The organism is Massilia sp. Mn16-1_5, from assembly GCF_004798585.1.
Classification (GTDB): Bacteria; Pseudomonadota; Gammaproteobacteria; order Burkholderiales; family Burkholderiaceae_D; genus Telluria.
This window is the reverse complement of sequence record NZ_PPXQ01000012.1, coordinates 1-56,878: the sequence shown is the minus strand read 5'-3', so window position 1 is coordinate 56,878 and position 56,878 is coordinate 1. Positions and strand designations below refer to the sequence as shown.

The 56,878-nt window shown below is 67.8% G+C and carries 51 protein-coding genes and 1 tRNA gene (1 of these 52 cut by a window edge); 30 read left to right on the top strand and 22 right to left on the bottom strand.

Going from position 1 to position 56,878, the window contains the following annotated elements; genetic code table 11:
• The 6 genes from pepA (C2862_RS15650) to C2862_RS15625 all read right to left on the bottom strand — a co-directional run.
• On the bottom strand, positions 1-161 hold the 5' end (the start) of the coding sequence (gene pepA / locus C2862_RS15650) for a flocculation-associated PEP-CTERM protein PepA (protein WP_136221075.1). 688 nt of this gene lie to the left of the window's left edge; 161 of the gene's 849 nt are visible here — the first part of the coding sequence; it begins with the start codon at positions 159-161; its stop codon lies off the left edge, out of view.
• Between the two features lie 162 nt (positions 162-323).
• Positions 324-1,595 carry an MFS transporter gene (locus C2862_RS15645; RefSeq protein ID WP_136221074.1) on the bottom strand — a complete coding sequence of 424 codons (1,272 nt, stop codon included), beginning with the start codon at positions 1,593-1,595 and terminating at the stop codon, positions 324-326.
• Positions 1,592-2,251, bottom strand: coding sequence for an HD domain-containing protein (locus C2862_RS15640; RefSeq protein ID WP_136221073.1), 660 nt, complete (start codon positions 2,249-2,251; stop codon positions 1,592-1,594). Before C2862_RS15640 ends, C2862_RS15645 begins: the two co-directional genes overlap by 4 nt.
• On the bottom strand, positions 2,235-2,918 hold the full coding sequence (locus tag C2862_RS15635) for a ribonuclease HI family protein (protein WP_136221072.1): 684 nt from the start codon (positions 2,916-2,918) through the stop codon (positions 2,235-2,237). Before C2862_RS15635 ends, C2862_RS15640 begins: the two co-directional genes overlap by 17 nt.
• Before the next feature lie 75 nt (positions 2,919-2,993).
• Positions 2,994-3,608 (bottom strand): thrombospondin type 3 repeat-containing protein, encoded by a 615-nt coding sequence (locus C2862_RS15630; RefSeq protein WP_136221071.1) that lies wholly within the window; start codon positions 3,606-3,608, stop codon positions 2,994-2,996.
• A gap of 197 nt (positions 3,609-3,805) precedes the next feature.
• The gene (locus C2862_RS15625; protein WP_136221070.1) at positions 3,806-4,048 is read right to left on the bottom strand and encodes a hypothetical protein; all 243 of its coding nucleotides are present in this window, start codon (positions 4,046-4,048) and stop codon (positions 3,806-3,808) included.
• Between the two features lie 233 nt (positions 4,049-4,281).
• Between C2862_RS15625 and C2862_RS15620 the strand changes: the two genes are divergently transcribed.
• The 7 genes from C2862_RS15620 (at position 4,282) to C2862_RS15590 (ending at position 15,825) form a co-directional block, all read left to right on the top strand.
• Positions 4,282-7,419, top strand: coding sequence for a penicillin-binding transpeptidase domain-containing protein (locus C2862_RS15620; protein ID WP_136221069.1), 3,138 nt, complete (start codon positions 4,282-4,284; stop codon positions 7,417-7,419).
• A gap of 100 nt (positions 7,420-7,519) precedes the next feature.
• Positions 7,520-8,821, top strand: a complete 1,302-nt coding sequence (locus C2862_RS15615) for a hypothetical protein (protein ID WP_136221068.1) — start codon at positions 7,520-7,522, stop codon at positions 8,819-8,821.
• Complete coding sequence (locus C2862_RS15610; RefSeq protein WP_136221067.1) at positions 8,818-9,366, top strand: hypothetical protein; 549 nt, start codon at positions 8,818-8,820, stop codon at positions 9,364-9,366. The genes C2862_RS15615 and C2862_RS15610 overlap by 4 nt, the downstream gene beginning before the upstream one ends.
• On the top strand, positions 9,363-10,430 hold the full coding sequence (locus tag C2862_RS25920; protein WP_136221066.1) for a hypothetical protein: 1,068 nt from the start codon (positions 9,363-9,365) through the stop codon (positions 10,428-10,430). Before C2862_RS15610 ends, C2862_RS25920 begins: the two co-directional genes overlap by 4 nt.
• Positions 10,427-11,443 carry a hypothetical protein gene (locus tag C2862_RS15600; protein WP_136221065.1) on the top strand — a complete coding sequence of 339 codons (1,017 nt, stop codon included), beginning with the start codon at positions 10,427-10,429 and terminating at the stop codon, positions 11,441-11,443. Before C2862_RS25920 ends, C2862_RS15600 begins: the two co-directional genes overlap by 4 nt.
• A 28-nt stretch (positions 11,444-11,471) precedes the next feature.
• On the top strand, positions 11,472-13,562 hold the full coding sequence (locus C2862_RS15595; protein WP_136221064.1) for an SPFH domain-containing protein: 2,091 nt from the start codon (positions 11,472-11,474) through the stop codon (positions 13,560-13,562).
• Between the two features lie 4 nt (positions 13,563-13,566).
• On the top strand, positions 13,567-15,825 hold the full coding sequence (locus C2862_RS15590) for an SUMF1/EgtB/PvdO family nonheme iron enzyme (protein ID WP_136221063.1): 2,259 nt from the start codon (positions 13,567-13,569) through the stop codon (positions 15,823-15,825).
• Between the two features lie 216 nt (positions 15,826-16,041).
• Here the strand turns inward: C2862_RS15590 and C2862_RS15585 are convergent, their stop codons facing one another.
• Entirely contained in the window at positions 16,042-17,499 is a 1,458-nt protein-coding gene (locus C2862_RS15585; protein WP_136221062.1) for an FHA domain-containing protein, read from the bottom strand.
• A gap of 116 nt (positions 17,500-17,615) precedes the next feature.
• Positions 17,616-18,569, bottom strand: coding sequence for a PP2C family serine/threonine-protein phosphatase (locus tag C2862_RS15580; RefSeq protein WP_136221061.1), 954 nt, complete (start codon positions 18,567-18,569; stop codon positions 17,616-17,618).
• 68 nt (positions 18,570-18,637) lie between these two features.
• Here C2862_RS15580 and C2862_RS15575 point away from each other — a divergent pair, with 68 nt between their 5' ends.
• A complete protein-coding gene (locus C2862_RS15575) occupies positions 18,638-19,096 on the top strand; it encodes a GNAT family N-acetyltransferase (protein WP_136221060.1) in 459 nt (152 codons plus the stop codon).
• Between the two features lie 3 nt (positions 19,097-19,099).
• On the opposite strand, the gene C2862_RS15570 is transcribed toward C2862_RS15575, so the two are convergent.
• The 6 genes from C2862_RS15570 to C2862_RS15545 form a co-directional block, all read right to left on the bottom strand.
• Complete coding sequence (locus C2862_RS15570; protein ID WP_136221059.1) at positions 19,100-19,543, bottom strand: SH3 domain-containing protein; 444 nt, start codon at positions 19,541-19,543, stop codon at positions 19,100-19,102.
• Positions 19,544-21,091: a hypothetical protein gene (locus C2862_RS15565; RefSeq protein WP_136221058.1), complete on the bottom strand. Its 1,548-nt coding sequence runs from the start codon at positions 21,089-21,091 to the stop codon at positions 19,544-19,546.
• The gene (locus C2862_RS15560; protein WP_136221057.1) at positions 21,061-23,394 is read right to left on the bottom strand and encodes an FtsW/RodA/SpoVE family cell cycle protein; all 2,334 of its coding nucleotides are present in this window, start codon (positions 23,392-23,394) and stop codon (positions 21,061-21,063) included. Before C2862_RS15560 ends, C2862_RS15565 begins: the two co-directional genes overlap by 31 nt.
• Complete coding sequence (locus tag C2862_RS15555; protein ID WP_136221056.1) at positions 23,394-24,341, bottom strand: protein kinase; 948 nt, start codon at positions 24,339-24,341, stop codon at positions 23,394-23,396. Before C2862_RS15555 ends, C2862_RS15560 begins: the two co-directional genes overlap by 1 nt.
• Before the next feature lie 124 nt (positions 24,342-24,465).
• Positions 24,466-25,826 (bottom strand): IS3 family transposase gene (locus C2862_RS15550; protein ID WP_136221178.1). Its coding sequence is split into 2 segments (ribosomal slippage): positions 24,466-25,344 and positions 25,347-25,826, totalling 1,359 coding nucleotides; the frame shifts between segments, so codons are not numbered across the junction.
• A 78-nt stretch (positions 25,827-25,904) separates the two neighbouring features.
• Complete coding sequence (locus tag C2862_RS15545) at positions 25,905-26,381, bottom strand: PXPV repeat protein (RefSeq protein ID WP_136221055.1); 477 nt, start codon at positions 26,379-26,381, stop codon at positions 25,905-25,907.
• Between the two features lie 265 nt (positions 26,382-26,646).
• On the opposite strand from C2862_RS15545, the gene C2862_RS15540 reads away from it, so the two are divergent.
• The 4 genes from C2862_RS15540 to C2862_RS15525 all read left to right on the top strand — a co-directional run bounded on the left by C2862_RS15540 (position 26,647) and on the right by C2862_RS15525 (position 30,455).
• A complete protein-coding gene (locus tag C2862_RS15540) occupies positions 26,647-26,826 on the top strand; it encodes a hypothetical protein (RefSeq protein WP_136221054.1) in 180 nt (59 codons plus the stop codon).
• 107 nt (positions 26,827-26,933) lie between these two features.
• Complete coding sequence (locus C2862_RS15535; RefSeq protein WP_136221053.1) at positions 26,934-28,070, top strand: metallophosphoesterase; 1,137 nt, start codon at positions 26,934-26,936, stop codon at positions 28,068-28,070.
• Between the two features lie 74 nt (positions 28,071-28,144).
• On the top strand, positions 28,145-29,575 hold the full coding sequence (locus C2862_RS15530; protein WP_136221052.1) for a M20/M25/M40 family metallo-hydrolase: 1,431 nt from the start codon (positions 28,145-28,147) through the stop codon (positions 29,573-29,575).
• Between the two features lie 121 nt (positions 29,576-29,696).
• Positions 29,697-30,455 (top strand): type 1 glutamine amidotransferase domain-containing protein, encoded by a 759-nt coding sequence (locus tag C2862_RS15525; protein ID WP_136221051.1) that lies wholly within the window; start codon positions 29,697-29,699, stop codon positions 30,453-30,455.
• An 80-nt stretch (positions 30,456-30,535) separates the two neighbouring features.
• Here C2862_RS15525 and C2862_RS15520 read toward each other — a convergent pair whose 3' ends face one another.
• Positions 30,536-30,895 carry a DUF1566 domain-containing protein gene (locus C2862_RS15520; protein ID WP_229467461.1) on the bottom strand — a complete coding sequence of 120 codons (360 nt, stop codon included), beginning with the start codon at positions 30,893-30,895 and terminating at the stop codon, positions 30,536-30,538.
• Positions 30,896-31,215: 320 nt separating this feature from the next.
• Here C2862_RS15520 and C2862_RS25280 point away from each other — a divergent pair, with 320 nt between their 5' ends.
• Complete coding sequence (locus C2862_RS25280) at positions 31,216-31,383, top strand: hypothetical protein (protein WP_168710080.1); 168 nt, start codon at positions 31,216-31,218, stop codon at positions 31,381-31,383.
• Between the two features lie 12 nt (positions 31,384-31,395).
• Here the strand turns inward: C2862_RS25280 and C2862_RS15515 are convergent, their stop codons facing one another.
• Positions 31,396-32,067: an SOS response-associated peptidase gene (locus C2862_RS15515; protein ID WP_136221049.1), complete on the bottom strand. Its 672-nt coding sequence runs from the start codon at positions 32,065-32,067 to the stop codon at positions 31,396-31,398.
• 130 nt (positions 32,068-32,197) lie between these two features.
• On the opposite strand from C2862_RS15515, the gene C2862_RS15510 reads away from it, so the two are divergent.
• From C2862_RS15510 to C2862_RS15495, 4 genes are all read left to right on the top strand, one after another.
• On the top strand, positions 32,198-32,602 hold the full coding sequence (locus C2862_RS15510; protein WP_136221048.1) for a hypothetical protein: 405 nt from the start codon (positions 32,198-32,200) through the stop codon (positions 32,600-32,602).
• 10 nt (positions 32,603-32,612) lie between these two features.
• Positions 32,613-32,810, top strand: a complete 198-nt coding sequence (locus tag C2862_RS15505; protein WP_136221047.1) for a hypothetical protein — start codon at positions 32,613-32,615, stop codon at positions 32,808-32,810.
• Positions 32,811-33,042: 232 nt separating this feature from the next.
• Positions 33,043-33,840 carry a TorF family putative porin gene (locus C2862_RS15500; protein WP_136221046.1) on the top strand — a complete coding sequence of 266 codons (798 nt, stop codon included), beginning with the start codon at positions 33,043-33,045 and terminating at the stop codon, positions 33,838-33,840.
• 28 nt (positions 33,841-33,868) lie between these two features.
• The gene (locus C2862_RS15495; RefSeq protein ID WP_136221045.1) at positions 33,869-35,887 is read left to right on the top strand and encodes a methyl-accepting chemotaxis protein; all 2,019 of its coding nucleotides are present in this window, start codon (positions 33,869-33,871) and stop codon (positions 35,885-35,887) included.
• A 67-nt stretch (positions 35,888-35,954) separates the two neighbouring features.
• Here C2862_RS15495 and C2862_RS15490 read toward each other — a convergent pair whose 3' ends face one another.
• From C2862_RS15490 to C2862_RS15480, 3 genes are all read right to left on the bottom strand, one after another.
• Entirely contained in the window at positions 35,955-37,286 is a 1,332-nt protein-coding gene (locus C2862_RS15490) for a PepSY domain-containing protein (RefSeq protein ID WP_136221044.1), read from the bottom strand.
• A 127-nt stretch (positions 37,287-37,413) separates the two neighbouring features.
• Complete coding sequence (locus tag C2862_RS15485; RefSeq protein ID WP_136221043.1) at positions 37,414-37,653, bottom strand: hypothetical protein; 240 nt, start codon at positions 37,651-37,653, stop codon at positions 37,414-37,416.
• Between the two features lie 121 nt (positions 37,654-37,774).
• A tRNA-Leu gene (locus C2862_RS15480) sits at positions 37,775-37,861 on the bottom strand.
• 170 nt (positions 37,862-38,031) lie between these two features.
• Between C2862_RS15480 and C2862_RS15475 the strand changes: the two genes are divergently transcribed.
• The 11 genes from C2862_RS15475 to pepA (C2862_RS15425) all read left to right on the top strand — a co-directional run bounded on the left by C2862_RS15475 (position 38,032) and on the right by pepA (C2862_RS15425) (position 51,168).
• Positions 38,032-38,817, top strand: coding sequence for a hypothetical protein (locus tag C2862_RS15475; protein WP_136221042.1), 786 nt, complete (start codon positions 38,032-38,034; stop codon positions 38,815-38,817).
• A 46-nt stretch (positions 38,818-38,863) separates the two neighbouring features.
• Positions 38,864-41,104, top strand: a complete 2,241-nt coding sequence (locus tag C2862_RS15470) for a penicillin acylase family protein (RefSeq protein ID WP_136221041.1) — start codon at positions 38,864-38,866, stop codon at positions 41,102-41,104.
• The gene (locus C2862_RS15465; RefSeq protein WP_136221040.1) at positions 41,104-41,658 is read left to right on the top strand and encodes a sugar O-acetyltransferase; all 555 of its coding nucleotides are present in this window, start codon (positions 41,104-41,106) and stop codon (positions 41,656-41,658) included. The genes C2862_RS15470 and C2862_RS15465 overlap by 1 nt, the downstream gene beginning before the upstream one ends.
• A gap of 64 nt (positions 41,659-41,722) precedes the next feature.
• Positions 41,723-42,274, top strand: coding sequence for a thymidine kinase (locus C2862_RS15460; protein WP_136221039.1), 552 nt, complete (start codon positions 41,723-41,725; stop codon positions 42,272-42,274).
• 33 nt (positions 42,275-42,307) lie between these two features.
• Positions 42,308-42,835 carry a hypothetical protein gene (locus C2862_RS15455; RefSeq protein WP_136221038.1) on the top strand — a complete coding sequence of 176 codons (528 nt, stop codon included), beginning with the start codon at positions 42,308-42,310 and terminating at the stop codon, positions 42,833-42,835.
• A gap of 152 nt (positions 42,836-42,987) precedes the next feature.
• Positions 42,988-45,237, top strand: a complete 2,250-nt coding sequence (locus tag C2862_RS15450; RefSeq protein WP_136221037.1) for a carboxy terminal-processing peptidase — start codon at positions 42,988-42,990, stop codon at positions 45,235-45,237.
• 282 nt (positions 45,238-45,519) lie between these two features.
• Entirely contained in the window at positions 45,520-46,710 is a 1,191-nt protein-coding gene (locus tag C2862_RS15445; protein WP_136221036.1) for an acyl-CoA dehydrogenase family protein, read from the top strand.
• 9 nt (positions 46,711-46,719) lie between these two features.
• Positions 46,720-47,865, top strand: coding sequence for an acyl-CoA dehydrogenase family protein (locus C2862_RS15440; protein WP_136221035.1), 1,146 nt, complete (start codon positions 46,720-46,722; stop codon positions 47,863-47,865).
• Complete coding sequence (locus tag C2862_RS15435) at positions 47,862-48,323, top strand: MaoC family dehydratase (RefSeq protein WP_136221034.1); 462 nt, start codon at positions 47,862-47,864, stop codon at positions 48,321-48,323. The genes C2862_RS15440 and C2862_RS15435 overlap by 4 nt, the downstream gene beginning before the upstream one ends.
• A 78-nt stretch (positions 48,324-48,401) precedes the next feature.
• Positions 48,402-50,060, top strand: a complete 1,659-nt coding sequence (locus C2862_RS15430) for a long-chain fatty acid--CoA ligase (protein ID WP_136221033.1) — start codon at positions 48,402-48,404, stop codon at positions 50,058-50,060.
• Positions 50,061-50,289: 229 nt separating this feature from the next.
• Positions 50,290-51,168 carry a flocculation-associated PEP-CTERM protein PepA gene (gene pepA / locus C2862_RS15425; protein WP_136221032.1) on the top strand — a complete coding sequence of 293 codons (879 nt, stop codon included), beginning with the start codon at positions 50,290-50,292 and terminating at the stop codon, positions 51,166-51,168.
• A 187-nt stretch (positions 51,169-51,355) separates the two neighbouring features.
• On the opposite strand, the gene C2862_RS15420 is transcribed toward pepA (C2862_RS15425), so the two are convergent.
• On the bottom strand, positions 51,356-52,201 hold the full coding sequence (locus C2862_RS15420) for a tetratricopeptide repeat protein (RefSeq protein WP_168710079.1): 846 nt from the start codon (positions 52,199-52,201) through the stop codon (positions 51,356-51,358).
• A 278-nt stretch (positions 52,202-52,479) separates the two neighbouring features.
• A complete protein-coding gene (locus C2862_RS15415; protein WP_229467460.1) occupies positions 52,480-53,859 on the bottom strand; it encodes an MFS transporter in 1,380 nt (459 codons plus the stop codon).
• Positions 53,860-54,006: 147 nt separating this feature from the next.
• On the opposite strand from C2862_RS15415, the gene C2862_RS15410 reads away from it, so the two are divergent.
• Together C2862_RS15410 and C2862_RS15405 are read left to right on the top strand one after the other, a co-directional pair.
• Positions 54,007-54,471: a hypothetical protein gene (locus C2862_RS15410; RefSeq protein WP_136221030.1), complete on the top strand. Its 465-nt coding sequence runs from the start codon at positions 54,007-54,009 to the stop codon at positions 54,469-54,471.
• A gap of 80 nt (positions 54,472-54,551) precedes the next feature.
• Positions 54,552-55,796: an MFS transporter gene (locus C2862_RS15405; RefSeq protein WP_136221029.1), complete on the top strand. Its 1,245-nt coding sequence runs from the start codon at positions 54,552-54,554 to the stop codon at positions 55,794-55,796.
• An 8-nt stretch (positions 55,797-55,804) separates the two neighbouring features.
• Here the strand turns inward: C2862_RS15405 and C2862_RS15400 are convergent, their stop codons facing one another.
• The gene (locus C2862_RS15400) at positions 55,805-56,281 is read right to left on the bottom strand and encodes an OsmC family protein (RefSeq protein ID WP_136221028.1); all 477 of its coding nucleotides are present in this window, start codon (positions 56,279-56,281) and stop codon (positions 55,805-55,807) included.
• Positions 56,282-56,878 lie beyond the last annotated feature (597 nt).

Here is a 56,878-nt window from a genome sequence, read left to right as displayed (position 1 = left end):
GCGTTACCGTTCACATCCAGGTATTCGTTGATTACCTGACCGCTGGCCTTGCCGGTGCCGGCCGGGTTGAAGGTCCAGTCGTTCATGACGACGTCAGCTTGCGCGGTACCTGCTGCCAGAGCGATAGCTGCGGCGCAGCCAAGTTTTTTCAGGAAGGTCATTTTTCTTTTCTCAGTAGTGGTTGAAACTGCTTCCTCTTTAGCAACAACTGTGCCAACTGGAAAGATTTGTTAAAAATCAATTAGTTGCGGTCCGGCACATTCGTTGCCGTTTGACCACTGTAAAGATTTTCGACAGGAAAAACGGGTTTTCTGGTGGAATCTTCATGCGTTCGTGCCGCGGCGCTGGCGGAAATAGCGTAGCGCCGCCACCACGGCCAGTGCCTGCATCGCAGCCGACACGAAGAAGGTGCTGCCGATGCGCGGGTCGCTCGGCGGCAAGTGGCTGACAGTGCCCAAGATGGCCGAGCCGATCAGCGGCATCACGATCACGCCGATGCTGTTGATCGACTGAAGCGAACCCATCAGCTCTCCCTGTTCGCCGGCATCGGTGGCGCGCGAGACGATCGCTTGCAGGGCCGGGCCGGCCGCAAAGGCCAGCAGATTGCAGCAGATGAAGAGGTACATCATCCAGCCCTGGCTTGCCAGGCCGTACAGCACATAGGTGATCGCACCGGAGGCCAGTCCGAGCACTGCCAGGCGCGCCTCGCCTAGGCGCCGCAGCAGGATTGCCAGCAGCCAGGCCTGGACCAGGACCGTGGCCAGGCCCACGCAGAACAGGGCGATGCCGTTGTCGCGCGGGGTCCAGCCGAAGCGGAAGGTGGTGTACAGCACCCAGGTGCCTTGCGTCATCATCTGGGCGAAGATGCTCAGCGTGAACACGATCACCAGGCCGCGGATGTCCTTGCGTCCGAACAGGCGTTGCAAGGCGCGCAGGGGATTCACGCGCTGCCAGTCGAAGGGGCCGTGCACCCGTTCAGGGAGGGATTCGGGAACGAAGCGCCAGCCGTAGAGCAGGTTGAGTCCGGCGAGGGCGGCGGCCACCCAGAAGGGCAGCGTCAGCGACATCTCGCCCAGCAGGCCGCCCAGTACCGGACCGCAAATGAAACCGATGCCGAAGGCGGCGCCGATCTTGCCAAAGCTCTTGGCACGGTTCTCGGGCGTCGAGACGTCGGAGGCGTAGGCCGAGGCGACCGACATGCTGGCCGCCGACACGCCGCCGATGGCGCGCCCGACGAAAAGCCAGGCCAGGCTCGGCGCCCAGGCCGTGACGAGGAAGTTCAGGCACATGCCGGCCATCGAATACAGCAGCACCGGACGGCGCCCGACGCGGTCGCTGATTGCGCCCAGCATCGGCATGAACAGGAACTGCAGCAGGCCGAACACGGCCGCCAGGATGCCGAACCACAGCGCCTGCTCGTCGCGTCCCGGCACGAACTGGCCGACCAGCAGCGGCATGACCGGGATGATCAGCCCGATGCCGAGCACGTCGATGAAGACGCTGACCAGCACGAAACCGAGCTTACCCCCAGCAAGCTTACCCCCGGCGAGCTTGCCGCCGGCGGCTTGGGTGTTGGCGGGCAGCGGGGCGTTCATGCGGCCTGTCCCAGCCACTCGGCCGCGAATTCCTCGCGGAAGGCCAGGAGGCGCGCCAGGCGGGCCTCGGCGAGCGCACGGCCGGCCTCCAGCTGCATCATGCCGGGCAGGCGCGCCAGCTTGACCATGATGTGGTCGAGCGTCCAGGCGCCGTCGTCGTTCTCACGGCCGAGTGCCAGCGGATCGGTCGGATGCGCCAGCGCGCGGCCCAGGCGTCCCGAGATATAAAACATGCGCGCCAACCCGACGGCGCCGAGCGCGTCGAGCCGGTCGGCGTCCTGCACGATCTTCGCCTCGACCGTGCGCGGAAGAACAGCGGCCGAGAAGCTGTGCGCCTCGATCGCGTGCGCGACGTCGTCCAGCCGGTCGGCGGGAAAGCCCAGCCGCGCCAGTTCGCTGCGCGCCAGGCGCGCCGCCATGATGGAAGCCCGGGCGCGCTCGGGATGGTCCTTCGGCAGGTTGACCAGGTCGTGCAGGTAGCAGGCGGCCAGTACGACCAGCGCGTCGGCTTCGGGATGGTGTTCGAGCAGGGCCTGGGCGCTGCGCCAGACGCGTTCCAGGTGGCTGGCGTCGTGGGCGCCGTCGTCGTCGCCGCTGGACGCGGCGAGGGCGGCCAGGCGCGGGCGCCAGGCGGCCAGTTCAGGTGCTGATTGCATCGGATGCTAGTAGAGGTGGGCTGCTGGCGCGCTGGGAGAGCGCGTCGGCGTCCAGGTTCTTGTGGCGCGGCACCCAGCGCAGCGTGGTGCCGGGCAGGCGCGCCAGCAGGGCCAGCGCGCGTGCGCGGTAGTGTTGCAGCGCGGCGGCGCATTTGCGCTCGGGCGCGGCGACGTCGTCGAGCACGACCCGGCTGTCGCCGTAGACGGTGAGTTCGCGCGCACCGTTGGCGAGGGCCGCCTCCAGCACGGCGATCAGGGCCAGGTACTCGGCTTCGCTGCTGTTGCCGTAGCCGGCCGACTGCGACAGCTCGATTAGCTGGCCGTCTGGTCCGAGCAGGCGCGCACCGATGCCGCAGCGGCCGGGATTGGGCCGCGCCGAACCGTCGAACCAGGCGCGCCAGGCGGTCGGGGTGCCGGCGTGGCGGGCCTGGCGCAGGGCCAGGCTTGCAGCGCGTGCGGATCGCCGCGCCAGCGCACGGGCGCGTTCGGATTCGCGCAGGGCGGCGCGCTCGGCCAGCAGGGCGGGCAGCCCGGCTGCGCCGGCGCTGGCGGCGAGGGTGATGCGCAGCGCTTCAGCGAGCGGCAGCTGCTGTTGCAGGGCCAGCTTGCGGCTGGCGGCAAGTTCGGTACGGTTGGCGGCGCCCTGCAGGCGGTCGAGGTCGGTCATCGCGACAGGATAACCGCTTTTGATCCGGACACAAAAAAGCGCCCCGCAGGGCGCTTCCGGGAGAGTGCTTGGCGCTTACCGGCGATACGGGTTTTCCGGACGGTAATCGCGCTCGTTGCGGACGCCGTCGCCATCGATGTCGCGGTCGCGGCGGTTCGGCACGCCGTCGTTGTCGAGGTCGCGGTCGTAGCGGTTCGGGATGCCGTCGCGGTCGGTGTCGCGCATGCGCCCGTGGCGCTCGTAGCGGTCGGGCACGCCGTCGCGGTCGCGGTCGCGGTAGGCATAGCCGTCGCGGTAGCCGTCGCCGCGGTAGCCGTCTCGGTAGCCGCGGTTGTCATAAAAGCCCTGGCCGCGGTAGCCGTCGCCGCGCGGGCTCCAGTAACCCTGCTGCATGTACCAGCGGCCGCCGCGCTGTTGCCACGCGGGTGGCGCATACACGTAGCCGGGGCGCTCGACGATGTAGCTGCCCGGGACCCAGAAGTGGCGGTGGCCGCGCCACTCCCAGTAGCCCGGCGACCAGATGTAGCCGCGGCGCACGGCGGGCGCGCGTTCGTACAGCGGCGCCGGCGGGGCCGAGCCGATGTACAGTTCGACGTTTTGTGCCATCGACGGCAGGGGCGCGTAGGCGCCGGCACCGAGGGCGATCAAGGCAGCAAACTTCAGGGGAAAAGCGGCGAGGCGGGATTTCATGTTCGTTCTCCATCTCCAAAAGCGGATGATTCAATATATCAATCGCTTGAGCGAAATGGTGCGTTTGACGCATGTGCTTACAACTGAAACAGATTGCAGCAGCGCGACAGCAACAGGGGAGAAAAAGCGGGGGAGTGAAGCGAGGAAAAGCGGGGGCCCGGGTACGCCTGATCAGGCGCCCCGGCGCACGCGGGCAATCAAATGCGGCTCCCGGCTTTGCTGCGATCGGCCAGCACGGTCGGCTGTTGTGCCTGTCCTGCGCCCGGACGCTTGCCCTTCACGACGACCACGGCCATCTTGGTTTCGGTGGCGATGCTCGAATCCTGGATGGCGGCCGGGCGGGCCTGGGCTTGCTCCAGCGGGCTGCCCACGAAGCTGGCGCAGCTCACGGCGGCGAGGGCAACGACGAAAACGGCTTCCATGTGCTTGGCGATGTTCACGGTGTGTCTCCTTGCGGGTGGGTTTGCGATGTGTGCACTGTAGTCAAAGCCCTTCGTGACCTCCATCGGATTGCGACGAGGTGCATGAAAAGCGGGATGGCCTGCACAAAAGGAGGGCCGACGCGCTGCTGCCAACGTCGCTCAACTCGGCGTTAAGAGCGGGCTTTTCCGTTCCCCTCCGCTAGGCGTGGGCGGATGCGGCCGATTCCGGTCGCGCGACAGGGGAGGAGTCGATGTTCGCCACGGTATTCGCCGGACTGGCCGCCAACGGCCGCGCATGGCGCCGCGCGCGCAACCTGCGTGCAGGGCGCACACACGGCAAGCCGCGCACCCTGGCCGTCTCCTGGCAACCGGGGCCGCGCCTGTGGCTGGCGCTGCCGGCACTCGGCCTGGTGGCCGGCGGCGCGCTCCTGATCGCGCAGCACGCGCGTTCGCTCGCCGCCGTCGCGCCGGCGGCCGCGCAAGGCGGGCCGGTGCGCAGCCTGGGCGCCTTCCAGCCGGCGCTGCCGGGCATCGCCTTCAGCGTCCCGTCCACTTCCGGCGTCAAGCTGGGCGCACAGCCGGGCGGCGCCTTGCTGGTGCTCTCGAACATGCGCGCCGAACGGCCGCTCGTGATCGACCTGTGCAGCCAGGCGCTGGCGGGCAGCGGCGGACGGCTGGCGCCGCTGCGCATCGGCTATCCGTTTGCCGAGGTCGCGCGCTGGGCCGGGCGCAATGCCGGCGGCGCGAATCCGGTCACGCTGCGCAACGTCGTGCTGGCGGGGGCGAGCATGCCGCGGGTCGACATCACGGGTGCGCTGGGCGCGCCCCTGCGCCTGAGCTGGCAGGGGGAGGCGCGCTGGGTCGGCGACGCCAGTGCCGGCGCCATCGCGCGCGGCAGCAAGGGGACGGCGCTGCTGGACCGCGAGGGCTGGCTGGTCTGGGGCGAGGACAAGGCGCTGCGCATCGCGCGCCGCGCCAGTGCCGCGTGCGCCCAGGGCGGCGAACTGGTGCTGAGCGCCTATGTTCCCGGCGGCGCCGGCGGTGCCTTCGTGGCCGCGTTTCCCGAGCACGGTCCGGTGCGCAGCGCGCGCCTGGCGCCGGGCGACTACCGCGTTCCCGGCGAGGCCCCGGCCGCGCTGGAAGACGGCGCCTTGTTCGACAGCCTGCTGGCGCGCGGCCTGGTGCGCCTGTCGGCGGACGGCATGATCGAGACGGTCCCGCGCGACCTGGCGGCCTGGCGCGCGGCCGATCCGGCGCAGCGTACGGGCGACCTGCGTTCCTGGGACGGCGTGGTGCTCGATGCCGACGGCCGGCGCCTGCTCGAACGTCTGCATGCCCGTGCCGATGGCGCCTATGTGCGCGAGCAGATACGCGTCTTCAACGGCGAGCGGCGCCTGCTGGCCTGGCGCCTGCGGCCAGGCCAGCAGGACGGCGCGTGGCTGGCCCAGGCGGGCAATATCGCGGCCGGCACCAATGAGACCATGCCGCTGGGCGCCGCGCGCCTGTTCGACAGCCTGCCGCAGGGCTGGGCGCCCTGGCGGCGGCTGGCCGACTGGCCCGCGCATGGCGGTAATGCGCGCCTGAGCCTGCTGCTTCCCGCGCCGGCGCGCGGTGACGAACGGATCGAGTTGATGCTGGCGGGCCGCGTTCGCTCGCTCGAAGGCGCAAGCCTGGCCGGCGGCCGTGCCGTCTGCAGCGGACGTGCCTGCACCTCGCCCGACGAGGTGCGCGAACTGGTGCTGGCGCCACAGCCGGGCGCGCGCCGGATCGTGATCGAGGCGGCGCCGCTCGACCTGGCGGCAATGAGCGGGAATGGCGATGCGGCCTATCGCCATCTGCAGGTGAAGGATGGCCGGCTGGCCTGGCAAGCGGTCGCGCAGCCGGCGCGCGCCGCCACGGGCGCGCCTGTGCCGGTGCGGCTGGCCGACCGCAGCGGTGCGCCGCTGTGGGAAGCGGGCAGTGCGACGCGCGACGCGCGCACTGCAGGCCTGGCGACCCTGCTGGGACTGGACGCGCGCCACGGCAGCAGCATCGCCGGCATGCTGGCGCGCCTGCCCGCACCGAGCGGGCGTCCACACGCGGCCACGCTGACGCTCGACCTGGACCTGCAGCGCACCAGCCAGGCGGTGCTCGACTGCGTCGGCTTGCGCCGTGGCCAGTGGGACGGTGCGCGCTGCAGCGGCGGCGTCACGCCGCCGGCGAAGCGCCAGGCCGGCCTGGTGCTGCTCGACACCGGCAGCGGCGACATCCTGGCGGCCGCCGGCAGCGGCTTGCAGTCGAATGCGCCCTGGCCGGAGCTGCGCGACTTCGATCGCGTCGATCCGGCGCGCAGCCCGCTGCGCCAGGCCGCCTTCCAGCACGACGGCGGCGCCGAGCGCAGCCCCGGCTCGACGTTTAAAATCGTCAGCGCGCTCGGACTGGAACTGGCGGCGAAAAGCGATCCCCGTCTCGACGCGCTGCTGGGCGGCATGCCGCTGGCCGGCATCAATGCCTATGCGACGGCGCGCGGCTACGCCTTCCGTACCGATGGCGCCACTTACCCGTTCGGCGGCAATGGCGCGCGCATCACGAACTTCCGCGACGGTACGCTCGACCGGCGGGCCCAGGACGGCAAGCTGGGCCTGTCCCAGGCGCTCACCTACAGCCTGAACACCTGGTTCGCCTGGGGTGCGGAGCTGAGCGATGCCAGCCTGCTCGGCAAGCCCCAGGGCGGCGTGCCCAGCCTGCGCGCGCTCGACACGCAGGCGCTCAGCGGGGTGCGGCCGATCCTCGCCATGGCCCAGCGGCTCGGCTTCGAACGGTCCTTGCGGCTCGACGGCGGCCTGCTGCCTCTTGAATACGACTGGCGCAGCTGGGATGCGCTGCAGGCCGGCGTCGCCGGCTTCGATCCGATCGGTTCGCGCCACGAGCTGCGCCAGATGGCGATCGGCCTGCGCATGCAGGCCACGCCGCTGCACATGGCCCTGGCCGCCGGCGCCGTGGGCGAGGGCAGGGCGATCAACCCGCGCCTGCTGCTCGCATTGGATGGAAGGGAGGCGCAGATCCAGCCAGGCGCCTGGCTGGATGTGCGCCTTGATCGCATCCGCGCCGGCCTTCACGGCGTCGTCACCCATGGCACCGCGGCCGGCGCCTTCCGCGCACCCGAGTTCGAGCGCCTGCGTCCCGGCCTGTTCGGCAAGACCGGCACCGCCCCGGTCGGCGACGCAGGCCAGGCCACGGTCTGGTTCACCGGCTGGCTCGAGCCGGGCAGCCTGCCGGGCCAGAACCGGCGCCTGGCCTTTGCCGCGTTCGTGAGCCGCTCCGAGGCCACCGGCGGCGAACACGCGGCGCCGATCGTCGCCGCCCTGCTGCGCAGCATGGCGCAAAAGCCTGAACAGAAGGGCAAGTAAGGCTCTCCAGCGCGCCTTGTTTTTGTGTTTCTATGGCATCATTTGCAAAATCCGCAAAATCTATTAATGGGCGGATACGTCACTGGAACATGAGGTAGGTATGCGTTTGCCGGGAACCCGGTATCAGGAGCCAGGCTGGGAGCAGGTGCGCAAGCTGCTGGGGGGCTGTTCGCTCGAGGCCTTCGCCCATTGCGACCTGGACGGGCTGCTGACCGCTATGCCGGTCGAGGAAGGGCTGGGCCTGTACGTGGACCTGCTGGCCGAGCGCCTGCATGCGGCCGCGCGCACTCCACGCGGGCAGGCGGCCGGCAACAGCTATGGCGACAGCGTCGCGGAACTGGCCCTGCTGCTGGCCTACGAGCTGGCCGCGCGCCCCTCCGACTGGGAAGCGCTGCGCACCGCGCTGGCCGCCGAGCACGCGCGCCAGGGCGCCTTCTGGCGCCGGCCCGGCGGCGAAGCGCTGCTGCGCAAGAAGGTCAACGACATGTTCGCCCTGCTGCGCGACAAGGTCGACGCCGACAACTACCAGGTCGCCTGCGGCCGCCCCTGCAGCCCGAACCGCATCTACGCCTACCGCATGCTCGATACCGCCTATGGCGAGATCGCGCGCCTGTTCGCCGGCTGGCGCGAGCACCGGGCCCAGGTCGGCGCCATCCTCGGCCGTCCGCTCGACAGCGCGCTGCCGATCGAGGTGCGCCAGCTGTCCTCGATCCGCGGCTGCCGTCCCGAATGGATCCTGGGCTGGAGCGCTTCCCTGGAGCGTTTCACGGGCGCACCCGGGCCGCTGCACACGCGCTCGAAGCGCTTCGACAGCCTGAAGGACAATCCGGCGAAGATAGCCGAGATGCTGGCCGAGATCGGCGAATACGAAGCCTTGTCCGCCAACCGCGACCGCGACTGGCTGCAGGATGCCGACACCTCGGCCGCCTGGCTCGAGGATTACTGGCGCGTGCTGGACGAATCGGAAGCGGCGAGCACGCCGGGGCCGGACCTGATCCTGGAGGCGCTGGAAGACGAGCTCGATGTGCTCGATGCGCCGCCGGACACGCCGGCCGATACGATTGACCCCGTACTGGCGCAGCGCGCCGTGGCGGTTTCACTGCCCCCCGGCTTTGTACAGGCAGCGGCGGCGCAGCAGGAGCCGGACAGCTGGAGCGCGCGTATGCTGGTATCCGAATCGCCGGCCGTGCGCCTGGCCGTCTACCTGAAGCTGCTCGGACCCGAAGACGACAGCTATCCGGATGCCTGGCGCGACCCGGCCACGAATGCCTTGCCGACCATGGCGCAGCTGGCGGCGCTCGACGCCGTGTCGCTGCCGACCTTGCGCAAGCGGCGCGATACGGCGATCGCACGCTTGGATGCGACGGCAGCGCCAGATGAAAGAAGCAGGAGGAGCGAATGACGAATACCGATACCAGGCTGCGCGAGCGCCTGCTGCTGGGAACGCGGGTCGACGGCGACCGCCTGATGCTGGCGGACGCCGTGCTGATCGCTGCGCTCGACGGCAGCCGTCCGTTGCGGCCGGCCGAACGCGCCGCGCTGCAAGGCTCGCCCCTGACCACGCGGCGCCTGCGCACTTTGGCTTTGGCGCGGCGCGCCGGCGCGAATGAGGACTGGCGCGGCAGCAGCGGCATGCTGCGCGCCGCCGACAGCGCCCAGGCTTTACTGGACCTGGCCACGGACGACGGCTGCTGGCGCCTGCATTTCGTGGGCGATGCGCAGGGGCGGCGCGTGATCCTGCAACTGCTGGCGGACGCTCCCTTCGCGGCGCGGCTGCTGCGCGAGGCGCCGCTGCTGCGCGTGCTCGACGGCGCCGGCGCCGAGCTGCTGGCCGGACGCCTCGACCGCGACGGCGAGCTGGAAGGCGCCTGGCCCTTCATTGAGGCGCCGGAACATCACTTCCAGCGCCACGGCGCCGTCTTCACGATCCTGCCGGGGCCCGGATGATGCTCGACCTGTTCAAGCGCATGGCACGTGCGCCCGTATTCGATGCCGCGGGATTGGGGACGCGGCTGGTCGCCCGTCCCGCGCCCGCGGGCTGCCTGCTGCCGCCCGGCGCCGTCGGCGTCGCGGTCGACGCGGGCGGCCACACGCGCCGCATCGCCGCCGGCGGGCGCCTCAGCCTGACCGAGGCCGAGAGCGGCTGGTGCTTCCATCCCGGTCCCTACCAGTGCGAGCTGGTGCCGTTCGCCGCCGCGCCCGAGATCGGGCTGCGCCTGCATTTTGCGATCGACAGCCCGGACCCGCGCATGACGCAGCAGCGCTTCGACCTGTTCCTGGCCAGCGAAGCGGCGGGCGACCTGGCGCTCGAGGCGCTGGCCGCGCGCATCGAGGCGGCGCTGCAGCGCGAGCTGGCCCAGGGCAACCTGGAACTGCCGCCCTGCACGACGCTGGACGAATGGAATGCCTTCCGCGCCGGTTTCAATCAACTGCTGTACACCCGCTTCGGCGTGACCGTGGACGATTGCGTGCCGGTCGACCTGGCGGGTACGCGCGACTATGCGCGCGAGCTGGCGGCGCGCGCGCACGCTGCCGCCGCACCTGCACCTGTCTCCGCGCCGCTCGTGGCAGCCGCGCCGCCAGTGCCGGCGCCCGATGTGGCCGATCCGGCGCGCGCCGATGCCCGCGCGTTGCGCCGCCTGTTCCTGGAACTGCCCTGCGTGATGTGCCGCGTGCGCCAGGCGGCGCTGCCCCAGGGGCAGGACCTGTTCCGCCAGCAGCAGGCCTTGATCCAGCGCCTGGACCTGGTCTGCCTGGCCGCATCCAGCATGCCGGCACTGGCACTGGCCGCGCCCGGCCAGCCGCTCGATGCGGACAATCAGCTGCGCCGCGCGCGCCACAGCCTGCGCGCGGCCGAAGCGCTCGACGAAGCCTGGGCCCTGCTGGCGCGCTTCGAACGGGCCGAGGACGAAGGTTTGGAGCTGCTGTTCGACGAGGCCGAGCGCATCGTCGCCAACCTCGAAGCCGAGCTGGCCGCGCGCAAGCGCGTGCTGGCGGAGGAAGACGCATGAACGCACCCGTATTCAAGCGGCCCGAGACCGTATCGGTACGCAGCCGGCTGCAGGACGGTGGCTTCGTCACCGTCACCGCCACGCGCCGTCCCCGTGGGGGACGCGCCGACGTCAAATGCAGCGCGCCCGGCGCACCCCAGCTGGCGGCGCGCATGGCGCAGGTTGCGCGCCTGGCGCGCCACACGGAAGCGCGCTACGACAGCCGCGACCAGGTCGTGATCGGCATGGACCGCGCGCCCGGCGCGCAGGAGCGCGACTGGGAACTGGCCGTGGTGCTGGCCGACCGCGCCGTGCGCGGGCTGATCGTCCTGCCCGCCGACGCCGTGGCGAACGGCTGGTCCGAGGACTGGCAGCGCGGGCGCATCGAAGGCCACGCGGTCACCGATCTGCCGCCCGCAGCACTGCGCGGCGGCCCCGGAAATCTGCACCATCTTGGTGCGTTGCATGGCCAGCCCGACGCCGCCGTCTCGGTGTCGAGCGCGCGCGCCTGGTTCCCGCTGCATAGCGGCGGCATCAACGACAGCCTGTGCTGGGTCGAGGTCAGCGTCTATCCTTTGGCGCCGGGGGAGGCAGCAGGCGAGGACGCGATCGCCGCGCCCGGCCTGGACGGCGTGCGCCAGCAGGCCGTGCGCCAGGCTCTGCTCGGCGCCCGCGACTTCGACGGCGCAGCAAGCGCGCGCTGGCGCACCACGGTGCGCTTTGGCCAGGACGGCCTGCATGGCAATTCCTATGAACTGGCCCTGGTGCTGGCCGACCGCCTGGCACGCGGCCGCGAATTCGTGCCGCGCGGACGCATCATCGCCAGCGGCGCCTCCAGTGCCTGGCATGCGGGCCTGGTCGAAGCGGTCGAGGGACTGGGGCCGAAGTGCGCGCTGATCGAGCGCGAAGCCCAGGCGGGCGACCGCGTCCTGCTGCCGCGTGCCTGGGAGGCCCAGCTGCCTCCGGGACTGCTTGACGCGCTACGCAGCAAGGGCGCCAGCCTGGCCTGCGTCGAGCGGATCGGGATCATCTAGAATACGCATCAAAGGAAGGACACAGATCATGGCCCAGATGTTCGGTTTTGGCGGCAGCCGCTGCCCACGTTGCGAGCACAGGAATGCGGGCGGCGCCGGCTATTGCGCGGCCTGCGGCATCACGCTGGGCGCGCCGCGCACGCCGGTGCTGGTCGATAACCGCTGGATCGCCGGTCCCGACGAGCTAGCCGTGTTCTTCGGCGTGCGTGCCTTGTCCGGCCTGTTCGTGAAGACCCTGCGCGTGCCGGCCACCGCGCGCGCCTACATCCTGCAGGGCGGCCAGGCCACCGAAGTGCCGCAGGGCGAGTACGAGATCGAGGGCTTCTTCTCGCGCCTGAACCACCTGCTGCGCGACGGCCACGCCGAGATCCTGGTCACGCGCACCAATGCGCTGCCGGTCGCGTTTTCCTTCGACGACCTCGAAACGGCCGAACACCTGGCGGTCGGCGCCCGGTTCACGGTCAACGTCCGGATCGAAAACGTGCCGGCCTTTGCCCGCCATTTCATGACCATGCCCGGCACCGTGACGACCGGCCAGCTGCAGGAATTGCTGCAGCCGGCGGTGCGCCAGCTGGCGGCGGAATTCGTCGGCGCCCGCTCGCTGCGCGAGATGGCGGGCCGGCGCGAGCTGCGTGCCGAATTCGACGAACGCCTGCAGGGCGCGCTGCGCCTGCTGCTGGCGGACTATGGCCTCGGCGTGGTGGCGGTCGACACGCTGGCGCTGCGCCACGACAAGTTCGACGCCAATCGCGCCCGCATCGGCACCCTGTGGCTGGCCGCCGACGAACGGCGCGTCAAGCTGGAGCACGCGCGCCAGCTCGAGGAATTGTATGACGAAGGCGAGTGGCACAAGATCACGCGCGAGGAACAACAGGCGCGCCTGCGCCTGCGCCGGCTGGAACTGCGCCAGAACGACACCATCGACCGTGCCGAGCTGACGCTGGCGAATGCCGAACGGGCCCAGGCCGTGCGTGCGCGCGAGCTCGACCTGTTCGCGCGCGTGGCGGAATCCAAGTCGCGCCGTGAAGCGGTGGAGCGTGGCGCCGGCGAGATCCTGCTCGAGCTCGAACACGAGCTGGCGCAGAAACGCGGGCAGCGTGCGGTCGAACAGGCCGAGTGGCGGCACCTGCAGGCGCTGGCCGCGCTGCGCATGCGCGGCGCGCTGGAGGTGGCGCAGCAGGAGGTGCTGCAGGCGCGCACGCTCGCCCGCCAGCGCTTCTCGCAGCAACTGCTGACCCAGCAGATCCGCAACAAGGTCGAGCAGGCGAAAGAGATCGAGGACGCATCGCGCCAGCGCGCGGAACTTGCGCGCCTGCGCGCGGCGGAGGACGAGGCCGCGCGCCGCGCCCAGGCGCTCGACGAGGAGGAGCACAAGGCCCAGTTCGACCTGCTGGTGCTGGCGAACACCTCACGCCGGCGCGCGCTCGAGCGCGAGGAGGAATGGCTCGAATTGCAGGGCCAGGCCCGCCTGCGCGAACAGCTGCGCGCCGAGGACCTGGAAGCCGAAGGCGTGAAGCAGCGCCTGGACGCGCTCAAACGCGAAGGCGGCCAGCAGGAATCGATCGCCCAGCACGAAAAGCTGCTGCGCACGATCGAGGCCGAGGGGCGCCATGCGCGCGCCGCGAAGGAGGTCGAGCTGCTGGGCGAAGAGCGCCTGCGCCAGCACGCCCTGGAACTGGCGCGCCTCGACATCACGCGGCTCGACGCGATCGGCCAGCTCGATGACACGGCCAAGCTGGCCGTGGCCGCCGCGCCGAATGCGGCAGTGCTGGCCGATTACCTGAAAACGCGGGTGCACGCGGGCATGGACGCCGACCAGCTGGCGGCGCTGGCCGGCGTGGTCGCCGCCGGCGGCGCGCTGAGTGCGGCAGATGCCGCGCGCCTGACCCAGGAAACGCTGGAGCGCGAGCGCGCGCGGCGCGAGCTCGAAGTCGACAAGGACCGGCGCCACCAGCTCGACCTGCTGGCGCTGCAGAACGACGTCAACAAGACGGCGCTGACTGCGCAGGCCCAGGCCGTCGCCGGTGTCGCGACAAATGCGGCGCGTGCCTGCGCCAACGGTCATCCGGCGCGCCCTGAGGACCGCTTCTGCGGCGCCTGCGGCGCGCCCTTGCACTGAGCCGATGCAAACCGCCATCGACAAGATCCGCGAGCTGCGCGCGCTGCACGAGGACGGCCTGCTGAGCCGGCAGGAATTCGACCAGCGCAAGAACGCGATCCTCGATGCCGCCCATGCGCCGGCACAGGCGCCGAGCGTTGCGGTGTCCGCGCGCGGCACCGAACTGGGACTGATGGCGGGCCAGCAGGTCGGCCCGCCGAACCGCCGCTACCGCCTCGAACGCCTGATCGCGCTGGGCGGCATGGGCCAGGTGTGGCAGGCGACCGACCTCGCCACCCATGCGGAGCTGGGCCACAGCGCGCAGGTGGCGCTGAAGATCCTGTCGCCCGAACTGACCGAGAGCGCGAGCCATGCCAAGCTGCTGGTGCAGGAAGCCACGCGCGCGCGGCGCCTGGCGCACGAGCACATCGTGCGCGTCTACGACTGGGCCCAGGATCCGGCAACGAGCAGCTATTTCGTCATCATGGAATGCCTCGAAGGCGAGGACCTGGACAGCTTGCTGGCGCGCGAAGGCGCGCTGCCTTTGGCGCGCACGCTGGCGCTGCTGCGCCCCGTCGCCGAGGCCCTCGACTATGCCTGGGAGCGTCATCGCCTGGTCCATCGCGACATCAAGCCGGCCAATGTGTTCGTGACCGCGCGCGGCGACGTCAAGCTGCTCGACTTCGGCATCGCCGCGCGCGCCCGCGCGGGCGGACGCACGGCCCTTGAAGCGCCGGCCCTGTCGGGTACCCCCGGTTACCGCGCGCCCGAAGCCGGCGCACCCGGCAGCGTGCCGGCGCGCCAGCTCGACGTGTATTCGGTGGCCGTGATGGTCCACCAGATGGTGAAGGGACTGGCGGCGCCGGCCATCGGCGAGCCGCCGCGTCCGCAGGACCTGAGCGATGCCCAATGGGAGGCCTTGCGCAGCGGTTTCGCGCAGGATCCGGCGGCGCGCCCGGAAAGCGTGACGGCGCTGCTCGACCGGCTCGCCGCGTCCGATGCGCCTGCTGCCATACCTGAAACGATCGTCGCCGAAGTCGCCGAAGTCGCCGAACAGCCCGCGATTGCGGCGCCAGAGCCAGTGGCCGAGCCGGCACCGGCGCCAGTGTCCGAGCCCGCCGACAGCCAGGCGGACGAACGCAACCGCAACGTGGCAGCAGCCGCAGCCCAGGTCGCGCGACAGCAGCTGCGCGAACAGCAGAAGCGCGAGCGCCTGGAAGCCGAAGCCGCGCGCAGTGCCCGCCGCGAAGCGCTGCGCGAGCAGTTGGCCGCGCGTCGCGACGAGGAAGTGGCGAAGATCCGCCAGGCCCAGGAGGCGGCCCAGGAAGCGGCCCAGCGCAAGGCCCTGCAGGCCAAGGCCGCCGCGGCCTACCTGGCCGAACAGGAACGCGCGCGCCAGCAGCCGGCGCCCTCGGCACCGCCGGCACCAAGCCCGGCGGTGCCGCCGACCCTGTTGCGCGACCGCTTCCTCGATCTTGAGGGCGAGGGCCCGGAACTGGTCGTGCTGCGCGCCGGCCGCTTCCAGATGGGCTCCCCCGAGCACGAGAGAAAAATCGCCATGGCCTGCGGCGCGCAGAAGAACTGGCTGGCGCGCGAGACGCCCCAGCACTGGGTCGGCATCGCGCGCCCCTTTGCCATGGGCCGCTATCCGGTGACGGTCGGGGAATGGCGCGCTTACGTGGAAGCCACCGGCTGGCAGCCGGACGGCGAGGTCGACTGGTCGGCGCCGGGCTTCCCCCATACAGACAGGCACCCGGTGGTCGGCGTAACCTGGGGCGACGCCCAGCGTTACGTGTCCTGGCTGAGCGAACGCACCGGCCAGCGCTACCGCCTGCCCAGCGAAGCGGAATGGGAATACGCCTGCCGCGCCGGCACCAAAACCGCCTACAGCTTCGGCGACGCCATCGACACCAGCCTCGCCAACTACGATGGCAACTTCACCTGGAACGGCGGCGCGCGCGGCGAGTACCGCCGCGGCACCACGCCCGTGGACGCGTTCGCGCCGAATCCCTGGGGCCTGCACGACATGCACGGCAACGTCTGGGAGTGGGTGCAGGACGTCATGCACGACAGCTACGAGGGCGCGCCGCTCGACGGCAGCGCCTGGGAAGAGGGCGGCGAACGCGCGCGCCGCATCCTGCGCGGCGGCTCCTGGCTGTACAACCCGCGCTACCTGCGCTCGGCGCTGCGCAATGGCTTTTCGGCCGTGATGTCGAACGATATCGTGGGTTTCCGGGTGGTGCGCGAACTGCCTGAGGACGCAGACGAGCACGACGCATCCTGAGGACGTTTTCCAGGAGTAGCGTGTGGCCGCCGGCGCATGCCGGGAGTAAGCTGGTACGGTGATTTCTCTCGCATTCAGGAGGCGAGTCATGAAAATCCCCGAAGAGCTGCGCATCCCGGCGATCGTGTTCGGATTGCAGGCGGCGCTGCTGGCCGGCTGCGGCCTGATCTTCATCGTGATGCTGACGCAAGGCCATTAAAGGCCTTGTGGGCAAACTCAGGCGCCGGCGGCGCGGCGGTCTTGCGTCGCCCGTTCCTGGCGCGCTACCTGCGTGGACGGCCCCTTGCGGTGTTCCGGATAGGGCCGGGCGGCAAAGCGCGCGCCTTGCGGCCAGCCCGACAGGCCCGCCGTGGCGGTTGTGGGCGTCAGCGGGGTTTCGATGCCGCTGCGCGGATCGAGGTGCCAGAAACCGCCGTCGCGGTGGAACAGCAGCGGCAGCCCGAGCGCGGCCAGGCGCGGAGCGGCGTCCAGCTTGCGTTCCGGGTCCATCACATAGAAGGCTTCGTGCTCCATGCCGGCGTCCAGGCGGTGCAGCAGGATGCCGTTCGGCAGGACGGCGGTCACTTCGAGCACGGCAACGCCGGGAATGCTGGCCGTGAGTTCGATACGCATGCCGGGACGCAGCGGCGTCGGCGCATGCTTGCCGGGCCAGGTGCCGTCGACCAGCAGGCCATAGCGCGACACGTCCTCGATCTCGAATCCTTCGCGGCCGCGCCGCAGCAGCGCGTGGCGGCCCGAGATGCGGCGCGTCAGGCCTTCCAGCAGGAGTCCGGATTCGCCATGGTGCATCAGGCGGATGTCGGCGTCGATCGCGCCCGGTTCGTTGCGTCCGATCACGCATTCGTCGAGGGCGAACAAACGCAGGTAGCGTGGCACGCGGCCGGCATCTTCCTGCACCAGGCAGGCTGTCCCGGCCGGGCAGGGGTGTTGCGCGGCCTCCTCCGGCACGTCGATCTCGAGCAGGTCCTCGTCCCAGGCGATGCTGGAAAAGCCGAGGGCGATCTTGCCGCCGCCCTCGTTGTCGAGGTCGAGGTGGGCGATGCCGGCGTTGGTCGCGCGCAGGTCGATGTCGAGCGCGCCGCCGCCGGTGCGGGCCTTCAGGCGTGCGATCGAGGCGTCGTCGGCATGCACGCGCACGTTCTTGTGGGTGGCAAGGAAAGTCTGGTGGATGTCGTGCAGGCTGGCGTCGGCGCGCGGGGCCAGGATCAGCAGGGTGGCGATCCAGGTGCGCGCGGCAGCGCCGCTGGACAGCGCGCGGCTGTGCAGTTCGAGCTCGATGCGGTACTGGCCGTGTTCGAGTCCGCGCGACGAGAATTCGAGGAAGACCGGCAGCCAGTCGCCGCGCACGGTGCGCGTGAAGCTGTGGCGTTCGCCGTTTTCGAGCTGCAGTCGCGAGCTGGCCAGCAGGGTGACCGAGGCCGCGGCGCCCTGCGGCATGCCGCGCAGTTCGAGCTTCAGGACCTGGCGGCCGCCGGCGGCGCGCGGGTCGAAGCCGCTGATGTGCAAATGCGGATGCAGGTGCGCTCGCGCGGCGGCGGGTGCAGGAATCGGTGCAGCCTGAGGCGCCACTTGCGTGACGGCGGACGGCTGCGGATGGCCATGCGCGCAGGCGCTGTCCCCTGGCATCACCCAGACGGTGCAGTGCGGATGATCGGGGTTGTGACAGCGGTTCATGGCAGGCCTCGTGGACCGGGGAAGCTTACGCGGATTCGCCCAGCCGTGGCGCGCGCTACCGGCCGGTTGGAGTTGATTTAACGCATTATTTCCTATTGTAAAGCACCTGACGAGTCTCAGGCACTTTGCGGCAGCGCGGTCTCGTCGCGGCCGCTGCCATGCACGCGCAGCACGATGGCGGTCAGGTTGTCCGGCTGCAGGCCGACCGGCGGATCGGTCTCCATCTCCCCGAACAGGGCATCGATGCAGGCCTGGGCCGACCCCTGGCCGAACAGGCGCGGCCAGCGCGCGACGAACTCGGCCGGATCGCGGCAGGACCAGAAGCCGTCGGTGGCGAGCAGGTAGGTCGCGTCAAGCCGCAGCGCGAGCGGACGGCGGTCGGGCAGGGCGCGCAGCCAGGGCGGCAGCGTGTTCTCGTCGAGCGCGACCAGGCCGTCGTCGAGACGGGCGGGATTGAGCAGGGTGTTCCCGAGGATGAAAGCCTGGGCGATCTGGGGCGCGTGGCTGCCGTGCACATGGCGGCGCCAGGCGTCTTCGTCGAGCAGGCCCTCGATCGCCAGCACGGTGGCGGGCACGTGGTCCACGCTCAGGCAAGAAACCGCCTGCGCCGTGATTTCGTAGAGGCGCGAGTCGCCGGCATGCCAGAGCAGGGGCGCACCGGCGGGCGGGATCTCGAGCATGGTCAGTGTGGTGCCAGGCCTGGGGGCCGCCTCCATCAGGGCGTCGAAGCGCGCCTGCAGCGCTGCATGCAGGCTGTCCAGGTGGCGGCTCAGGCTCGGCAGGTCGGCGCAGGCGGGAATCGCGAGCAGGCCGGCCGCGACCGACTCGGCCGCCTCGCGCCCGTGGCCGTGGCCGCCCATGCCGTCCATGACGGCCAGGCGCAGGTGCCCCTGCGGCCAGTGCGCGACCTGGGCCGTCTGCAGCCGGCCGTCACGCAGGAAGGAAGCGCGGCCGGCGCCGTCGATCACCAGGAAGTTGTCCTGGTTCTCGAGGCGCTGGTTGGGACCGGCGCCGATCCGGCTGGCTGCCGCGATTTCGAAGCGGTATCCCTTGTCTGCACCCTCGAACATCCTCAACCGCTCCTTTATCGGTGGCATACCGTATGGTATGTTAATGCTTCGACCAATCCACGCACGCCATGCTGATTCGACCGTTCGAGACCGCCGACCTGCCCGCCTGCGCGCGCCTGCTGCGCGCCAGCGCCATCGAGTTCATCGTCCACGAGTCGCCGCCAGAGGGCGCCAGCACTTTCCTGCGCGAGAACGACGAAGAAGGCATCCGCAATTACATCGCGGCCGGGCACGTGTACCACGTGGCGGTCGACGGCGGCGAGCTGGCCGGCTTCATCGCCATCCGGGACAACAGCCACGTCTTTCACCTCTTCATCGACAAGCGCTGGCACCGCCAGGGACTGGCGCGGCGCCTGTGGGAGGTCGCGCGCGCCGCAACGCTTGCGCGTGGCGGCAGCGGTGCCTTCACCGTCAACGCGTCGAATTATGCGGTGCCGGTGTACGCGTCCTTCGGCTTCGAGCGTAGCGCGCCGACCCAGTGCGTGAAAGGCCTGTACTTCAATCCGATGCGCTTCGCCCCTGCGTGACGCTCAGGGGCGCCGTTCGTCCGCCCGGCGCAGCCACAGGCTGCTGGCCCAGCCCTCGTAACGCCGGCCATCGGCCTGCGCCGTGACCTGCCACCAGTCGCCGTCGCGCCGTCCGGTCGCTTCGACGATGGCGCCGGCCGGCAGCACCAGCATGCGGCGCGCGCCGGTGCCGTGGGCGGCGCGCAGGTTCAGGGCGTCGGCCACGCGGTAGCTGCGTCCGGCCAGCGGCAGCTCCAGAGAGGCCGCCAGCTGCGGCGGCATCGGGCGCGCCGGCGCCAGCCACGCCCACAGCGCGCCGCCGATCAGGCTTGTGCCCAGCACCAGCACGCCCAGCGCCCGCGCGTTCGGGCGGCGCCACCACGCGCCCGGCGTGCAGCGCGCCGCCAGGACCAGCGTCAGCAGCAGGCCGGCGGCCGCGCAGGCCGGCAGGAGCAGGGCGCCGCTCATTTACGCCTCGACGCGCAGCACGTAGTGGCCGGCCACGATGTGGTGCCCGAGCGGCACCAGGTAGGGCTGGTCCTCCTGGACCGCGATCGCCGCCACGAAGCCGAGCTTGTCGTCGAGATGGTACAGGGCCTGGGTCGTCGATTCGGGCGTCACGCGGTAGCCGTCCGCGCCGGCCTCGAAGCCGAAGGCCAGCCGCGACAGGCCGAGGCGGTCGGCCCCGCCCAGGTCCACGCCATCGGCGCCGCGCAGGCAGCCGGCATCCAGCACGCGCAGGCCGGCCAGCATCGGCGCCGCGCGTCCGAACACGTGGCGCGCGCCACCCGTCACCGGCAGTCCCGGCGCCTGCGGCAGGCAGACGATGGCGCTGTAGCGCTCGGCCATCTGCGCACTCGGGGCCAGCACGCGCACGTCGACGCCGTCCCTTGGTACGAAGCGGTTCGGCACGGTGATGCGCTGGCGGCCGTCGGCCGTGACCGCGTAGACGGCGTCGCTGGCATCGAGGGCGAAGCCGAGCAGGCCGCCCGGCTGGAGCGGACCGACGGCCAGGTCGGGCGCCAGGCCGAATTCCAGTAAAGCCGCACCGGTGTCGCGGTAGCGCGACAGGCGCGGCAGGGCCAGCGCGACGAGGCTGACGCGCTGGCGCAGCACCGGCGCGTAAGTGGCGTCCTGGCTCGGGACAGGGGCTGGCGCGGCGCGGTGCAGCACCGGCACGGCGGTCAGCTCGGCATCGTCTAGGCTGCGTGCACGCGTTTTCCAGACCGCGGGCGGACGCGGCGCCGGCGGCGCACTTGCCGGGCGCGCAGCGGGAGCGGCCTTGGCCTGGGCCGGCGTCACCTTTAGCAGCAGGCGTGCCGGCGTCCCTGCCGTCTCGGCTGCGCGGGCGCGGATCGTGTAGTAGCCGGCGGCGGGGTCGAAGCTGCACTCGAAGGCTTCCTTGGGCCGCACCTGCAATTCGAGCGGCGCATCCGGGCCGTCGTTGATCAGGAGGATGCTGCCGTCCACCGCGAACGGCCAGCCCGGCACGGCATGGGTGGCGCTGGCCGTATCCGCGCCCAGCACGGTCAGGCGCCCGTTCGGGTAGATCGGGCAGACCGGCTGCCAGATCGCGCTGTCGCGCGAGACGCTGACCGTGTACTGCACTTCCTCGTTCGGCGCCGGCAGGTAGACGGCGTGCCCGAACTTGACCTCGACCTGGCCCGGCTGCAGCGCTTCCGAGCCGAGCACGTGGTAGCGCACCTCGTCAGGCCCCAGCAGGTCGCCGAAGTCCTTCTGGTGCAGGGCCTGCAGGGTCTGCGCCAGGTCGCGCACGCGCGCGCCGCGGGTCAGGTGGCGGTCGTCGTCGACCTCGTCCTGGGGCAGTACCAGGGTGACGTGGGAAAAGCAGCGGGTGGCGGCGCGGCCGCGCTGTTCGCGCGGGGCGCGTTCCAGCAGGTCGCGCAGCAGGGGACGGCGGTTGAGCAGGGCCAGCCCCGGCGCCTGCCACAGCGCTTCGGCATTGAACACGTCGCTGACGCGGTTCAGGGTTTCGTGTTGGACGTAGACCGGCATGATGGGTTCTCCTCGATTGGTCGGGCGGTGCTGCCCATGGCTAGCAGGGGGAAGATGAAAAACAGCAGGTGCGAGCCGCCGGCGGACAGGAAACTCATCGGCTGGCCCATGATCGGAAAGAAGGCGAGGTTCGTGCCCCAGGACAGCAGGAAGTGGCCGAACACGAAGGCGGCGCCGCCGCACAGCACGAAGCAGCGGAAGCGCCCGAGCCAGGCCTGGCGGTAATCGCGCGCGCACGCCCCGGCCTGCCAGGCGCGCCAGCCGGCGTGCAGCAGCGCGCACAGGAACAGGGCCTGCAGGGCCCACAGCAGCAGGCCGGCAGCCAGGCCGTGGCGCTGCAGCAGGAAGGATGGCGCGAAATCGTCCTGCACGGCGGGAATCGCCAGCGCCGACAGCGCGCCCTGCCCGAGCGCCGCCACGCCGAACAGGCCGTCGGCGCCGCGCCAGCCGCCTTCCAGGATCGCCTGCGCGCCCAGCAGCAGCTGCTGGCCCGTATGCGGATGCGCGCTTGGATCGAGCCAGACGCCGAAGCGCTCGCCGTAGAACTGCCACTGCGCGGCCTCGCCCGGCGCGGCGCCGCGCAGCACGAACAGGATGGCCAGGCAGCTCCCGGCCAGTGCCAGCACCCCGATCGCGGGCACGGCGCGGCGCGCGGCGCAGGACCAGGCCAGCAGCATGGCCGCGCCCCAGACCAGCAGCAGGATCAGCGGAGAATAATCGTCGACCTGGACCAGGGCCACGGCCAGCAGCAGCACGAACAACAGGACGGGAGAGGCCAGGCGCAGCCAGCGCAGCAGGGTGCCGCCCGCGCCGGCATGGCGTCTACCCAGGCCGAGGGCGACGCAGTGGGCCGTCAGCACCGTCAGCGCGAGCTTGGCGAATTCCACCGGCTGCAGGTCGAACACGCCGGTCTCGTTGCCCCAGCCGACCTGCAGCAGCAGCGCCGCCAGCGCCGCGCCGGCCAGCAGCAGCAGGCCGATCTCGACCTGCGCCTGGGCCGGCGGCTTGGCGCTGGCGAACGGCAGCACGCTGCCCAGCAAGCCCATGCCCAGGGTCGCGGCGGCGGCCGTCTTCTGGAAGTGGCGCAGCCAGGACGTATCCGGCGCGCCGCTGCCCAGCTCCAGTTGCAGCAGCAGGCCCGCGGCCAGCAGCAGCACGCCGATGCGCAACACCGCGCCCGTGCGCGGCGCGGTGAAGGCATGCCAGAGCGCGGCCCAGGAGAGCAGCAGGGACAGCGCCACGCCCGGCGCGTTGCCGTTGCGCTGGGCCAGCAGCAGGCCGAGGCCGGCGCAGGCGAGGGCGATGCCGCCCCCCAGGCGGATGCACGCGAGCCAATCGCGGCGCGCGCGCCGCGCCAGGCATAGAGCCAGCACGCCGGTGGCGAGACAGGCGGCGAGCCACGCGCCCGTGGCCGACGGCCGGGCCCAGGCGTCGCGCTGCTCCCAGTGCCAGCGTACGCCGGCCGGCAGCTCGGCGCGCGGCTCGGCGAACAGGGCAACCCGGCCGCTTGGCCGCAGGCGCAGCACGTCGCCGCTTGCCTCGACCAGCAGGCGCGTGCGTCCGGCCGTCATCGCGGTGACGCCGGCCAGCGGCTGTTCGCGCAGCGCCAGGTCGCGCGGCAGGCCGTTCTCCTTGACCAGCAGCGGCACCCGCTCGACGCCGGTGGCGGCCAGCAGCACCGGCCGGCCATCCTCGAAGCCCAGCTGCGCGCTGCCGGGCGCCGCATCGGCGTTCCCGACCTGGTTCGCGCACGAGAGGTTGCCGCCGAAGCGCAGCGGACGCCCGATACGCAATGCGTGCGGCGCCACCCGGTTGTAGAGGCCGAGCAGCCGGGCGCCCGGACCGGCACCAGGGCAGGCACCGAGCGCGCTCCCGTCGCGGCGCAGGCTTGCACCGTCGTAGGTCCATGTGTGGGCGCCATCGCCGAAGCGCACCGTGTCCGCGCCGGCCTTTTCGATCCGGTACAGCGCCCCGCCGAGACGCCACTGCTGGCCTGCCGTGACCGGATACGCGCCGCTGCGCAGGCGCTCCTCGCCGCGTTCGAAGCGCAGCCCCTGCAAGCCGTCGGCGCTGGCGGCGAACCAGGCACCGTCGGCCGCGCGGCGCAGGCGCAGGTGACGCGCACCGGCCTGCGGCGCGGCCAGCTCGGCGCGTCCCAGCACGGTTTCGGCGCTGCGCGGCAGCGTGATCTCGATGGCGGCCGGCAGCCAGGCCTGGGGCGCACGCAGCAGGGCCAGCGCCTGCAGCACGCACAGCAGCGCGAGCACGGCCGCGGCCAGGATCCTGAGGGCAGGTACGCGCATCAAGCGGCCCTCGCATGCGTGTTGCCTTGCGCCGCCATGAGCATGCGGCTGATCGCCAGCGCGTGCGGCGGCCGGTCCTGCGGGCGCCGCGCGAGCAGGGCGCGCAGCAGCGCCAGCGCCGCCTGCGCATCGCCGCCATCCTCGGCGCAGGCGAGAAAGCGCGCCGCTTCGTCCTCGGCCAGGATGGGCGGACAGGTCCCCTGCAATTTCGCCGCGCCCTCGCGTCCATGCGCCCGGAAGGCATCGCCGCAGGCGCCTGCGTAGCGCAGTGTGGCGCCGCTGGTGACGAGATGGTAGAAGAGGGCGCCGAGCGCGAAGTAATCTGCCCTGGCGTCGGTCAGGTAGCCGCCGGCGCTTGGGAAAAACTGTTCCGGCGCCTGCCAGCTGGCGGTGCCGGCATAGGAATGCGCAGCCAGGTCGGCCAGGCTGCGGTTGGTGCCGAAGTCGGCCAGTTTCAGGCTGCCGCTCGCCGCGTCGAGCAGCAGGTTGGCAGGTTTCAGATCGAGGTGGCGCCAGCCATGCTGGTGCACCTTGGCCAGGGCGGCGTTGACCTGGGCGATCCAGGCCAGCGCCTGGGCCAGGCCGATGCGGCGTCCCTGCGCAGCTTCAGAAGCGACGTGCGCACCCAGGTCGCCGTCGAGCAGCTCGAGGGCAAAGGCGGGCAGCGCCTCGTGGCAGCCATGGTCGAGCAGGCGCACGATGTGGCGGCCATCCCAGGGCGCGAGCGCGGCGAGAAAGGCGATCTCGCGCGCGGCGCATTCGCTCCAGCGTGGACGCAGCTCGGGCTCGGCGCGCTCCATCTGCGTCCGGTTGACCAGCTTGAGCGCGACCGGCGCGAAGCCGTCGCGCTCGGCGCGCCAGATCGTTCCGTAGTTCGACTGCGCCAGCTGGGCGCGCAGCCGGTAGTGGCCCGCCTTCAGCGTCACGATGTCGCCCGCTTGCTCCATGCTTCCCCCAGGTCGATGCGGCCGGGATGCCGCCGCGGACAGCTAGCGGGGGGAGACGAAAACAGTGGACGTAAAAAAACCGCATCCGAGTGAACTGACCCCGTAAAGTTGGACGGTTAGTTAGTTAAGCAGCCAAGGCCTGAGTCCTGTACTGAACAGGGCTCAGGCCTTTTAGTTTGAGTTTGATGCGGTCGTGATTGTAATAGTGGATGTAGCGCGTCAGTTCTGCCTGCAAGGCATCAACGCTGGCGAACTTGTTCAGGTGGAAGCATTCCGACTTGAGCACAGCAAAGAAGCTTTCCATTGCCGCGTTATCGAGACAATTTCCTTTGCGCGACATGCTCTGTGCAAGGCCACGCTCCCGAAGAATGCGCTGATAGGCCGGCATAAGGTATTGCCATCCTTGGTCAGAGTGCAGCATCGGGTTGTCATCTGGCCCGAGCTTGCGTAACGCTTTCTTGAGCATGGAGCTCACCAGGCCGAACGCTGGGCGTCGGGCTGTTTCAAAGGCCACGATTTCACCGTTGTACAGGTCTAGGATCGGTGAAAGATAAAGCTTTTCTCCAGCGACATTGAACTCAGTAACGTCCGTCACCCACTTCTGATTGGCGCGTCCTGCTGTGAATTTGCGCTGCAGCGCATTGGGCGCAGCGTGCCCTATCTCTCCTTTGAAAGAGCGATATTTTTTGGGACGGACCAGGGACTTCAATCCCAGCATCGACATCAGGCGCTGCACGGTCTTATGGTTGACCGTCTTACCTGTTTGTCGGATGGCTGCGGTAACGCGCCGATAGCCGTAGCAGCCCTTGTGTCGGGCGAAAACGGATCGGATTATGTCCTTGAGCTGTTGATGCTTGTCGACCGCTTGCCTGGCCTTGAGCTGGTAGTAGAACGTGCTGCGCGCCAGCTTGGCGAACGCGAGCAAGCCCGCAAGCGGATACTGCTGCCTTAGTTCCTGCACTATTTGCGCTTTGTCGGCAACGTTGCCTTCTGCTTGGCTTGAACTAAGGCTCGCAGCTTTTTTAGGTACGCATTCTCCATGCGCAGCTGATTCAATTCGGCCAGCAGCTCTTCGCGAGTACGCTTCTCGTCCTCCGGTGACGGCTCTGGTTTTGTTGTTGGAGCAGGCATCTGCTTGGGTCTTCCTCGTGGGCGCGGCGTCAAAGCGTCGAAACCGCCTTCACGATAGCTGCGCTCCCATCTGCCAACCGCAGCATGGTTGCGGATGTTGAAAGCAGCCGCTGTGTGGCCGTACGACAGTTCATTGTCCCACATGTGCTGTAAGACCGACAGCTTGAACTCTGCACTGTACGAGCTGTACTTCTTCTTGAGCCCGTCCTTGCCATGGATGCGATACAACTTCACCCAATCCTCTACTGCGGAAACCTGACAGCCATACTCCCTGGCTAACGTCTTACTGCCTGTTCCCTTGTCCAGGTACTCCTGCACAAGCTTGAGCTTAAATTGCTCGTCGAACCTCGCCATGAAAAAACCCCAAAAGTTGGTGTCCAACTTTTGGGGTTCAGTTCACGAGAACGCGGTTTTTGCTGGAGCAGGCCCGAATCAGCGACGATAGCCGTCGCGATAGCCATCGCGGTAGCCGTCGTGGTCGCGGTAGCCGCGGCCGTCACGGTAGCCGTCGCGGTCCCAGTGGCGGCCATGGTGGTAGCGGCCACGCGGTTCGACGTAGACCACCGCCGGTTCCCGGTAGTAGCGCGTCTGTTCGACGTACACCGGACGCGGCTGCACGTAGACCGGACGCGGTTCCACGTACACCGGGCGTGGCTGGTAGTAGTCGACCGAGGCGTAGCCGCGGTTGTTGTAGTAACGGCGGTCGTCGTGGCCGCCGATCGAGTTGCCGACCGCCGCGCCGAGCACGCCGCCCACCAGGGCGCCGCCGCCGCCACCCGCACTGGCACCGATGGCAGCGCCGAGCACCGCGCCGACCGCCGTGTTCGTGCCGCGGTCGCCAGCGAATGCCGAGGGCGAGACGGCGACAGCGGCCAGGATCACCGCACCAAAGCATTTTTTGTTCAACATGGCTTTTCCTTTTTTGCCTCAACGAGGATCGACATGATCGCTGTGACGCCGGGGCATGGAATGAACTATAGACCCGCCCGCCGTGCATCGCACCAGCTAATACAGATTCTTACAACTGATCGGCAGTCGGTAACATTCTTTTGGCAAGCCCTGGGCGCATGCAAAACGTCCTGACAAACTACTTGCTGCAATGGCAACAAGTCCGTACACTGAGCCCTGCGGTCCCTCTGCTATTGGCCAACACTGGACATCACAGGAGAAAGCAATGAACCTTCGCGAACTTGGTCTGGCGCTTGTTGTGGTGTTGATCGCCTATGCCGCCTTCAGGTTGTGGAAAGCCTTCAATTCGCCCGACGGCGAACGCTATTTGAAACGCCGCATGCAGGGGCCTTTCGTACCGCTGACGCCGGAAGAGCGCGCTCGCGACGAGGCGCGCAAACCCTAGGGTCGACTGATGGACGGGTAGCCTGGTTGACGCGTGCGGCTTTTGTACCCTTGCAGATCGGCCATGACTCCCCATGTAGCAAGCTTGCTACCCTTCCTCGAGTCACCATGTCCGCACGCCGCAACCTGTTCGTCGTCCTGTCCCTGCTGGTCCTCCTGCACGTGTACATCGGCATCCGCCTGATGCCCGCCCTCGGCCTGGGGTGGACGGGCATGCTGGGCGGCACGGTATTCCTGATTCTCTCGACCGTACTGGTGCCGGTCGGCTTGCTGTCCTCGTCCTTGCGGCGCCGGCGCTGGTCGGAACAGCTGGCCTGGATCGGGCTGCTGGCCATGGGGCTGTTCTCCTCGCTGCTGGTCTCGACCTTCGTGCGCGAGCTGGTGCTGCTGGTCGCGGCCGTGGCCGGCGCCGGCGGTCCGGCGCTGGATTACTACAGCGCGCTGGCCGTGCCGCTGGTGGCGCTGGGCGTCACCTTCGTCGGTTTCGTCAACGCCCGGCGCGTGGCGCGCGTAAAACGGGTCGACGTGCCGATCGAGGGCTTGCCGGAAGCGCTGCACGGCTATTCGATCGCCCAGATTTCCGACATCCACGTCGGCCCGACCATCAAGCGGCCCTACCTGAACGCGATCGTCAATCGCGTGAATGCCCTGGAAGCGGATGCGATCGCGGTGACGGGCGACCTGGTCGACGGCAGCGTGCAGCGCCTGGCCTTGCATACCCAGCCGCTGGCGCGCCTGTCGGCGCCGGACGGGGCGTTTTTCGTGACCGGCAACCACGAGTACTACTCGGGTGCGGAAGAATGGATTGCCGAGCTGCGGCGCCTGGGCCTGACCGTGCTGCTGAACCAGCACGTGGTGCGCCGGCGCGGCGAGGCGGCGCTGATGATCGCCGGCGTGGCCGATTACACGGCTCACCATTTCAATCCGGCCCACCGCAGCGATCCGCAACTGGCCGCCGCAGGGGCTCCGGATGACCTGGCGGTCAAGATCCTGCTGGCGCACCAGCCGCGCAGCGCGCCGGCGGCGGCCGAGGCGGGGTTCGACCTGCAGCTGTCGGGCCACACCCATGGGGGCCAGTTCTTCCCCTGGAATCTGTTCGTGCCCTTGCAGCAGCCTTTCGTTGCCGGCCTGCATCGGGTGCGGCGGCTGTGGGTATACACCAGCCGTGGGACCGGCTATTGGGGCCCACCGAAGCGCTTCGGCGCGCCGTCGGAGATTACGCTGGTGAGACTGGTACCGGCCTGACAAGCTTGTAAAGACAGCAAATTCCCGGCGGATGCGCTATCGTTCTCATCCTCAACTTTCAGAGGATCGTCCGCATGAACCGTTTCCGCCATCCCGCCCTCGGCCTGCTCGCCGCCGCCACCCTCGTCAGCGCAGCCCAGGCTGCCAGCCCCGGTAACGATCCGGCCGCGCTGGCCAAGATCCGCGACGCCGCGCTGCAAAGCGATTACGCCTGGGAACGTACGGCGGACATGACCGACCTGATCGGTCCGCGCCTGTCCGGCTCGAAAGGCGCGGCGGCGGCCGTGACCCAGGTGGCCGAGGCCATGCGCAAGCTGGGCGCCAAGGTGACGCTGCAACCGGTCAAGGTGCCGCACTGGGTGCGCGGCCAGGAAACGGGCGAACTGGTCGAGTACCGCGGCCGGCCGGACGGCATCAGCCAGCGCGTGGTGCTCACCGCCCTGGGCGGTTCCGGCGCGACCCCGGCCGCCGGGCTCACGGCCCCCGTCGTGGTGGTGTCCAGCTTCGACGAGCTGAAGGCGCGCGGCGCGGAAGTAAAGGGCAAGATCGTGCTGTTCGACGTGCCCTTCGACCAGTTCATGGCCGACCGCGGCCTGGCCGGCCCGGCCTATGGCCAGGGTTCGAACTACCGCACCAACGGTCCGCGCATGGCGGCCGAGCTGGGCGCGGTGGCGGCGCTGGTGCGCTCGGTCGGCGGCGCCAACTACCGCCTGCCGCATACCGGCGCCACCAACCTGCAGGACGGCGCGCGGATTCCGGCGGCAGCCGTCACGGTCGAGGACGCGATGCTGATGGGCCGCCTGGCCAAGCGCGGCCCGCTGACCATGCGCCTGGTGCTGACGCCGCAGATCCTGCCCGACGCCGACAGCTACAACGTGATCGCCGACCTGCCCGGCAGCGACAAGCCGGACGAGGTCGTGATCGTGTCCGGCCACCTCGATTCCTGGGACCTGGCAACCGGCGCCCACGACGATGCCGCCGGCGTCGCCAGCGCCATGGCCGTGTTCGAAACCCTGAAAAAGCTCGATTACCGGCCGCGCCGCACGATCCGCCTGATCGCCTGGATGAACGAAGAAAACGGCACGCGCGGCGCACGCACTTATCTGGAGGCGAACACGGCGAATGCCGCAACCCACATCGGCGCGATCGAAAGCGACAACGGGGCAGGGCGCCCGTTCGGCCTGCGCGCCAGCGTGCCGGCCGGTTCCAGCCGCCTGTTCGCGCCGCTGCAGGCGGCCCTGCAGCCGATCGGCGCCGGCGTGTTCCAGCGCCAGGATGCGCTATCGACCGGCGACCTGTCGGGCCTGGAACGCGCGGGCGTGCCGAGCTTCGCGCCGCTGATCGACACCTCCAGCTATTTCGACTACCACCACACGGCGGCCGACACGCTCGACAAGCTCGATCCCGACAACCTGCGCCGCCATGTGGCCCTGATGGCGACCACGGCCTGGTTCCTGGCGAACGTCGAGGAGCCAATCGGCCGCGCGGTGGTGCCGGCAAAATAAGCACGCGGCGAGGGCGGCCAACGCCCTCGTTCGTTTCCGTCCAGCAGCGATTCAGACCGTACGCGGCCTACCCGGCAGTTCTGGTAGGCTTTTGGGCTCATCTCGCTCAACGGAGGACACCATGGCTGGACGGAAGAAACTGATGGGACAACGTATCGCCGTGCTCGCGGCGGACGGCTTCGAAAAAGTGGAACTCACCGCACCCGTGGCGGCCTTGCGCGCCGCCGGCGCCGAAGTGAACATCATCTCCCTGCGCGCGGGCAAGATTCGCGGCATGAATCTGCACATGCCGGCCGAGCTCATCCCTGTCGACTGGACGGTCGACGAGGTGACCGGGCGCGACTACGACGGCCTCCTGATCCCCGGCGGCTTCATGAACCCGGACGCGCTGCGCCAGTCGAGCGATGCGCGCGATTTCGTGCGCGCCTTCGACCTGCTCGGCAAACCCATCGCAACTCTCTGCCACGGACCCTGGGTGCTGGCCTCGAGCGGCCTGCTGCGCGACCGGGCGGTGACGTCCTGGCCGGGCATCCGCGACGACATGGTGAATGCGGGCGCCATCTGGCTCGACCAGGAAGTCGTGCGCGACGGTAACCTCGTGACCAGCCGCGGCCCGCAGGACATGGTGCCCTTCGTGCGCGAAATGATCCAGCTATACGCCGGCGGTCCGGCCAGCAACGGCGCGCTGCGCCGCCGGCACTCGGACCCGCAGCGCGAATCGCCGACCGCCGTCACCGGCGCGGCCATGCGCTGGATACCGCGCTCTCCGCTGGGCGCCGTGCTCGGCCTGGCCTTGATCGGCGTGGGTGTGATGGCGGCCAGCCGCAAGAACGGCGGCGAGCACATTTCCGCCACGGAAGCACGATCGGCTTCGGTCTAGACGCAAGCTCGGCCGTGGTCCGGCATCGGCGCCGCCGGGGCGCAGATGCCGTATCGCGGCACCCGGCTGGGCCGCCGTCCTTACTCGATCAGCACGCGCCGCACCGCACGCGCATGCCCGCGGAAGGGCCGCCCGTACACGGTCTGGATGCCGCTGGCGAAGTTCTCGCCCCAGACCAGCTGGGCGCGGGTTTCGTGCGGCTCGGATGACCAGTACCACTCGCGCTCGAAATCCTCGCGCAGGTTGGCGAACAGCAGCGACAGTTCGCGCCGGCTCGGCAGCTCGCCGCCTTGCGCAGCGGCCCAGTCGAGCGCCCCCGGCCAGCCGACGTCGGCGGCCTCGCCGGGCAGCAGGATCAGGTGGTGGTCAGGCCCGCCATCCTTGCCCAGGATGACGCCGGCGTAATGTTCGCCTTCTTTCAGCGTTTCGCGTAATTGCATATAGATGCCCATCGGTGTCCTCGCACGTCGGTATGGTTGATCCGGTCATGCAGATTCGACACCGGCCTCTGCGTGTTAGTTGCCTGGCTGGCTAGACATAGATCAGGAACGCGTTTGATTTCTGTTTCGTAGCTTCCATGGTGCATGCCGTTCGCCGTAAGCGCGGGTGTGGCGTCCACTCGGCGGCGGCCGACGCTTAAGCAAGTCATAACATTACGGGCATATGATGTAGCGCAAACACACCCCGCAGATGCATCTTGAATGCGCAAACCCTTCGTGTAGAATCGATTGCTTTAGTTGCGGGACGGAATGGGAATTCAATGAACACGAAAGAAACACAGCCAGCATCGGCGATCCATAACGCACGCCGTCCGCGCCGCGACATCGCCAAGCAGATGGTCGAACGCGGCCAGCGCCTGCGCAACCGCGCCGGCGTCCTGATCGGTTTGTCGCTGGGCCTCGTGGCCCTGCTGACGGTCCTGGAATAAGTTAACCCGCTCTCACTCGGGCAACGGCATCGCCATCTGCGGGCTGTCCGCTGTCGGGCGGTTCAGCTGCGGCGTGACCTTGAACCACTCGAAGGCTTCGGGTGGGAGGGCGGCCCGCCGTGCCAGTTCCAGCGCCTGTTCCGGGCTGATGGCGGGATCGAGCCAGAGCGCGGCGTCGGCCGCTTCCAGCACGACCGGACGGCGATCGTGGATGTCGAGCATGCCTTCGGCCGCGTCGTCGGTGACCAGCACGAAGCCGGCTTCGGCGCGGTGTTCGGTGAAGGGGCCGAAATTGGCGAGCGCCAGCATGTAGAGGGGCTTGCGGTCCTTGCGGTGGATGTGCCAGGGCTGCTTCTTTCCCTTTTCGCCGGTCCATTCGTACCAGCCCTCGGCCGGAACGATCGCGCGGCCGTTCTTCATCAGCCGGCTCCAGTAGCGGTTGGTCAGCTTGTCGAGGCGGGCGTTGATGGAAATCGGCAACTTGCCTTCCGCCCATTTCGCACGGTAGCTCCAGAACACGTCGTCGACGCGGCGCTCCCCGTCCTGGATGTGCATGACGGGACGATAGGTCCCGGGCGGCACGTTGTAGGCCGGCGTCGATTCGCTGTCGTACACGGCGTCGGCCCAACCGAAGACGCTCGCGTAGTAGCGTGCCGTTTGGCTTTGGTCAAATCGTCCACACATGATTTCCATGGTAGCGCAAAAGCGGCGCCGCACGATTGGTCGGGCCGCGCAGGCCGCCGCTGAGTCTTCGCGCGGCATTCGTGCGGCGCCAATGCTATCCTGCACACTGGAACAACGAGGAGAACACGACATGGCGGGAGCCTGGCTGAAAGTATTGAAATCCGTTCCGTGGAGTGAGGTGCTCGCCGCGGCCCCCCAGGTTGCCAACGGCGCGCGCCGGCTCTGGGACACCGTCGGCCGCAAGGGCGTACCCGAGCCCGACATGGAGTTCGACGAGACCGTCACCAGCATGCCCGTCGATGACGGCATCGCCATGCTGGCGGCACGTGTCGAACAGCAGGACGTGGCGATCGCACAGCTGCATGGACAGGTGCGCGAAGCCTCGAAGCTGATCGCCGAACTGGCCGACCAGAACGCCCAGTTGATCGCGCGCCTGGAAGCGGCGCGCGAGCGCCTGACCATGGTCGGTGTCGTCGCGGCGGGTTCGGGCGTCGCTGCCATCGTGGCGCTGATCCTGGTGCTGGTGCGCACCTGAGGATGAGCGAATGAAGTTCGTTCTTGTCCTGTTTGCCAGCTTCATCTTCATCGCCATGCTGATGAACGCCGGCCGCAGGCGCGGCATGCTCAGCAAGGATGCCGACAAGGCGGTAGCGGGCCTCGCTACCGCAATGCGTTATTTTCTCTACGGCTTGCTCGCCATCGGCGCGGCGGCCTGCGCAGTGCTGCTGTACCAGGGCAGTTAGCGCTTTCTTAGGCCTGGTGCGGCTGCAAGGGCCGCGTCCGCTACAAGGCTTGTCACCCTTGAATGCCAGGCTTGCCACTTTGTGGCGCCAATGATGCAGCACAATAAAAATCTCGTTTTCATCCTGGCATGAAAGCGCGATTTGGCCGCCACACGCACATAAAATTCCGCTAGGAAATTTGCCTTACGGAATCTTTCAGCCCTCGACTTGCGCTGCGCGCCGACCTTCCACCATGACCACCTTTGCCCAGCGGCTGTTGCCGCTTGTTTGCCTGAGCCTGTGCACGATGCAGTCCGCGCATGCCGCCGACTTTACTGAAGCCAGTTCCAACCAAGCCTGGACCGTCAGCGGCAACGCCAGCGTCGCGTCCCAATACGTATCGCGCGGCTTTCGCCAGACCTGGGGCAAGCCCGCCCTGCAAGCCGGCGTCGACTTCGTCCACCGCAGCGGCTGGAGCGTCGGCAGCTGGGTCTCGAACGTCAGCGACCGCTACGTCGAGAACGGCAAGCTCGAGTGGGACCTATATGGCGGCTACAGCGGCAGCCTGGCCCAGGTCGGCTACGGCCTGACGGCGCTGTACTACCGCTACCCGGGCGCCGTGATCAGTGCCGGCGGCACCCGCTACGACTACGCCGAACTCTCGGCCGGCCTGAGCTACAAGTCGCTCTACGCCAAGTACAACTACACGCTCACGCGCGACTTCTTCGGCATTAGCAACGCGCGCGGCACCGCTTACTTCGACGGCGGCGCGAATATCGACCTGGGTCACGCCACCACGCTCAACCTGCACGCGGGCGAAGGCCGTGTGGCCGGCGCCGGCAACGATTACTGGAACTGGCGCGACGTCAAGGTCGGCCTGACGCGCACGCTGCACGGCGGCTGGAGCGTGGCGGGCGCCTATACCCGTGCCTTCGGCGCCACCCACGCCTATGACCGCTACAGCACCGGCGTGCCGGACGCGCGCGGCCACATCGCCTATTCGAATCCAGCCAAGGGCAGCTTCGTGCTGAGCCTGACCCGCGGCTTCTGATCCCGCTCCCGACTTTTCCCGTACTGCCATGAAGACTCCTGCCATCCCACGCCGCGTGCGCCTTGCGCTCTCGCTCAATACCCGCATCACCGCGACCGCCACCGTGCTGGTCATCCTCAGCCTCGGCATCACCTCGGCCGTCATCGGCATCAAAGGCAGCGCCGCCTCCGAAGAAGCGGCCATGCAGCTGGCGCGCACGGCCGCGCGCGAAAGCGCGGCGACCCTGGAAGGGCGCATCGGCGCCAATATGAGCGCGGTGTCCAGCATTGCCGGCGCCGTGCGCGCGACCGTGGGCACGGGCGAGAACCTGGCGCGGCCGCAGCTCGGCGCACTGACCCGTTCGGTCCTGCTCGGTTCGAACGACCTCGTCGGCGCCTCGGTCACCATGGAGCCGAACGCGCTGGACGGCAAGGATGCCGAGTTCGCGGACAAGAAGCCCGAGTACGACGCCAGCGGGCGCTACATGCCGTATTACACGCGCAAGGCGGACAATGGCGTCGGGGTCGAACCGATCGTGTTCACCAGCACGCCCGGCGCGAACGACTGGTACGACGTGCCGAAGAGCAGCGGCAAGCGCTATCTGACCGAGCCGTATTCGTACCCGATCAACGGCAAGGACGAATTGATCGCCTCGCTCGTGGCGCCGATCGTCGTCGACGGCAGCTTCAAGGGCGTGGCCACCGCCGACATGATGGTTTCGAAACTGTCGGCTATCCTGGCCGGCATGAAGCCGATCGAGGGCGGCGTACTGACCCTGGTCTCGAACGGCGGCCTCTACGCCAGCCATCCCGACGCGGCGCGCGCCGGCAAGAAGGCGGACGACATCCCGGCCGCCGGCCTCGAGGCGATCCGCCAGGGCCAGCCCTATGCATTCACCGACGCCCAGGACAAGGTGCACCTGCTCCAGCCGCTGCGCGCGCACCCGGACATGGCGCCCTGGGCGGTCCAGCTCAGCTTCCCGAAAGCGGTGGCGACCGCCTCCGCCCAGGAACTGGTGAAGTATTCGCTCTTGGTCTCGGTGATGTGCGCCCTGATCGCCGGCGCCGTGATGGTCACCGTGCTCTCGCGCCTGATGCGTCCCCTGCGCACCCTGGCCGCCACCATGACCGGCCTGGCCGGCGGCAATGCCGACCTGACGGCGCGCCTGGACGTGCGCGGCAGCGACGAACTGGCCACGATCGCGGCCGGCTTCAATACCTTCGTTGGCCGGATCCAGGACGTGCTGGCGCGTGTGCGCCTGAGCTCGGACAGCGTGGCCGGCGCCAGCAACGAGATCCGCCAGGGTAATGCCAACCTGTCGGCGCGTACCGAACAGCAGGCCAGCGCGCTGGAAGAGACGGCCGCATCGATGGAGGAGCTGACTTCGACCGTGCGCCAGAACGCGGACAATGCGCGCCAGGCCAACCAGATGGCGGCATCGGCCTCCGAGGTGGCCGTACGCGGCGGCGAGGTCGTGTCGCAAGTGGTCGAGACCATGGCTTCGATCGATGCTTCCTCGCGCAAGGTGGTGGACATCATCGCCGTGATCGACGGCATCGCCTTCCAGACGAATATCCTGGCGCTGAACGCGGCCGTCGAGGCGGCGCGCGCCGGCGAGCAGGGCCGCGGCTTCGCCGTGGTCGCCACCGAAGTGCGCAACCTGGCCCAGCGCAGCGCCGCCGCGGCCAAGGAGATCAAGGGCCTGATCGGCGACTCGGTCGACAAGGTCAGCATGGGCTCGATGCTCGTGCATGAGGCCGGCCAGACCATGCAGCAGGTGGTCGAGAGCGTGCGCCGCGTGACCGACATCGTCAGCGAGATCAGCGCCGCCAGCGCCGAGCAGAGCACCGGCATTGCCCAGGTCAACCAGGCGATCGTGCAGATGGATGACGCGACCCAGCAGAACGCGGCCCTGGTCGAAGAGGCGGCGGCCGCCACCGAAAGCCTGCAGCAGCAGGCCGCCACCCTGGTGGCGCTGGTGGGCGAGTTCAAGCTGGAACAGGCGGCCGCCTTGGCGACCTCGGCTGCGGCGAACCAGCCCCAGCTGGCCCTGGCGGCGCCGCGATGAGTGCGCCAGGCTGCACCCGCGCGCGGCGCCAGCCGCCCTGCGGCAGCGAGTAAATCACGGCGGCCCCTCAGGCGGGCCGTGTCCGCCGCAAGACCAGCGTTTCCAGTATCAGCACCACCGCCGCCGAGACCGCGAGCAGGGGCAGCAAGGCGCACAGGGCCAGCATGCCCAGCAAGGCCAGCGGCGAGGCGGCCTTCCATGCCCCCGGCAACAGCGCGGGCAGGCCGAGCCCCTCGCTGCGCCTGCGCTTGAAGTACATCACCCAGCCCGACAGCAGGGAAAACAGCACGCCCGCGCCGAACAGGAACAGCAGGACCTGGTTCCACACCCCGAATTCGCCGCGGTGGAAGGGAATGCCGACGGCGGTCGCCTTGCCGAAGGCAGTCTGTTGCTCCCATCCTGCGCGGTACAGCACCCGGCCGTCGTAGGCATCAAACAGCAGGTCGATGCGCCGCGTGGGCGCGGCACGGTCGGCGCTCGTGGCGCGCCAGACGCCCGCCGCGTCAGACGGCGGACTCAGGCTCAGCGCAACGGGCGGCGCAGCCGCACGCGCCGTGGTCCACGCCGTTTGCCAGTCCATGGCCCGCGCGCCGGCATGCGGTGTCGAGTGCAGGCCGCGTGGCAGGGCGGGCGACTGCTGGCCGGCGGCATCGCGCAGCGCGCGCACGTTCTCGCCCGCATACCGGCTCCAGGTAATCCCGGTCAGCACCATCACCAGGCTCAGCACGCCCAGCGCCACGCCGGCGAAGGCATGCCACTGGCGCCAGGCGGCGCGGCCGCTTTTGCCCGCACGCGGCAAGCCGTTCCGGCCGGGGCGCGGCCACCACAGATACACGCCCGTCAGCAGCATCACCAGCAGCCAGCTCGCGCCCAGCTCGATCATCCAGCGCCAGCCATCGCCCTGCAGCAGGCGCGAATGCAGGTTTTTCGACCAGTCGCTGAAGCGCCCGCCCGTGTCCTGGACACCCAGCACGCGGGCATCGTAGGGATTCACGAACACGGTCACCGGGCGCGCATTTGCCGGCGCCGCCGGGGCGCCGTGATGGTGCGCATGAGCCTCGTGAGGACGCGCGGGTTCGAACAGGATCCGGACAACGTCGTCCGCATCGAAGGGCGGCTGCACCGAACGCAGGGCCAGGCCGGGCGGCGCGACGGTTTGTGCGGCGGCCACCGCCTGGTCGAGCGCGCGCATGCCGCCGGAGGGCGTTACGTGGTCGAGCCCGCCATACAGGCGCGCTTCGACCTGGGGTACGAACACGTAGAGCAGTCCGGTCAGCGTGGCGAGCAGCAGGAAGGGCGAGGCGATCAATGCCGCCCAGGCGTGCACGCGCAGGTACAGGCTGCGGCGCCGCGCCGCCGGCGTGGCCTGCCGGCCCGTTCCCACGTTCTCGCGATGCATGTTTCTCCTTGTCTAGTGTATGCCCGCGCCGGGCAGCCCCGGCGTGCCGAAGGAGAGTATTCCAAAGGCGCCCACGGCGCGTTTGCGCACACGCAGGCGGGGCAGCCGAACTTCCGCAGCGAGCAGCTTACCAGGCCGAATCGTCGTTCGCTTCCTCGTAGCCCCACTGCCAGTCCTCATGCTCGACGGTGCCTGGTGAATAGGGATTGCGGGCGCCCGGGACGAAGAAGGCGCTGTAGCCCTCGTCGCAGGCCCTGGGCAAGGGAGGGAAGATCGCGGCGAGCCAGGACTTGAACCTGGCCTGCAGCGCCATGATGTCCGGAAGCGCGAACGGCAGTAATACCGGGTATTCCCGTTTGAATCCCATATTCCCCTCCATGTGTATTGTATTTTTTACATGGAGACTAGCATGAAATTTTGGCAACAGGGCTGCGCACTGTTGCCGTGCGTAGACAGGAGGGGCAGGGCAATGCGAGGGAAGGATGCGCTGGTGCCCCGAGCCGGGATCGAACCGGCACGCCCTTGCGAGCACGGGATTTTAAGTCCCGGGTGTCTACCAGTTTCACCATCGGGGCAGCGCGGCAGGATTCTAGCACAGGCATGGGGGAGGGAGGGTCGAAGTTGCAAGATTGCACGAAGCAAAACCCGGGGTGCCCTATGGCCGAGCCATCGAATGGCGTATCATGCACCCCGGCGCAACGAGCATCCATGCGCGCCCGAACGTGAAGTGCAAGGACCCCGAATTTTGAATATCACCATCCATGACCAACTGCGCGCCTTTGTCGATCCGCTGACCGAGATCGAACATGCCGCGCTCGAACGCAGCCTGCTGGCCGAGGGTTGCCGCGACGCCCTCGTGCTGTGGGGCGACATCCTGATCGACGGCCACAACCGCTACGAGATCTGCCGCCGCCACGGCATCGAATTCCGCACCGTCCAGAACAACAGCTTCGCCTCGATCGAGGACGTGATGCTGTGGATGATCGACAACCACCTGGCGCGGCGCAGCGTGTCCGACTTCCAGCGCGGCCTCCTGGCTCTGCGCAAGAAGGAAATCGTCACCGCGCGCATGGCCCAGCAGATGGCCGAGCAGCCGCCGGAGCCGAGCCCGGACGACATGGACTCGCGCCCGCCGCCGCCCTGGAACACGCGCGAGGAAGTCGCCAAGGCGGCGCGCGTGTCGAGCAATACCATCAGCCAGATCGAACGCATCCAGAAGGCGGCCGCGCCGCAGTTGGTGGAAGCCGTGCGCTCGGGCACCATTTCGATCAACGCCGCGGCGAACGTCGCACAGCTACCGCAGGAAGCGCAGATCGCGGCGGTGGCCGGCGGACGCAAGGAGCTGCAGCAGGCCGCGCGCCAGGTGCGCGAGCAGAAGGCGGCCGGCAAGCCGAAAAAGCTGGGGCCGGACGGCGAGCCGGTCGACGAAAAGGCCGCGCTGAAGGCCGAGATCGCCGCGCTGAAGGACCGCATGGCGACCCTGCTGACCGAGAACGAAATCCTCAAGCAGAAGCTGGCCAACGGCGGATGACGCCGGATGAGCAATCGAAAACGATAACAATATTGGAGACGTCCGCATGATCTTGTCCCGTTTTGCAGCACTGACCCTGGCCGGCACGCTGGCCGCGACCGCGGTTCCAACGTTGGCCGAACCAGCCGCCAAGGTCCCAGCCAAAGCGCGCAGTGCCGCCAACGCCGCCGAGCTGGCGCGCTGGCAAAAGACCGCCAACGGGATCACGATCATGCGCGACAAATGGGGCATCCCCCACGTCTTCGGCAAGCTTGACGCCGACGCTGTCTTCGGCATGATCTATGCCCAGGCAGAGGACGACTTCAATCGCGTCGAGCTCAACTACATCAATGCGATGGGGCGCCTGGCCGAAGTCGAGGGCGAAAAGGAGGTCTGGCGCGACCTGCGCATGAAGCTGTATATCCAGCCGGCCGACATGCAGGCCAAGTACGCGGCCAGCCCGGCCTGGCTGAAAGAGCTGATGAACGCCTGGGCCGACGGCCTGAATTTTTATCTGCACACGCACCCGAACGTGAAGCCGAAGCTGCTGACCCGCTTCGAGCCCTGGATGGCGCTCTCCTTCAGCGAGGGCAGCATCGGCGGCGACATCGAGGAAATCAGCCTGAAAGAACTCGAGGCCTTCTACGGCAACGCATTGAAGCCGACCTTGCAGCCTCCGCTCGCCGACAACACGAATGCACGGGACGCCGAGCCGCGCGGCTCCAACGGTTTCGCCATCGCGCCGAAGCTGTCGGCCTCGGGCCATCCGCTGCTGCTGATCAATCCGCACACCTCCTTCTACTTCCGCCCCGAGATCCACATGGTCAGCGAACAGGGCCTGAACGCGTATGGCGCGGTGACCTGGGGCCAGTTCTTCATCTACCAGGGCTTCAATGACCGCGCCGGCTGGATGCATACCTCGGGCGGTGGCGACGTCATCGACGAGTACCTGGAAACGGTGGTCGAACGCCAGGGCAAATTCTTCTATAAATACGGAGGCGAGGAGCGGGCGCTGCGCGCGGTGCCGATCACGCTGCCGTTCAAGCAGCCCGACGGAAAGACGGGTAGCCGCACGATTACCGTGTACTTCAGCCACCACGGCCCGATCGTGCGCGGCCAGGACGGCAAGTGGGTGGCGGTGAAAATGATGGACGAGCCGATGAAAGCCTTGACCCAGTCCTGGTCGCGCACCAAGGCGAAGAATTACCAGGCCTTCTACAAGGCGATGGAACTGCGCACGAATTCCTCGAACAACACGGTCTATGCCGACGCCGACGGGAATATCGCCTACTTCCACGGCAACTTCATCCCCAAGCGCGATCCGGCATTCGACTGGACCAAGCCGGTGGACGGCAGCAATCCCGCCACCGAATGGCAGGGCCTGCATGCGATTCCGGAGACGATCACCCTGTTCAATCCGGCCAGCGGCTATATCTCGAACACCAACAACTGGCCTTTCAGCTCCTCGGGCGCCAACAGCCCGAAGCGCGAGGCGTATCCGGCCTACATGTGGGCGCTGCCGGAAAACGCGCGCGGCCGGCACGCCGAGCGCGTGCTGAAGGATGCGAAGGCGCTGACCCTGGACAGCCTGATCGCGACCGCCTACGACAGCTACCTGACCGCTTTCGAACCGCTGGTGCCGCAGCTGACCAAAGATTTCGACGCGCTCCCTTCCAGCGATGCGCGCAGGACGGCGCTGGCGGAACAGGTGGCCAGCCTGCGCGCCTGGGACCTGCGCTTCGCCGCCGATTCCGTGCCGACCTCGCTTGCCGTCTACTGGGGCCAGGAAATGGTGGCGGCCAATTCAGCACGGGCACGCGCGGCCGGCGTGCCGACGGTAGACTTCATCACGAGCAGCCTGAATGCCGACGAGCGCCTCGCCGCATTGGCAAGCGCCAGCGCCAAACTGACGCGCGACTTCGGCAGCTGGAAGACGCCCTGGGGAGAAATCAACCGCTTCCAGCGCATCAGCGGCGACATCAATCAAGAATACGATGACGGCAAGCCGAGCTGGCCGGTCGCCTTCACTTCGGCCAACTGGGGCTCGCTCGCGTCCTTCGGCATGGTGGCCAAGCAGAAGACCAAACGCATCTACGGCGACCGCGGCAACAGCTTCGTGGCCGTGGTCGAATTCGGGCCGAAAGTGAAAGCCAAGAGCATCCTGGCCGGCGGCCAGAGCGGCAATCCGGCCTCGAAGCACTTCGCCGACCAGGCGGAAATGTACAGCCGCGGCGAGTTCAAGGACGTGCTGTTCTACAAGCAAGACATCGAGAAACAGCTCGAGCGTAAATATCACCCGGGACAGTGATGACGAAAAGCGAGAAAGACAAGATGCTGGCGGGTGAGCTGTACCACCCCAGCGCACCCGAGCTGCAGGTCGAACTGGAAGCCTGCGCCGCCTGGCTGGCGCGCTACAACGCGGCCATGGGCGAGCCGGCGCCCGTCTGGCATCGACTGCTGCAGGAACGGCTCGGCGCGGTTGGCGAGCATGCGATGCTGCGTCCGCCTTTCTACTGCGACTACGGCTTCAACATCCGCGTCGGCGCCAACGTCTTCATGAACTACAACTGCGTGATCCTCGACACGGCGCTCGTTACCATCGGCGACGACACCCGCATCGGCCCGGCCGTGCAGATCTACACGGCCGACCATCCGCGCGACCCGGCATTGCGGCGCAGCGGCCTGGAGCAGGGCGTTCCCGTGACGATCGGCAAGAACGTCTGGATCGGCGGCGGCGCCATCATCCTGCCGGGCGTGACGATCGGCGACGATGCCATCGTCGGCGCCGGCAGCGTGGTGACGCGCGACGTGCCGGCGGGCGCGACCGTTGTCGGGAATCCGGCAAAGCTGGTCAACGGCTGAGCTGGCGCGGCCACTGCCTGCCTTGCTATAATTTCCTGATTCACATTGGCGTACGGGCAGGGCAGTGGCAAAACTCTATTTCAGGTATTCGGCGATGAACGCCGGCAAATCGACGGCACTGCTGCAGGTGGCGCACAACTATGAAGAGCAGGGCCAGCAGGTCAAGCTCTACACGGCCGTGATCGACGACCGCTACGGCGTCGGCCTGATCACCTCGCGCCTCGGTCCGCAGCGCCAGGTCGATACCTTCGATGGCGGCACCAACTTCCTGGCGTCGGCGCCGAAGGTGTCCTGCGTGCTGGTCGATGAGGCCCAGTTCCTCACCAAGGAACAGGTGCAGCAGCTGCACCAGCTGGCCCAGGTGAAGGGCGTGCCCGTCATCTGCTACGGCCTGCGCAGCGATTTCCGCGGCGATCCTTTCCCCGGTTCGGCCTACCTGCTGGCGCTGGCCGACGACATCGAGGAAATCAAGAACATCTGCACCTGCGGCAAGAAGGCGACCATGAACGTGCGCGTCGACGAAGCCGGGCGCCGCATCCGCGAAGGCGAGCAGGTCAGCATTGGCGGCAACGAAAGCTACCGCCAGGCCTGCGGCCGCTGCTTCTACGCGCAATAAAGTCGAGACGCCGTGCCCGCGTGTACCACGTACATGCCTGCCTTGCTGTGCAGCCATGGCGACATCCTGTTATATCTGGTGCCGTCGATCGCGACGGCCTTCCTGTTCTGGATCCTGTCCGGCGCCCATCCCGCGTTTTTCCTGCTGACGGCTCCGGGCACCCTGTGCCACGAGCTGGCCCACTTCGGCGTCGGCCTGCTGACCAATGCCGAGCCGACCAATATCAGTCTGTTTCCCCGCCGTAAAGGCAAGGTCTGGGAACTCGGTTCCGTCACCTTCGCCAACCTGCGCTGGTACAACGCCGCCCCGGCCGCGCTGGCGCCGCTCCTGATCCTGCTGGTCCCGTTTGCCGTCGCCGCCTGGCGTACCGGGCCCGGCTGGCACTTTGCGCCGCTGGATCTGCTGATCGCGGTCTTGCTGGCGCCCCAATTCCTGTCGTTCTGGCCATCCCCGGTGGACTGGCGCCTGGCGGCACGCTCCTGGCCCTGGCTGCTGGTGCTGGGCGCGGGCGGCGCCTTGTGGATCTGGCACGCCCAGCTACTGCAGGCGATGAGAGGCTGACCATCTCCCCTTAAGCCAACCTTAATCGATGGCGTATGCATGGGACAAGCCGACTCGACGCGCGCCGCCGTTCCTGTAGAATGGGTTCGCGCGCCGTCGATACCTTTAGTATCCGGCGCAAGCGGTAACTCAAAAATTCGGAGAACGAATACATGAAGAAGCAGATGTTGATCCTTGCCCTGGCTGCAGCCTGCGCCGTGTCCACGCACGCCGTCGTTGCCCAGCCGGAAAAAGTCGCGTCCACCCAGATGAAGCCTGTCGCCGCACAGACGCAAGCCGCGTTGTGGGCCTCGCGCGTGCTGGGCCGCTACCACTACAAGGCGACCCCGCTCGACGACGCCATGTCGGAAAAGATCTTCGACAACTACTTCCAGACGCTCGACAGCGAAAAGCTCTACTTCACCCAGGCCGACATCGACCGCTTCGCCCCGCTGCGTACCAAGCTCGACGACGCGATCAACAACGAAGACCTGAACCCGCCGTTCACGATCTACAACCTCTACCAGCAGCGCTTTGCCGACCGCATGAATTATGCGCGCAGCCTGCTCAAGACCAAGCTCGACTTTACCGTGGACGAGACCCTCCAGCTCGACCGCGAAAAAGCGCCGTGGGCCAAGAGCGAGGACGAGATCCGCGACCTGTGGAGGAAGCGCGTCAAGAATGACTGGCTGCGCCTCAAACTGGCCGGCAAGGAAGAAAAGGCGATCCGCGAGACGCTCGACAAGCGCTACGAGAACTACATCGGGCGCATGAAGAAGCTGAACAACGAAGACGTGTTCCAGATGTTCATGAACGCGTACGCCACCGCGATCGAGCCGCACACCAACTACCTGGGCCCGCGCTCGGCCGACAACTTCGACATCGCGATGCGCCTCTCGCTCGAGGGCATTGGCGCCGTGCTGCAGTCGCGCGACGACTACACGGTGATCCGCGAAATCGTGCCGGGCAGCCCGGCGGATAAATCCGGCAAATTGAAGGTTGGCGACCGCATCGTCGGCGTGGCGCAAGGCAACGGCCCGTTCACCGACGTGCTCGGCTGGCGCATCGACGACGTCGTGCAGCTGGTGCGCGGCGAGAAGGGTTCCACCGTGCGCCTGGACGTGATCCCGGGCGATGCCGGTGTCGACGCCAAGCACGTCACCGTCTCGATGGTGCGCAAGAAAATCAGCATGGAAGAGCAGGCCGCCAAGAAGTCGATCATCCAGGTCAAGGATGGCGGCGTGACGCGCCGCATCGGCATCATCTCGCTGCCGACCTTCTACCAGGACTTCGAGGCGCGCCGCAAGGGCGACAAGGACTTCAAGAGCGCCACCCGCGACGTCGCCCGCATCCTGGGCGAGCTCAAAAAGGACAAGGTCGACAACGTCCTGATCGACCTGCGCAACAACGGCGGCGGCTCGCTGGTGGAAGCGGTCGAACTGACCGGTCTCTTCATCGACAAGGGCCCGGTGGTGCAGCAGCGCACGGCCGAAGGCCGCGTCGAAGTCGAGAGCGATACGGTGCCGGGCCTGGCCTGGGACGGTCCGATGGGCGTCCTGATCAACCGCGGCTCGGCCTCGGCTTCCGAAATCTTCGCCGCCGCGATCCAGGACTACGGCCGCGGCCTCGTGATCGGCGAGCCGAGCTTCGGCAAGGGCACGGTCCAGACCCTGATCGACCTCGACCGCTTCTCGCAGTCGGACAAGGTGCGCTATGGCGAACTGAAGATGACGATCGCCCAGTTCTTCCGCATCAACGGCGGCACCACCCAGCTGCGCGGCGTCACGCCCGACATCAAGCTGCCGGTGACGACCGATCCGGACATGTTCGGCGAGTCCTCGTTCGACAATGCGCTGCCCTGGGTCTCGATCAAGCCGGCCAATTACGTGCCGTCGGGCGACCTGAAGGAACTGGTGGCGCCGCTGCAGAAGCGCCACGAAGCCCGCATCGCCAAGGACCGCGACATCATGGACCTGCGCGAAGACATCGCCGAGGTGATCAAGCTGCGCAAGGAAAACGCGATCTCGCTGAACGAAGCCGTGCGCCGCAAGGAACGCGACGCCCAGGACGCGCGTGCCAAGATGCGCGAAGCGCGCCTCGCCGCAGGCAAGGGCGCGACCGTCCCGGACGAGCCGGCAGCGGCCCCGGGCGGCAAGGAAGCGCGCAGCAAGGTGCCGGAGCCGACCCGTCCGGCCAAGACCGTGGTCGCCTCGCGCAACTCGCTCCAGCGCGACGACGGCCTGCAGGCCGACGAGCGCGCCCTGTCGGCCGAGATCGCGGCCGAAAAGGCGGCCAAGGATGCCAAGGACGTGCTGTTGCAGGAAGCCGCCCACATCCTGGCGGATGAGGCGGGCATGCTCAAGACCGATACCCGCATGGCTTCGCGCACGATGCCGTACATGGTGCCGGGTCGCGGGAACTGATCCGGTCAGTCTTGCTCGAAAAAAAGCTCCTTCGGGAGCTTTTTTTTCGTCCGTAACGTAGGGTGGGCATTTATGCCCACGCGGTCGTACCCGTGCATGCCGCACCGTATGCAAATGGCGTTTCGATATGCCTACGCGCGACCGCGTGGGCATGAATGCCCACCCTACAAACAAAACCCGCGCCTGGATATTTTATTTGCAAAACACTTCAGCTTTTCGGTTAGAATCATTGCAGAACGATCGTGCTTTTTCGCCCGGCGCGACGAATAACGAGGAGACCGAATGGACCTGAATTACACCGACGAAGACCTGGCATTTCGCGATGAAGTGCGGGCCTTCCTGGCCGAGGCCTTGCCTGCGGATCTGCAGCACAAGGTGCGCAGCCACCTGCGCCTCTCCAAGGAAGACAGCGTACGCTGGCACAAGATTTTGGCGCAGAAGGGCTGGGTCGCGCCCGGCTGGCCGGTCGAGTTCGGCGGTCCGGGCTGGACGGCCGTGCAGCGCCACATCTTCGATGAAGAATGCGCGCGCGCCGGCACGCCCCAGATCCTGCCTTTCGGCGTCAACATGGTCGCCCCGGTCATCATGGCCTTCGGCAACGTCGAGCAAAAAGCCTATTACCTGCCGCGCATCCTGTCCTGCGAGGACTGGTGGTGCCAGGGCTATTCGGAACCGGGCGCCGGCTCCGACCTCGCTTCGCTCAAGACGACCGCCGTTCGTGACGGCGACCACTACATCGTCAACGGCCAGAAGACCTGGACCACGCTGGCGCAGCACGCCGACATGATCTTCTGCCTGGTGCGCACCGACACCGGCGTGAGGAAGCAGGAGGGCATCTCGTTCCTCTTAATTGATATGCACAGCCCTGGAATCACGGTCCGCCCGATCATCATGCTGGACGAAGACCATGAAGTGAACGAAGTCTTCTTCGACAACGTGCGCGTGCCTGTGGCGAACCTGATCGGCCAGGAAAACAAGGGCTGGACCTATGCCAAATACCTGCTCGGCCACGAGCGCACGGGCATTGCCGCCGTCGGCCGCAGCAAGCGCGAACTGGCCTTCCTCAAGGGCCTGGCCGCGCGCGAACAGAAGAACGGCAAGCCCCTGATCGACGACTCGCTGTTCGGTGCCAAGCTGGCCGCGCTGGAAATCGAACTGATGGCGCTGGAAATGACCGTGCTGCGCGTGCTCTCGCGCGCCGACAAGGGCCCGGGGCCCGAAGCCTCGGTGCTGAAGGTGCGCGGTACCGACATCCAGCAGCAGCTGTCGGAACTGATGGTCGAAGCGGTGGGCCCGATGGCGCTGCCTTTCGATCCGGCCTACCTGGAAGGCGAAACGGAGCATTCCCTGGCCGACGACGACGATGCGGCGCCGCTGCTCTCGCACTACTTCAACTATCGCAAGACCTCCATCTACGGCGGCTCGAACGAGATCCAACGCAACATCATCACCCAGATGATCCTGGGCCTGTAAGGAGACGGCATGGACTTCAACTTCACTTCCGAGCAGCTCCAGTTCGCGGATGCATTGAAACGCTGGATCGGCCGCGATTACGGTTTCGAGGCGCGCCGAGCGATCATCCATTCCGATCAGGGGACATCAAACGAGGCGTGGGCCACGCTGGCCGAACTGGGCATGACGGCGCTGCCGGTGCCCGAGGAATCGGGCGGCTTCAACGGCAATGCGGTCGACATGTTCGTCGTCATGCAGGAACTGGGCCGCGGCCTGGTCGTCGAGCCGTACTTCGCCACCGTGCTGGGAGCCGAATTCCTGCGCCTGGCGGGCGGGCGCGGCGACTTGCTGGAGCAGGTCGCAGGCGGCGGCTTGAGGCTGGCCTGCGCGCTGGGCGAACGCCAGTCGCGCCACGACATGTTCGACATCGCCACCCGCGCCGAAGCGAATGGCGACGGCTGGATCCTCAACGGCGAGAAGAAGGTCGTGATCCACGGCGCCGAAGCGGGCATGCTGATTGTCTCCGCGCGCACGGGCGGTGAGCAGCGCGGCCAGGACGGCGTCTCGCTGTTCGTGCTGCCGGTCGATAGCGCCGGTCTTACCGTCATCGGCTACCGCACCCTGGACGGCCAGCGCGCCGCCGACCTGCGCTTCGAGAATGTACAGGTGCCCCGCGCGGCCCTGCTGGGTGAAGAAGGCAAGGGCGCAAGCATCCTCGACGCCGCCCTCGACTACGGCGCCGGCCTGCTGTGCGCCGAAGCGCTGGGCGCGATGGAAGCCATCTTCGAAGCCACCCTGGAATACCTCAAGACGCGCCAGCAGTTCGGCGCCCCGATCGGCAAGTTCCAGGCCCTGCAGCACCGCATGGCCGACATGTATATCCACCTTGAGCAGGCGCGCTCGATGGCGCTGCTGGCGGCCGTCAAGCTGGCCTCGAACGATGCGAACGAGCGCCGCCGCGCCGTCTCGGCCGCCAAGTACCGCATCAACCAGGCCGCGCGCTACGTCGGTCAGCAGGCGGTGCAGCTGCATGGCGGCATGGGCGTGACCGACGAACTGCCGGCCGCCCACTACTTCAAGCGCCTGGCGACGATCGAGTTGACCCTGGGCGACAGCGACCACCACCTGGCACGCTTCATGGCGCAGCCGGGTTTCAGCGAAAGGGCGGCCGCATGAAGAAGCAATGGTATTTCGACGACTTCGTGCCGGGCCAGGAAATCGAGCTCGGCGAGCGCAGCGTGAACGAGGACGAGATCATCGCCTTCGCCCTTCAATTCGACCCGCAGCCCTTCCACATCGATAAGGAAGCGGCGGCGAAGTCGATCTACGGCGGCGTGATCGCCAGCGGCTGGCATACCTGCGCCATGATGATGCGCATCGTCCTCGATGGCATGGGCTGCGAGGAAGCGAGCATGGGTTCGCCCGGTCTGGACGGCGTGCGCTGGCTGCAGCCGGTGCGCGCGGGCGACACCCTGAAGGTGCGCTACGTGACGAAGGAGGTCAAGCCATCGACTTCGAAGCCGGACCGTGGCGTGGTGTACTCGACCTGGGTCGCCACCAACCAGAAAGGCGAAGACGTCTGCACCATCGACGGCAAGGCGCTGTTCCGCCGCCGTCAACACAACACCGCGTAATACGCCTACGGCCGCCGTCTCCCGGCCGCCGCGCCGGGAGCGGCGGCCGCATCGAACGACCCGAGGAGACACAGCACCATGCAAGAGCGTCACGCCCAATTCTGGCCGCGCGGTTTGCCGCGCCACCTGACCGTCCCCGACACCAACCTGTTCTACAACCTGGAAGTCTCCAGCGCGCGCTATCCGAACAAGCCGGCCCTGGTCTTCTACGACACCCCGATTTCCTACGCCGAACTGAAGAACGAGGTCGAGCGGGTGGCCGGCTACCTGCAGCAGGCCTGCGGCGTCCGGCAGGGCGACCGCGTGCTGCTCTACATGCAGAACAGTCCGCAATTCGTCATCGCCTACTACGCCATCCTGCGCGCGAACGCGGTCGTGGTGCCGGTCAATCCGATGAACCTGACCGAGGAACTGCGCCACTACGTCAGCGACACCGGCGCGAGCACCATCTTCGTCCCGCAGGACTTGTACCCGCAGGTGGCGCCATTGATGGCGCAGTTATCTGAACCTGGCTTGCGCCACGTGCTGGTCGCCGCCTATTCCGACTACCTGAAAACGCCGACCGACCTCGCCATTCCCGAATTCGTGACAGCCCCGCGCCGCGCGATCGAAGGCGAGGGCGTCGTGCAGTGGAACGCCATGCTGGCGCAGGACCACCGTCCCGGTCCGCTCACGGCAGGCCCCGGCGAGCTTTGCGTCATGCCCTACACCTCGGGCACGACCGGCCTGCCGAAGGGCTGCATGCACACTCACCGCAGCGTCATGTACAACGCGCTGGCCGGCATGCAGTGGTTCGGCTCGCAGCAGGATTCGATCGCGCTGAGCGTGCTGCCGCTGTTCCACGTCACGGGCATGCAGGGCGGGATGAACGGCCCGATCTTCGCCGGCGCCACCGTCGTGCTGATGGCGCGCTGGGACCGCGACATGGCGGCCGAATGCATCCGCCGCCACCGCGTGAACGCGACCCAGTTGATCTCGACGATGGTGATCGACCTGCTCTCGAGCCCACGCGTGATGGAATACGATCTTTCATCCATCAGGCGTCTGAGCGGCGGCGGCGCCGCCATGCCCGAAGCCATCGCCCGCAAGATGCAGGAGCTGCTCGGCATCGACTACATCGAGGGCTACGGCATGTCCGAGACGATCGCCCCGACCCACGTCAACCCGCCCGAACGGCCCAAGAAGCAATGCCTCGGCATCCCGATCCAGGACGTCGACGCCCGCGTCATCGACGCCGACACCTTTGCCACCCTGGGCGTGGACGAAGTCGGCGAGATCGTCGTGCACGGCCCGCAGGTGATGCTGGGCTACTGGAACAACGAGGACGCGACCCGCGAGGCCTTCATCGAGATCGACGGCAAGCGTTTCCTCCGCACCGGGGACATCGGCAAGGTCGACGAGGACGGCTACTTCTTCATGACCGACCGCCTGAAGCGCATGATCAACGCCTCGGGCTACAAGGTCTGGCCGGCCGAAGTGGAAGCGCTGATGTACCGCCATCCGGCGATCCGCGAAGTCTGCGTCGTGTCGGGCGTCGATGCGCGGCGCGGTGAGACGGTCAAGGCGGTGGTCGTGCTGAAGGACGGCTTACACGGCCAGGTGACGGAACAGGACATCGTCGAGTGGTCGCACGCGAACATGGCGGCCTATAAAAGTCCGCGCATCGTCGAGTTCCGCGAGGCGCTGCCGAAGTCGGGGACGGGCAAGGTGCAGTGGCGGGCCTTGCAGGACAGGTGAGCGGAGGTGGACCCGGAAGGCGCCCAGGCTTCGCTGTCTCGCGGACACGGCCTACGGCGCTTTACTCATCATTGTTAACTGCTGAGTCGGGATTTCTTACACTTACACTCTCGTATGTTTAACGATCGTCCATAAGTAATTGATTTGGAAGGGATGACGAGAGCTGGAACAATGCTTGCTACTTAACGTTCGCAACACCGAACAACCACTACGCAAGGATTGCCGACTTATGAAATTCCTGAAAAAACTGACCGCTGCGGCTGCCGTTGCGATGACCATGGCAGGTGGCGCAAACGCTGCCACTGTCCTGAACAACTGGGTATTCAACCCGACTGGTGGCGGCTTCGCCTCCGGCCAGCGCGTCAATGAATACCTGGACATCAACGGTAACTCGTTCATCCAGATTAACCCGACCGGCGAGACGAGCTTCTCGTTCACCGAGCACGGCGTGTTCAACATCGCCCAGGCCGACAGCAATGGCAAGCTGTTCCCGATCAACTATCCAGGCGGGAATATCACCGCGACCTTCGAAGCGACCGGTACCGGCAGCTTCGGCGGTGCCTTCACCTTCGCCGGTGGCACCATCCGCATGTACCAGAACCCGACCAATGGCCAGTACGCGACCTCGGCAGGTATCTATGGCGCCGACCTCGGCGACCAGATCGCCGAGTTCAGCGTCATGGCAGGCGGCGGCGGCCTGGTCGATTCGAGCGGCTCGCCGACCAACAACGGCCAGATTACCGTGTTCGCATCGGCTGCTTCGGGCAACCTGGATGCAGGTTACTTCTTCCGCGAAAACGGAACCGACCTGTCGACCGAGTCCATCCTCGCCTTCGCCTTCACCAACGCGAATACCGTGGGCGATCCGGACGACCTGCTGGTCGACGAAGTGGCCTGCCAGTACGCCGGCTATACCGGTAACGGCTGCAATGGGCAGACTTATGCCAATACCCCAGGCGCCTTCTTTGTCAGCAATAACGGTCAGCTGAAGCTGGGCGAAGGCGAAACGCCGCCGGGCGAAGTGCCTGAGCCGGGTTCGCTGGCGCTGTTCGGCATCGCCCTGGCGGGCGCCGGCATTGTCAGCCGCAAGCGCGCTCGTCAAGCTTGATCGGTTCCTGGACGGGAGCAGCGACTGGGCGAACCGGCCGCCGCTCCCGTCGAACCTGATAAATCGCGAGTTGCTGGGCAAGCACAGGCGCGGATAACAGGCAGGTGTGTGGTCATTGGCTGCAAAGCGAAACGGCGTGGACCATTGGGTCGACGCCGTCTTTTTTTGCGCTGTCGGAGCGCGCCGTCTATTCTTTTTCCATGGCGACGAGCGCATCGCGTGCCGAGCTGGAACCGGCCGCTTCCGCCTTGCGATACCAGACACGGGCCTGCGCGGGGTCCTTCGGTATGCCCCTGCCGAATCGCAGCATGTCGGCAAGCGCCTCCTGCTCGAGCGCGAGTCCCTGCTCGGCTGCGCTCCGATAGAACGCTGCCGCCTTCGCCAGGTCGCGCGGGAGGCCGCCGACGCCGTGCTCATACATATCCCCCAACATGCCCTGCGCATGGGGTGCACCCTGGGACGCCGCCAGCTCGAACCAATGGCGCGCTGCGACCGGATCCCTCGACATGCCATGCAAGCCGCTCCTGAGCGCATTGCCCATCATCAGCTGTGCCTTCATATTGCCACGCCCAGCCGCCTGTTCGAACCATTGGTATGCGGGTACGGGCTTGGGGCCGGGATGACGAGAAAACAAATAGGCATGGCCAAGCTGGTACTGCTCTTCAGGCGAGAAGGACTCGGCATCCTGCGTCGCCAGGTCTCGCCGATCGTTCGAGCAAGCCTCTTGCATGTCCAGGATGGCCTTGACGGCTTTCGCGGCGCTCACCGGATCGCGATCGACATGGAGGTCCAGTCCGTCGAAGAAGCCGGTTGCATCGTAGCGGCCGCCATCCAGGGTGCGAGCGCGCGTTTCGTAAGGCTGCGGGAAAGAAAAACCGATTGCAACAGCCGGCGCGGCCTGATAAGACGATGAGGCGATTTTTCCCCAATCGAATGCGAGGACAGTCGTGGCCTCCGAATATCCCTCCTGTTGCCGGCGCCATGACGGCCACTTGATCGTCAGCGTGGCGCGGCATGCGGCATTCTCGGACAAGGCATACTCGTATGCGTCCGTACCTGCTTTGCCTACCTTGAGCAGGTCCCTGACTTCATCAACTGCCGCACTGGGCCGGCGCGTGGGGGCCGGGCTTTCCGGATGAGGTGGTGCTGCGCATCCAGCCAGGGCGAGGAAAGGGAGGATTGCGAGGAAGGACGAGCCGCCTGATTTCATGAATGGATGGAAGTTGAGGGTTGAGCCGACCGCAGGATAGTTTCCCTGCGTCTACTCACAGTGTAGAACCTGGCTTGCCTAGAGTGCAAGCCGGACATGGTTCAGCCGCCGCCGCGCCGCATGCGGAACAGCGCCACCAGCAATCCCAATCCAGCCACCCCCGCCGCAATATCCAGCGCGGTTCCCGCCCCACGCGTGCCATGCAGGTCGAGCATGACGGTGGCCAGCGCCGCGCCACCCGTCATCCCGACCATGCGCGCCATCGTCATCAGCCCGCCGGCCGCGCCGCTGCGCTCGGGCGGCGCGGATGTCAGGAGGAGCCGGTTATTCGGCGTCTGGAACAGGCCGAAGCCGATCCCGCACAGGGTCACGCGCCAGACGATGTCGACGTCGCTTGGCGCGGCCGGCAGCAGGGCCAGCGTGGTCAGTCCTAGCGTGAACAGGGCCAGGCCGGCGGCGCCGATGCGCTCGGAATCGAAGCGGTCCGCCAGCTTGCCCGAGAGCGGCGCGACGACCACGATCACCAGCGGCCAGGGCGTCATCAACAGGCCGGTCGCAGAGGCGCTGCGCTTCAACTCCGCGATCAGCAGGAAGGGCAGGGCCAGCAGCGCAACCGTCTGCGCCGTGTAGGAAGCGATCGAGGTGCCGGTCGACAGGCGCAGCACGGGCATGCGCAGCAGGTCGAGCGGCAGCAGCGGCGCCGCGCGATCGCGCTGGTGGCGCACCAGCAGCACCGCACTGACGCAGCCCAGCACCAGCAGCAGGGCCGCCGTGCCGCGCTTGTCGGCGTCGCCCAGTTCGCTGGCGCCGATGACGAACAGGGTCAGCGTGACGGCATTCAGCACGGTGCCGCCGAGGTCGAAACTGCGCCCGATGGGACTGCTGCGCGGCAGTATGCGCGCGGCGAGCGCGATCGCGAGCAGGGCCAGCGGCAGGTTGAGGCCGAATAGCCAGCGCCAGCTGCCGGCGGAGAGTATGCCGGCGGCGATGCTCGGGCCGATCGCTGCGGAGACCGCGACCGTCAGCGCCAGGTAGCCAATCCCGGCCCCGACCAGCCTGGGCGGGAACACGGCGCGCAGCAGCGCCGGCACGATGGTCGAGACGCAGGCGCCGCCCAGGCCCTGCAGCACGCGCGCCGCCACCAGGGTCTCCAGGTTGGGCGCCAGGGCGCACAGCAGCGAGGCGAGCGTGAAGACGACCAGGCCGGCCATGAAGACGCGCTTGTAGCCGAACTTTTCGCCCAGCGCGGCCAGCGGCAGCACCGCGACGACCATCGCCAGCTGATAGGCGTTCACGACCCAGATTGCCTGCGCGGCCTGCGCATGCAGGTCTTGCGCGATGTTCGGCAGGGCCACGTTGGCGATCGACACCCCGATGTTGCCGACAAAGGTGCCGAGCAGGATCGCGAAGCTCGCCCAGCGCCGCGCCGCCGTGTCCAGGCCCTGGCCTGGCGCATGCAGGGCCGGTTCGGGTTTCATCATGTTCCGCTTACCTCATCAATATTAAATATTTTGTTTGTGAATTATCTGCGGAATGCGCGATTCCTGCTCGGTGGCGCCGCGCGCGTGCGACACGCCTCCAAACCGCTCTCTACAATGAGATCAACCCATCCAGACGAGAGAACGACAATGAACACACCCAGCCTGCTTTCCTCCGCCCTGATCGGCGCCGTCGCCAGCGCGCGCTCGATGACCCCGATGGCGACCATCGCCGCCGCGCGCCTGGCCAAGCGCGACACGCCGGGCGAACTCTTCCTGCTCGACCGCCCGCTGTTCAAGTACGGCGCCCTGGCCATGGGCGCCGGCGAGCTGGCCGGCGACAAGATGAAGAGCGCGCCCGACCGCACCGTCTTCCTGGGTCTGCTGGCGCGCGTGATGAGCGCGGGGATCGCCGGCGCCGCGCTGGCGCCGAAGGGGCGCGAAAAGGCGGGCGCGGCGGTCGCGGTCGCCACCGCCGTGCCGCTCGCCTACCTGACGCTGGCCGGCCGCAAGAAGGCCATGGCGAGCATGGGCCAGACCAAGAGCGGCCTGATCGAAGACGCGCTGGTCATGGCGGCAGGCGCCGCGGTCGTGGCGCTGTCCACCCGGCGCTGACGGGCTGGGCCGAGGGCCGGGCCGGATCGACTACAATCGTCTGATCCGGCCCGTATGGGCTTCGCTACAAGACCGCCCTCATGACACGTCGCACCTGGTACTTCGGCTGGAACATCGTTGCCGCCGCCACGCTCCTCACCACGCTCACCGTCGGCATGCGCCTCGGCATCGGGCCCTTCTTCCTGCCCATGGCCGAGGACCTCGGTTTCAGCCGCAGCGTGCTGGCCTCGATCATCGCGATCGGCATGCTGTGCTACGGGCTGGCGATGCCCGTGGCCGGCTACCTGGTCGGGCGCTTCGGCACCCGCTTCGTGCTCATGCTCGGCACCGCGATCGTGGTCGCGTCCGTCCTCTGGACGGTGAATGCGCGTACGCCGGGGGCCTTCCTGATGGCCTTCGGGGTGCTGATGTCGGTCGGCCTGGGCTTCACCAGCCCGGTCGCGCTCACGCCGGTCATCAGCCGCTGGTTCACGCGCCAGCGCGGCATGGCGCTGTTCTTCCTGTCGACCGGTTCGATGGCGGGCATGGCGCTGCTGACGCCGGTGCTGACCTGGTCCATCGGCGCGATCGGCTGGCAGTCGACCCTGCTTGCCTTTGCCGCCGTGTTCACCGCCGTGACGGTGCCGGCGGCGCTGTTCGTGATGCGCGAGGAGGCGCCCGCGGGGACGGACCTGCTGCCCGACCAGCTGCGCGCGCAGGCAGCAGCGCCGCAGGCCGCGCAGGCCAGCCTGTCCTTCGGCGCGGCCTTGAGGACCTCGCCGTTCTGGAAGATCGTGGCGGGCCTGTTCGCCTGCGGCTTCAGCATGAACCTGCTCGGCACCCACGGCGTGCCGATGCTGATGGACCACGGCTTCGATGCGATGACGAGTTCCTACGGTATCGGCCTGATCGGCCTGGTCGCCATCCTCGGCACGCTGGTGCTGGGCCGGCTGTCGGACAAGGTCCAGCGCCGCAACATCCTCGGCACGATCTACCTGGTGCGCGGCCTCGGCTTCTTCGCGCTGCTGGTCGTCGGTACCCATTGGGAGCTGTATGTCGCCGCGGCGATCGGCGGCATGGTCTGGGCCGGCAGCATCGCCACCTCCTCGGCGATGCTGGCCGATATCTACGGCGTGCGCCTGGTCGGGGTCATGTACGGCACCGCCTATCTCGGCCACCAAGTCGGCGCCATGCTCAGTTCCTGGCTCGGGGGCTGGGGCTTCGAACACTTCGGCACCCACTGGGTCGCCTTCGGCAGCGCGGGCGTGCTGCTCCTGGCGGCCTCCGCCGTGTCGATGCAGCTGCCGCTGCGCGGGACCACACTGATGCGGCCTGTCACGCAGTGACGGCAGGCTTATCGGGCGACTACATTGAAAGTGGGCTCATAGCTCACGGGGAAATTGACAGAGCGTGCAATGAAGCAGAACTCATGGACTTTCTCGTGAAGTTCGGCTGCAAGTTTCAAGTCTGCTCCTTCCTGCACCGAAATGGTCGGCCGCAGGACTGCTGCAAGAAATCGACCCGCGCCGTTCGGCAGCGTCTCGCCGTGGCCGACCGGATCGTCACGGTAGCCGGTCACATTGACCCCGGCATTGCTCGCAAGGTGTAGATACCAGAGCATGTGGCAGGCGGACAAAGCCGACAGCAGGAGATCTTCGGGATTCATCCTGGCGGGATCGCCGCCGAGCAGGGGATCGTTCGAACAGTGGATGATGTCCTTGCCGGGCAAGGCGATGTCCCAGGTGCGGTCGTAGCCTTTGTAGGTGCGGGTTCCTTCTCCGCGGTTCCCGGTCCAGACGATCGACGAAACGAAATCGTGGTGCTTGGCCATGTCTTGTCCTTTCGTTTGTGGCACTGGTTGCTGACCGCGGCCGACCCGTTGGCAGATCTATTGTAGCGTCCGCTAACGACCCGAAGCGGACATCTACAAGCGATCAGTTATCAGTCTCTTTCGTCGGCTTCGAATGTGGCTGAACGGGCTCGACATCTTCGCCAGATAACAAATCCGACAAATCTTCAGGCGACAGCCGCTTTATCTTTTCTTCAAGCTTACGGTCATAGCTACGGTCGTTCGGGTCCCAGCCCTTCGTAGCTTTGCGCCCATACTGCTGAACGAATCGTCCTAGCTGGGCAGCGAGATGTGATTTGGTTCGCTTTGGGAGCATGGGGTAAGTGTGACACACAAAATTGAACGTCCGCTCTTGGCCGGTTGCGGTCGTTCGGTTGCGTCTGCTTCCGACCCGAAGCAATGGGATGGACTCCTCCTCCCCCTGAGGGCACGCAAGTGCCAAACTGGAGTTCCCACACTACCGGTTTAGGAAGAAGGAGTCCGTCATGAAGATTATCCGCGTTGGGGTCGACTTGGCAAAGAATGTCTTTCAGCTGCACGGCGTAGATCGTTCAGAAAAGACGGTCTGGCGGCGCAAGC

Coding starts and splice junctions, on each gene's coding strand:
- C2862_RS15535 (WP_136221053.1), top strand. CDS start 26,934: ATGTCCGCACGCCGCAACCTGTTCGTCGTCCTGTCCCTGCTGGTCCTC.
- C2862_RS15510 (WP_136221048.1), top strand. CDS start 32,198: ATGGCGGGAGCCTGGCTGAAAGTATTGAAATCCGTTCCGTGGAGTGAG.
- C2862_RS25280 (WP_168710080.1), top strand. CDS start 31,216: ATGAACACGAAAGAAACACAGCCAGCATCGGCGATCCATAACGCACGC.
- C2862_RS15610 (WP_136221067.1), top strand. CDS start 8,818: ATGACGAATACCGATACCAGGCTGCGCGAGCGCCTGCTGCTGGGAACG.
- C2862_RS15615 (WP_136221068.1), top strand. CDS start 7,520: ATGCGTTTGCCGGGAACCCGGTATCAGGAGCCAGGCTGGGAGCAGGTG.
- C2862_RS15560 (WP_136221057.1), bottom strand. CDS start 23,394: ATGCGCGTACCTGCCCTCAGGATCCTGGCCGCGGCCGTGCTCGCGCTG.
- C2862_RS15405 (WP_136221029.1), top strand. CDS start 54,552: ATGACACGTCGCACCTGGTACTTCGGCTGGAACATCGTTGCCGCCGCC.
- pepA (WP_136221032.1), top strand. CDS start 50,290: ATGAAATTCCTGAAAAAACTGACCGCTGCGGCTGCCGTTGCGATGACC.
- C2862_RS15485 (WP_136221043.1), bottom strand. CDS start 37,653: ATGGGATTCAAACGGGAATACCCGGTATTACTGCCGTTCGCGCTTCCG.
- C2862_RS15455 (WP_136221038.1), top strand. CDS start 42,308: ATGCCTGCCTTGCTGTGCAGCCATGGCGACATCCTGTTATATCTGGTG.
- C2862_RS15555 (WP_136221056.1), bottom strand. CDS start 24,341: ATGGAGCAAGCGGGCGACATCGTGACGCTGAAGGCGGGCCACTACCGG.
- C2862_RS15530 (WP_136221052.1), top strand. CDS start 28,145: ATGAACCGTTTCCGCCATCCCGCCCTCGGCCTGCTCGCCGCCGCCACC.
- C2862_RS15410 (WP_136221030.1), top strand. CDS start 54,007: ATGAACACACCCAGCCTGCTTTCCTCCGCCCTGATCGGCGCCGTCGCC.
- C2862_RS15540 (WP_136221054.1), top strand. CDS start 26,647: ATGAACCTTCGCGAACTTGGTCTGGCGCTTGTTGTGGTGTTGATCGCC.
- C2862_RS15430 (WP_136221033.1), top strand. CDS start 48,402: ATGCAAGAGCGTCACGCCCAATTCTGGCCGCGCGGTTTGCCGCGCCAC.
- C2862_RS15440 (WP_136221035.1), top strand. CDS start 46,720: ATGGACTTCAACTTCACTTCCGAGCAGCTCCAGTTCGCGGATGCATTG.
- C2862_RS15600 (WP_136221065.1), top strand. CDS start 10,427: ATGAACGCACCCGTATTCAAGCGGCCCGAGACCGTATCGGTACGCAGC.
- C2862_RS15585 (WP_136221062.1), bottom strand. CDS start 17,499: ATGAACCGCTGTCACAACCCCGATCATCCGCACTGCACCGTCTGGGTG.
- C2862_RS15525 (WP_136221051.1), top strand. CDS start 29,697: ATGGCTGGACGGAAGAAACTGATGGGACAACGTATCGCCGTGCTCGCG.
- C2862_RS15495 (WP_136221045.1), top strand. CDS start 33,869: ATGAAGACTCCTGCCATCCCACGCCGCGTGCGCCTTGCGCTCTCGCTC.
- C2862_RS15415 (WP_229467460.1), bottom strand. CDS start 53,859: ATGATGAAACCCGAACCGGCCCTGCATGCGCCAGGCCAGGGCCTGGAC.
- C2862_RS15630 (WP_136221071.1), bottom strand. CDS start 3,608: ATGAAATCCCGCCTCGCCGCTTTTCCCCTGAAGTTTGCTGCCTTGATC.
- C2862_RS15435 (WP_136221034.1), top strand. CDS start 47,862: ATGAAGAAGCAATGGTATTTCGACGACTTCGTGCCGGGCCAGGAAATC.
- C2862_RS15575 (WP_136221060.1), top strand. CDS start 18,638: ATGCTGATTCGACCGTTCGAGACCGCCGACCTGCCCGCCTGCGCGCGC.
- C2862_RS15450 (WP_136221037.1), top strand. CDS start 42,988: ATGAAGAAGCAGATGTTGATCCTTGCCCTGGCTGCAGCCTGCGCCGTG.
- C2862_RS15545 (WP_136221055.1), bottom strand. CDS start 26,381: ATGTTGAACAAAAAATGCTTTGGTGCGGTGATCCTGGCCGCTGTCGCC.
- C2862_RS15400 (WP_136221028.1), bottom strand. CDS start 56,281: ATGGCCAAGCACCACGATTTCGTTTCGTCGATCGTCTGGACCGGGAAC.
- C2862_RS15595 (WP_136221064.1), top strand. CDS start 11,472: ATGGCCCAGATGTTCGGTTTTGGCGGCAGCCGCTGCCCACGTTGCGAG.
- C2862_RS15580 (WP_136221061.1), bottom strand. CDS start 18,569: ATGTTCGAGGGTGCAGACAAGGGATACCGCTTCGAAATCGCGGCAGCC.
- C2862_RS15465 (WP_136221040.1), top strand. CDS start 41,104: ATGACGAAAAGCGAGAAAGACAAGATGCTGGCGGGTGAGCTGTACCAC.
- C2862_RS15635 (WP_136221072.1), bottom strand. CDS start 2,918: ATGACCGACCTCGACCGCCTGCAGGGCGCCGCCAACCGTACCGAACTT.
- C2862_RS15520 (WP_229467461.1), bottom strand. CDS start 30,895: ATGCAATTACGCGAAACGCTGAAAGAAGGCGAACATTACGCCGGCGTC.
- C2862_RS15500 (WP_136221046.1), top strand. CDS start 33,043: ATGACCACCTTTGCCCAGCGGCTGTTGCCGCTTGTTTGCCTGAGCCTG.
- C2862_RS15570 (WP_136221059.1), bottom strand. CDS start 19,543: ATGAGCGGCGCCCTGCTCCTGCCGGCCTGCGCGGCCGCCGGCCTGCTG.
- C2862_RS15445 (WP_136221036.1), top strand. CDS start 45,520: ATGGACCTGAATTACACCGACGAAGACCTGGCATTTCGCGATGAAGTG.
- C2862_RS15590 (WP_136221063.1), top strand. CDS start 13,567: ATGCAAACCGCCATCGACAAGATCCGCGAGCTGCGCGCGCTGCACGAG.
- C2862_RS15620 (WP_136221069.1), top strand. CDS start 4,282: ATGTTCGCCACGGTATTCGCCGGACTGGCCGCCAACGGCCGCGCATGG.
- C2862_RS25920 (WP_136221066.1), top strand. CDS start 9,363: ATGATGCTCGACCTGTTCAAGCGCATGGCACGTGCGCCCGTATTCGAT.
- C2862_RS15565 (WP_136221058.1), bottom strand. CDS start 21,091: ATGCCGGTCTACGTCCAACACGAAACCCTGAACCGCGTCAGCGACGTG.
- C2862_RS15470 (WP_136221041.1), top strand. CDS start 38,864: ATGATCTTGTCCCGTTTTGCAGCACTGACCCTGGCCGGCACGCTGGCC.
- C2862_RS15505 (WP_136221047.1), top strand. CDS start 32,613: ATGAAGTTCGTTCTTGTCCTGTTTGCCAGCTTCATCTTCATCGCCATG.
- C2862_RS15515 (WP_136221049.1), bottom strand. CDS start 32,067: ATGTGTGGACGATTTGACCAAAGCCAAACGGCACGCTACTACGCGAGC.
- C2862_RS15645 (WP_136221074.1), bottom strand. CDS start 1,595: ATGAACGCCCCGCTGCCCGCCAACACCCAAGCCGCCGGCGGCAAGCTC.
- C2862_RS15490 (WP_136221044.1), bottom strand. CDS start 37,286: ATGCATCGCGAGAACGTGGGAACGGGCCGGCAGGCCACGCCGGCGGCG.
- C2862_RS15640 (WP_136221073.1), bottom strand. CDS start 2,251: ATGCAATCAGCACCTGAACTGGCCGCCTGGCGCCCGCGCCTGGCCGCC.